This is a genomic window from Micromonospora sp. CP22 (assembly GCF_009712475.1).
In the GTDB taxonomy this organism is placed as follows: Bacteria; Actinomycetota; Actinomycetes; order Mycobacteriales; family Micromonosporaceae; genus Micromonospora.
This window is the reverse complement of the sequence record NZ_VCJO01000015.1, coordinates 1-56,518: the sequence shown is the minus strand read 5'-3', so window position 1 is coordinate 56,518 and position 56,518 is coordinate 1. Positions and strand designations below refer to the sequence as shown.

General features: G+C 71.0%; 55 protein-coding genes and 1 pseudogene (1 of these 56 cut by a window edge). 29 read left to right on the top strand and 27 right to left on the bottom strand.

From position 1 onward, the window contains the following. From FF096_RS21145 to FF096_RS21110, 8 genes are all read left to right on the top strand, one after another. Window positions 1-2,679: the 3' portion of a nitrate- and nitrite sensing domain-containing protein gene (locus tag FF096_RS21145; RefSeq protein ID WP_155221163.1), read on the top strand. The gene continues 18 nt to the left of window position 1, outside the view; only the last 2,679 of its 2,697 coding nucleotides appear in the window; its start codon lies beyond the left edge, outside the window; the stop codon is at window positions 2,677-2,679. After that, a complete protein-coding gene (locus tag FF096_RS21140; RefSeq protein WP_196222599.1) occupies window positions 2,679-3,098 on the top strand; it encodes a roadblock/LC7 domain-containing protein in 420 nt (139 codons plus the stop codon). The genes FF096_RS21145 and FF096_RS21140 overlap by 1 nt, the downstream gene beginning before the upstream one ends. Then, a complete protein-coding gene (locus FF096_RS21135) occupies window positions 3,088-3,477 on the top strand; it encodes a DUF742 domain-containing protein (RefSeq protein WP_155221159.1) in 390 nt (129 codons plus the stop codon). Before FF096_RS21140 ends, FF096_RS21135 begins: the two co-directional genes overlap by 11 nt. Next, a complete protein-coding gene (locus FF096_RS21130; protein ID WP_155221155.1) occupies window positions 3,458-4,060 on the top strand; it encodes an ATP/GTP-binding protein in 603 nt (200 codons plus the stop codon). Before FF096_RS21135 ends, FF096_RS21130 begins: the two co-directional genes overlap by 20 nt. Before the next feature lie 116 nt (window positions 4,061-4,176). Continuing rightward, on the top strand, window positions 4,177-5,196 hold the full coding sequence (locus tag FF096_RS21125) for a lactonase family protein (protein WP_375335368.1): 1,020 nt from the start codon (window positions 4,177-4,179) through the stop codon (window positions 5,194-5,196). A gap of 146 nt (window positions 5,197-5,342) precedes the next feature. Continuing rightward, the gene (locus FF096_RS21120; protein ID WP_309223701.1) at window positions 5,343-7,106 is read left to right on the top strand and encodes a substrate-binding domain-containing protein; all 1,764 of its coding nucleotides are present in this window, start codon (window positions 5,343-5,345) and stop codon (window positions 7,104-7,106) included. 210 nt (window positions 7,107-7,316) lie between these two features. After that, the gene (locus tag FF096_RS21115) at window positions 7,317-8,792 is read left to right on the top strand and encodes a sugar transferase (protein ID WP_309223700.1); all 1,476 of its coding nucleotides are present in this window, start codon (window positions 7,317-7,319) and stop codon (window positions 8,790-8,792) included. Window positions 8,793-8,932: 140 nt separating this feature from the next. Next, on the top strand, window positions 8,933-9,478 hold the full coding sequence (locus FF096_RS21110; RefSeq protein ID WP_230462817.1) for a MarR family winged helix-turn-helix transcriptional regulator: 546 nt from the start codon (window positions 8,933-8,935) through the stop codon (window positions 9,476-9,478). 31 nt (window positions 9,479-9,509) lie between these two features. Here FF096_RS21110 and FF096_RS21105 read toward each other — a convergent pair whose 3' ends face one another. Both FF096_RS21105 and FF096_RS21100 read right to left on the bottom strand, forming a co-directional pair. Next, window positions 9,510-11,189 carry a SpoIIE family protein phosphatase gene (locus FF096_RS21105; protein WP_309223699.1) on the bottom strand — a complete coding sequence of 560 codons (1,680 nt, stop codon included), beginning with the start codon at window positions 11,187-11,189 and terminating at the stop codon, window positions 9,510-9,512. A 126-nt stretch (window positions 11,190-11,315) separates the two neighbouring features. Beyond that, window positions 11,316-12,575: an ROK family protein gene (locus FF096_RS21100; protein ID WP_155221149.1), complete on the bottom strand. Its 1,260-nt coding sequence runs from the start codon at window positions 12,573-12,575 to the stop codon at window positions 11,316-11,318. A gap of 51 nt (window positions 12,576-12,626) precedes the next feature. Between FF096_RS21100 and xylA the strand changes: the two genes are divergently transcribed. The 3 genes from xylA to FF096_RS21085 all read left to right on the top strand — a co-directional run bounded on the left by xylA (window position 12,627) and on the right by FF096_RS21085 (window position 16,844). Then, window positions 12,627-13,814, top strand: coding sequence for a xylose isomerase (gene xylA / locus FF096_RS21095; RefSeq protein ID WP_155221147.1), 1,188 nt, complete (start codon window positions 12,627-12,629; stop codon window positions 13,812-13,814). A 13-nt stretch (window positions 13,815-13,827) separates the two neighbouring features. Then, window positions 13,828-15,279, top strand: a complete 1,452-nt coding sequence (gene xylB, locus FF096_RS21090) for a xylulokinase (protein ID WP_155221145.1) — start codon at window positions 13,828-13,830, stop codon at window positions 15,277-15,279. Between the two features lie 137 nt (window positions 15,280-15,416). After that, complete coding sequence (locus FF096_RS21085; protein ID WP_155221143.1) at window positions 15,417-16,844, top strand: MFS transporter; 1,428 nt, start codon at window positions 15,417-15,419, stop codon at window positions 16,842-16,844. 128 nt (window positions 16,845-16,972) lie between these two features. Here the strand turns inward: FF096_RS21085 and FF096_RS21080 are convergent, their stop codons facing one another. From FF096_RS21080 to FF096_RS21040, 10 genes are all read right to left on the bottom strand, one after another. After that, complete coding sequence (locus FF096_RS21080) at window positions 16,973-18,619, bottom strand: alpha-amylase family glycosyl hydrolase (RefSeq protein ID WP_155221141.1); 1,647 nt, start codon at window positions 18,617-18,619, stop codon at window positions 16,973-16,975. A gap of 60 nt (window positions 18,620-18,679) precedes the next feature. Next, on the bottom strand, window positions 18,680-19,714 hold the full coding sequence (locus tag FF096_RS21075) for a LacI family DNA-binding transcriptional regulator (protein WP_309223698.1): 1,035 nt from the start codon (window positions 19,712-19,714) through the stop codon (window positions 18,680-18,682). Window positions 19,715-19,776: 62 nt separating this feature from the next. Beyond that, window positions 19,777-20,742, bottom strand: coding sequence for a carbohydrate ABC transporter permease (locus FF096_RS21070; RefSeq protein WP_155221139.1), 966 nt, complete (start codon window positions 20,740-20,742; stop codon window positions 19,777-19,779). A gap of 1 nt (window position 20,743) precedes the next feature. Next, window positions 20,744-21,796, bottom strand: coding sequence for a carbohydrate ABC transporter permease (locus FF096_RS21065; protein WP_155221137.1), 1,053 nt, complete (start codon window positions 21,794-21,796; stop codon window positions 20,744-20,746). A 69-nt stretch (window positions 21,797-21,865) separates the two neighbouring features. Further along, window positions 21,866-23,215 carry an ABC transporter substrate-binding protein gene (locus FF096_RS21060; RefSeq protein ID WP_155221135.1) on the bottom strand — a complete coding sequence of 450 codons (1,350 nt, stop codon included), beginning with the start codon at window positions 23,213-23,215 and terminating at the stop codon, window positions 21,866-21,868. Between the two features lie 365 nt (window positions 23,216-23,580). Then, window positions 23,581-24,075, bottom strand: a complete 495-nt coding sequence (locus FF096_RS21055; protein ID WP_155221133.1) for a TspO/MBR family protein — start codon at window positions 24,073-24,075, stop codon at window positions 23,581-23,583. 179 nt (window positions 24,076-24,254) lie between these two features. After that, a complete protein-coding gene (locus FF096_RS26395) occupies window positions 24,255-24,398 on the bottom strand; it encodes a GPGG-motif small membrane protein (protein ID WP_007464364.1) in 144 nt (47 codons plus the stop codon). Beyond that, window positions 24,389-25,165, bottom strand: coding sequence for a metallophosphoesterase (locus FF096_RS21050; RefSeq protein WP_155221131.1), 777 nt, complete (start codon window positions 25,163-25,165; stop codon window positions 24,389-24,391). Before FF096_RS21050 ends, FF096_RS26395 begins: the two co-directional genes overlap by 10 nt. 9 nt (window positions 25,166-25,174) lie before the next feature. Then, the gene (locus FF096_RS21045) at window positions 25,175-25,450 is read right to left on the bottom strand and encodes a hypothetical protein (RefSeq protein WP_309223697.1); all 276 of its coding nucleotides are present in this window, start codon (window positions 25,448-25,450) and stop codon (window positions 25,175-25,177) included. Further along, window positions 25,447-26,064 (bottom strand): nucleotidyltransferase, encoded by a 618-nt coding sequence (locus FF096_RS21040; RefSeq protein WP_309223696.1) that lies wholly within the window; start codon window positions 26,062-26,064, stop codon window positions 25,447-25,449. Before FF096_RS21040 ends, FF096_RS21045 begins: the two co-directional genes overlap by 4 nt. A 130-nt stretch (window positions 26,065-26,194) precedes the next feature. Between FF096_RS21040 and FF096_RS21035 the strand changes: the two genes are divergently transcribed. Continuing rightward, window positions 26,195-26,896, top strand: a complete 702-nt coding sequence (locus FF096_RS21035; protein WP_309223695.1) for a thymidylate kinase — start codon at window positions 26,195-26,197, stop codon at window positions 26,894-26,896. On the opposite strand, the gene FF096_RS21030 is transcribed toward FF096_RS21035, so the two are convergent. Beyond that, on the bottom strand, window positions 26,881-27,576 hold the full coding sequence (locus tag FF096_RS21030) for an SDR family NAD(P)-dependent oxidoreductase (protein WP_155221128.1): 696 nt from the start codon (window positions 27,574-27,576) through the stop codon (window positions 26,881-26,883). The two genes, FF096_RS21035 and FF096_RS21030, sit on opposite strands and share 16 nt — an antisense overlap. Before the next feature lie 169 nt (window positions 27,577-27,745). Between FF096_RS21030 and FF096_RS21025 the strand changes: the two genes are divergently transcribed. Both FF096_RS21025 and FF096_RS21020 read left to right on the top strand, forming a co-directional pair. Beyond that, window positions 27,746-28,660, top strand: a complete 915-nt coding sequence (locus FF096_RS21025) for a MurR/RpiR family transcriptional regulator (protein ID WP_309223694.1) — start codon at window positions 27,746-27,748, stop codon at window positions 28,658-28,660. Window positions 28,661-29,205: 545 nt separating this feature from the next. Then, entirely contained in the window at window positions 29,206-30,195 is a 990-nt protein-coding gene (locus FF096_RS21020; protein WP_196222600.1) for an RNA polymerase sigma factor RpoD/SigA, read from the top strand. 85 nt (window positions 30,196-30,280) lie between these two features. On the opposite strand, the gene FF096_RS21015 is transcribed toward FF096_RS21020, so the two are convergent. Beyond that, on the bottom strand, window positions 30,281-31,252 hold the full coding sequence (locus FF096_RS21015) for a C40 family peptidase (protein WP_155221124.1): 972 nt from the start codon (window positions 31,250-31,252) through the stop codon (window positions 30,281-30,283). Window positions 31,253-31,708: 456 nt separating this feature from the next. Between FF096_RS21015 and FF096_RS21010 the strand changes: the two genes are divergently transcribed. Beyond that, the gene (locus FF096_RS21010) at window positions 31,709-32,236 is read left to right on the top strand and encodes a DUF6232 family protein (RefSeq protein WP_309223693.1); all 528 of its coding nucleotides are present in this window, start codon (window positions 31,709-31,711) and stop codon (window positions 32,234-32,236) included. A gap of 19 nt (window positions 32,237-32,255) precedes the next feature. On the opposite strand, the gene FF096_RS21005 is transcribed toward FF096_RS21010, so the two are convergent. Further along, window positions 32,256-32,591, bottom strand: coding sequence for a DUF3817 domain-containing protein (locus tag FF096_RS21005; RefSeq protein WP_309223692.1), 336 nt, complete (start codon window positions 32,589-32,591; stop codon window positions 32,256-32,258). 26 nt (window positions 32,592-32,617) lie between these two features. Next, window positions 32,618-33,058, bottom strand: coding sequence for a hypothetical protein (locus FF096_RS21000; RefSeq protein ID WP_155221122.1), 441 nt, complete (start codon window positions 33,056-33,058; stop codon window positions 32,618-32,620). A gap of 121 nt (window positions 33,059-33,179) precedes the next feature. Here FF096_RS21000 and FF096_RS20995 point away from each other — a divergent pair, with 121 nt between their 5' ends. Genes FF096_RS20995 through FF096_RS20985 form a run of 3 tightly spaced genes read left to right on the top strand, consistent with a single transcriptional unit; the run spans window position 33,180 to window position 34,421 of the window. Next, on the top strand, window positions 33,180-33,503 hold the full coding sequence (locus tag FF096_RS20995; protein WP_155221120.1) for a DUF6158 family protein: 324 nt from the start codon (window positions 33,180-33,182) through the stop codon (window positions 33,501-33,503). Next, on the top strand, window positions 33,503-33,826 hold the full coding sequence (locus FF096_RS20990; protein ID WP_155221118.1) for a hypothetical protein: 324 nt from the start codon (window positions 33,503-33,505) through the stop codon (window positions 33,824-33,826). Before FF096_RS20995 ends, FF096_RS20990 begins: the two co-directional genes overlap by 1 nt. 58 nt (window positions 33,827-33,884) lie before the next feature. Then, a complete protein-coding gene (locus tag FF096_RS20985) occupies window positions 33,885-34,421 on the top strand; it encodes a DUF1360 domain-containing protein (protein ID WP_309223691.1) in 537 nt (178 codons plus the stop codon). Window positions 34,422-34,483: 62 nt separating this feature from the next. Here the strand turns inward: FF096_RS20985 and FF096_RS20980 are convergent, their stop codons facing one another. From FF096_RS20980 to FF096_RS20970, 3 genes are all read right to left on the bottom strand, one after another. Next, a complete protein-coding gene (locus tag FF096_RS20980) occupies window positions 34,484-34,681 on the bottom strand; it encodes a hypothetical protein (protein ID WP_155221116.1) in 198 nt (65 codons plus the stop codon). 37 nt (window positions 34,682-34,718) lie between these two features. Beyond that, complete coding sequence (locus FF096_RS20975) at window positions 34,719-35,000, bottom strand: hypothetical protein (protein WP_375335369.1); 282 nt, start codon at window positions 34,998-35,000, stop codon at window positions 34,719-34,721. A 219-nt stretch (window positions 35,001-35,219) separates the two neighbouring features. Beyond that, window positions 35,220-36,326, bottom strand: a complete 1,107-nt coding sequence (locus FF096_RS20970) for a 3-deoxy-7-phosphoheptulonate synthase (RefSeq protein ID WP_155221114.1) — start codon at window positions 36,324-36,326, stop codon at window positions 35,220-35,222. A gap of 263 nt (window positions 36,327-36,589) precedes the next feature. Here FF096_RS20970 and FF096_RS20965 point away from each other — a divergent pair, with 263 nt between their 5' ends. Then, complete coding sequence (locus tag FF096_RS20965) at window positions 36,590-36,805, top strand: hypothetical protein (protein WP_155221112.1); 216 nt, start codon at window positions 36,590-36,592, stop codon at window positions 36,803-36,805. On the opposite strand, the gene FF096_RS20960 is transcribed toward FF096_RS20965, so the two are convergent. Continuing rightward, the gene (locus tag FF096_RS20960; protein WP_196222597.1) at window positions 36,772-37,503 is read right to left on the bottom strand and encodes a phosphodiesterase; all 732 of its coding nucleotides are present in this window, start codon (window positions 37,501-37,503) and stop codon (window positions 36,772-36,774) included. The genes FF096_RS20965 and FF096_RS20960 overlap by 34 nt on opposite strands. A gap of 154 nt (window positions 37,504-37,657) precedes the next feature. Between FF096_RS20960 and FF096_RS20955 the strand changes: the two genes are divergently transcribed. The 8 genes from FF096_RS20955 to FF096_RS20920 all read left to right on the top strand — a co-directional run bounded on the left by FF096_RS20955 (window position 37,658) and on the right by FF096_RS20920 (window position 46,138). Beyond that, window positions 37,658-38,950 carry a pitrilysin family protein gene (locus tag FF096_RS20955; protein WP_155221110.1) on the top strand — a complete coding sequence of 431 codons (1,293 nt, stop codon included), beginning with the start codon at window positions 37,658-37,660 and terminating at the stop codon, window positions 38,948-38,950. Window positions 38,951-39,082: 132 nt separating this feature from the next. Beyond that, on the top strand, window positions 39,083-40,435 hold the full coding sequence (locus FF096_RS20950) for a pitrilysin family protein (protein ID WP_309223690.1): 1,353 nt from the start codon (window positions 39,083-39,085) through the stop codon (window positions 40,433-40,435). 245 nt (window positions 40,436-40,680) lie between these two features. After that, window positions 40,681-41,703 (top strand): aspartate-semialdehyde dehydrogenase, encoded by a 1,023-nt coding sequence (locus FF096_RS20945; protein ID WP_155221108.1) that lies wholly within the window; start codon window positions 40,681-40,683, stop codon window positions 41,701-41,703. Window positions 41,704-41,723: 20 nt separating this feature from the next. After that, complete coding sequence (locus tag FF096_RS20940; protein ID WP_309223689.1) at window positions 41,724-42,164, top strand: PPOX class F420-dependent oxidoreductase; 441 nt, start codon at window positions 41,724-41,726, stop codon at window positions 42,162-42,164. A 67-nt stretch (window positions 42,165-42,231) separates the two neighbouring features. After that, the gene (locus FF096_RS20935; RefSeq protein ID WP_155221104.1) at window positions 42,232-42,648 is read left to right on the top strand and encodes a CBS domain-containing protein; all 417 of its coding nucleotides are present in this window, start codon (window positions 42,232-42,234) and stop codon (window positions 42,646-42,648) included. A gap of 171 nt (window positions 42,649-42,819) precedes the next feature. Then, window positions 42,820-43,188, top strand: coding sequence for an SCP2 sterol-binding domain-containing protein (locus FF096_RS20930; protein ID WP_155221102.1), 369 nt, complete (start codon window positions 42,820-42,822; stop codon window positions 43,186-43,188). Next, window positions 43,188-45,248: a glycogen debranching N-terminal domain-containing protein gene (locus FF096_RS20925; RefSeq protein ID WP_155221100.1), complete on the top strand. Its 2,061-nt coding sequence runs from the start codon at window positions 43,188-43,190 to the stop codon at window positions 45,246-45,248. The genes FF096_RS20930 and FF096_RS20925 overlap by 1 nt, the downstream gene beginning before the upstream one ends. 140 nt (window positions 45,249-45,388) lie before the next feature. Beyond that, on the top strand, window positions 45,389-46,138 hold the full coding sequence (locus FF096_RS20920) for a 1-acyl-sn-glycerol-3-phosphate acyltransferase (RefSeq protein WP_155221098.1): 750 nt from the start codon (window positions 45,389-45,391) through the stop codon (window positions 46,136-46,138). A 19-nt stretch (window positions 46,139-46,157) separates the two neighbouring features. Here the strand turns inward: FF096_RS20920 and FF096_RS20915 are convergent, their stop codons facing one another. From FF096_RS20915 to FF096_RS20895, 5 genes are all read right to left on the bottom strand, one after another. Then, entirely contained in the window at window positions 46,158-46,859 is a 702-nt protein-coding gene (locus tag FF096_RS20915) for a hypothetical protein (RefSeq protein ID WP_155221096.1), read from the bottom strand. A 74-nt stretch (window positions 46,860-46,933) separates the two neighbouring features. After that, entirely contained in the window at window positions 46,934-47,647 is a 714-nt protein-coding gene (locus tag FF096_RS20910; RefSeq protein WP_155221094.1) for a response regulator transcription factor, read from the bottom strand. Beyond that, window positions 47,620-48,825, bottom strand: a complete 1,206-nt coding sequence (locus FF096_RS20905; RefSeq protein WP_155221092.1) for a hypothetical protein — start codon at window positions 48,823-48,825, stop codon at window positions 47,620-47,622. Before FF096_RS20905 ends, FF096_RS20910 begins: the two co-directional genes overlap by 28 nt. Next, window positions 48,815-49,993: a sensor histidine kinase gene (locus FF096_RS20900; protein ID WP_155221090.1), complete on the bottom strand. Its 1,179-nt coding sequence runs from the start codon at window positions 49,991-49,993 to the stop codon at window positions 48,815-48,817. Before FF096_RS20900 ends, FF096_RS20905 begins: the two co-directional genes overlap by 11 nt. Before the next feature lie 138 nt (window positions 49,994-50,131). Then, window positions 50,132-50,677: a GNAT family N-acetyltransferase gene (locus FF096_RS20895; protein ID WP_155221088.1), complete on the bottom strand. Its 546-nt coding sequence runs from the start codon at window positions 50,675-50,677 to the stop codon at window positions 50,132-50,134. 333 nt (window positions 50,678-51,010) lie between these two features. Between FF096_RS20895 and FF096_RS20890 the strand changes: the two genes are divergently transcribed. After that, a complete protein-coding gene (locus tag FF096_RS20890; RefSeq protein ID WP_155221086.1) occupies window positions 51,011-51,790 on the top strand; it encodes an HAD family hydrolase in 780 nt (259 codons plus the stop codon). A gap of 496 nt (window positions 51,791-52,286) precedes the next feature. Here FF096_RS20890 and FF096_RS20885 read toward each other — a convergent pair whose 3' ends face one another. Next, on the bottom strand, window positions 52,287-53,504 hold the full coding sequence (locus FF096_RS20885; RefSeq protein WP_196222596.1) for a SpoIIE family protein phosphatase: 1,218 nt from the start codon (window positions 53,502-53,504) through the stop codon (window positions 52,287-52,289). A gap of 268 nt (window positions 53,505-53,772) precedes the next feature. On the opposite strand from FF096_RS20885, the pseudogene FF096_RS20880 reads away from it, so the two are divergent. Beyond that, a pseudogene (locus tag FF096_RS20880) lies at window positions 53,773-53,856 on the top strand (IS5/IS1182 family transposase); the annotation flags it as partial. Between the two features lie 38 nt (window positions 53,857-53,894). Here FF096_RS20880 and FF096_RS20875 read toward each other — a convergent pair. Further along, window positions 53,895-55,934, bottom strand: a complete 2,040-nt coding sequence (locus FF096_RS20875; protein ID WP_155221082.1) for a beta-galactosidase — start codon at window positions 55,932-55,934, stop codon at window positions 53,895-53,897. Between the last annotated feature and the right edge of the window lie 584 nt (window positions 55,935-56,518).

The window sequence follows — 56,518 nt, the reverse complement described above, 5'->3', positions numbered from 1 at the left end:
CCGATCCGCTCGAAGCTGACCGCGTTGGTCGTCGTGCCGGTCACCGCCCTGCTGGCACTGTGGATCTTCGCCACCACGCTGACCTTCGGGCCGGCGCTCGATCTGCTCTCCGCCCGCACCCTCCTGTACGACCTCGGTAGGCCCGGCGAGACCGTGGTGGCCGAGCTGCAACGGGAACGCCGGCTCTCGGTGGTGCACCTCGCCTCGCCCCGTACCGAGTGCGGGCAACCGCCGGCCAACTGCGTACTGCCGGCTCTGGTGGAGCAACGGGCCCGCACCGACGCGGCGATCACGGAGCTGCGTCGGCGGGTCGCCGGGGAGCAACTGCGCGACGCCGCCGGTGACCTGCTCGAATCCCGGCTCGATCGGTTCCTCGGCGAACTGGACGCGTTGCCCGCCGGTCGCGCCTTCGTCGACCGTCGGGACATGGACCGCGCCGGTGCCGTCGGTTTCTACAGTGGAATGATCGCTTCGGCCTTCCACACCTTCACCGCCCTGGCCAACCTGCCCGACCACGACCTCAACCGCGAGGCGTTGGCGCTGACCAGCCTCGGTCGCTCGCGGGAACTGCTGGGCCAGACCGACGCGCTACTGGCCGGTGTGCTGACCGCCGGAAGGTTCGCCGAGGGTGAGCACACCCTGCTCGTGCAGGGCATCGGTAACCAGCGGTTCCTGGCCGAGGCCGCAGTGGCCGACCTGCCCGAGGCGGATCGGGCCGCGTACCGGCGACTGACCGAGCAGGAGGCGTTCGGTCGGTTGCGGACGATGCAGGACGAACTCATCGCCGCAGACCCGTCGGCGCGACTCAGGATCGACCCGCAGCAGTGGCAGCGAAGCCACGACGCGGTGCAGCAGTCGCTGCGGGACTTCGAACTGACCCAGGCGGACGGGCTGGCCGACCGGTCCGTGCCGATGGCGGTGAGCATCCTGGTGCGGCTGGCCGCAGCCGGGCTGCTCGGCCTGGTCGCCGTGGTGCTGTCGCTGGTGGTGGCGGTCCGGGTCGGTCGCTCCCTCGCGCGCCGGTTGACGCTGGTACGCGGCGCGCTGGCCGACGCCGAACAACGGCTACCGGAGGTGGTGGACCGCCTGCGTAATGGGGAGCAGGTCGACCTGGCGCAGGAGACGTCGGTGGCGGACCGGGGAGCCGACGAGATCGGTCGGGTCGCGCAGGCGTTCACCGAGGTGCACAAGGCCGCCCTCCGTTCGGCGATGGTCGAGGTCAGCCTGCGACGTGGTCTCAACGACGTGTTCCTGAACATCGCGCGACGCAGCCAGGGGCTGGTACACCGGCAGATCGCCCTGCTCGACCGGCTGGAACGCGACGCGGAGGACCCCGATCACCTGGCCGAGTTGTTCCGCGTCGACCACCTTGCCACCCGGCTGCGTCGGCACGCGGAGGACCTGGTCATCCTCGCCGGTTCCGCACCGGGGCGGGGCTGGCGTAACCCGGTCGCCATGGTGGACCTGATCCGGGGGGCGATCTCCGAGGTCGAGTCGTACGACCGGGTCGACATCACCACCGTGCAGCCCGCCGGCACGGTCGGCCGGGTGGTGGGCGACATCATCCACCTGCTCGCCGAGCTGATCGAGAACGCCACGGCGTACTCACCGCCCGAGTCGCGGGTCGAGATCTCGGGGGAGCACGTGGCCCACGGCTATGCCCTCTCCGTCTCCGACGACGGTCTCGGCATGAGCGAGGCGGCCATCGAGGAGGCCAACCTCAAGCTGGCCCGAGCACCGGAGTTCGACCCCAGCGACACCGCTCGGCTCGGCCTGTTCGTGGTGGCGCGGCTGGCCGCCCGGCACGACATCCGGGTGCGGCTGCGCCGGTCCGAGGGGACCGGGATCACCGCCGTGGTGCTCATCCCGACCGAGCTGATCACGGAGGAACCGTCGCTGCTGCCCGACCCGGAGGGACTGCCGGGTGACGATGGTGGGGCCACGCCGGAGCAGCGGAGGCTGGCCCGAGCCACCCGGCTGACCACGGTGCCCCGTCCCCGGTCCCGACGTGGCGCGGCGGCGTCGCGCGGCGGATCGGCTCCGGGCGGTGCGGTCTCCGAGGCGACGGCGACCGCCCCGGCCGGTTCCACGGTCGAGCCGGCCGAGGGCGACGGCCTGCCGCGCCGGATCCGGCGGCGACCCGCCGCGCAGAACACCGCCGCCGCGTCCGCTCCGTCGCCCGCCGGTGCTGGCGATGACGCCGCGTCCGGTACCGAGGCTGCTCCTGCCGACCCGTCCGCCGCGTCGGATCCGGCTGTCGCCGTCGGGGCGGGACCAGCGCCCGCCGCCGGGCCGCGACCGTCCGGAACCGAGCTGCCCACGCCCGGGTCGTCGGGTGCCGGAAGGCCGGCCGACGTACCCCGGGCTGACCGTGCGTTGGAGGAACCCACCGTCCAACTGCCGGCGATGACCACGGACACGGCCGGAATCGACGCCCCGACCGTGCGGCAGCCGGTGGTGCGGCGGGCCCAGTCCGGGCCGTACCGTGACCCGACGCCGCGAAGCCCGGAGGAGGCCCGTCGGGTCATGTCGGCATTGCAGGCAGGCACCGCGCGGGGTCGGCGAGCCGCCGGTCGCGTCACCGATCCTGGCCAGGATCGGACCACACCGCCGCCCGACTCACCGCCGGGCACCGGACCAGCGTCGGAATCCCCGACCGTGACTGAGAGGGACGCCTGATGCAATCGACGAGGCAGAACGCAGATCTCGACTGGCTGCTGGACGACCTGCTGGAGCGGGTGCCGACCGCGCGGCACGCGGTGGTGTTGTCGGCGGACGGCCTCCTGCTGGGATCCTCCGCCAACCTGGACACCGCCGATGCCGAACACCTGTGCGCCCTCGCCTCCGGCCTGTCCAGCCTCGCCCGTGGCGCCAGCCGACAGCTGGTCGGTGGACCGGTCCGGCAGACCGTGGTGGAGATGGAGTCCGCGTACCTCTTCGTCACCACGGCGGGACAGGGCGCGTGCCTGGCGGTCGCCAGCGACGCCGACGCGGACATCGGCCTGGTCGCGTACGAGATGGCGATGTTGGTGACCCGGGTGGGCGAGAACCTGGGTGTGCCGGCTCGGGCATCGGTGAGTGCCGCCGATGCGGACTGACTTATCCGAGCCGCGACACGAGTGGCTCGACGACGACGCCGGGCCGGTGGTGCGGCCGTACACCCTCACCGGGGGACGCGTCCGCCCGAGCGCGGACGGGGTCGACCTGGTCGCGTACGTGCTGGCACAGCCGGACCCGGATCTCGCCGCCTACCCGGAGCTGCATCCCGAGCACCGCCTGCTGGTGGAACTCGCCGGCAGCGGCACCCCGGTGGTGGAACTCGCCGCGGACCTGGACCTGGCGGTCGGCGTGGTCCGGGTGCTCCTCGGCGACCTGCTGGTCCGGGGACTGGTCGCCGTGCACCAGCCGCCGCGAGCCACCTACCTACCCGACAACGACATCCTCAAGGCGGTGGTCGATGGACTCCGTGCGTTATGACGGCGAGCGGCGGGGCCACCGGGTGCCCATCGCGCTGAAGATCCTCGTCGCCGGTGGTTTCGGCGCCGGCAAGACGACGCTGGTGAGCGCGTTGAGCGAGGTCCGACCGTTGCAGACCGAGGAGATCCTGACCGGTGCCGGCATCGGTACCGACGACATCTCCGGGGTGGAGACCAAGTCGACCACCACGGTCGCGATGGACTTCGGGCGGATCACCATCAACGACGACCTCCAGCTGTACCTCTTCGGCACTCCCGGGCAGGACCGCTTCTGGTTCCTCTGGGACGAGTTGGCCTTCGGAGCGCTCGGCGCGGTGGTGCTCGCCGACACCCGACGGTTGGCCGACTGTTTCCCCTCCATCGACTACTTCGAGCAGCGGGGTATCCCGTTCGTGGTGGGGGTCAACTGCTTCGACGACGCCCGGCGGTTCAGCCTGGAGGCGGTACGCAGGGCCCTGGACCTGGACCCGGACGTGCCGATGGTGCTTTGCGACGCCCGGGACCGGCAGTCCGGCAAGACCGTACTGATCTCCCTGGTCGAGCACGTCGCCCGGCAGCGGGGCGAGCCGGTGTCGACAGCCTGATCCGACCGGAGGGCCGGTCGCGGTTGGTAGGTCTAACCCGTCGGTGTCGGGGGAAGGCAGTTGGTGGGAATCGGGGGATCAGGAGCGGAGGGCGGGAACCTGTGGCAGCGCGAGACGTGATCGTTCACATCGGCGGATACACCGCGCACAGCGGAGGGCGCGGCACCGGCATCGTCGCCGCCCGGCGGGACCCGGGTACGGGCCAGCTGACGGCGCTGGGCACCGTCGCGGTCACCGAGTCGCCGTCCTTCCTCACCCGCCACCCGACGCATCCGGTGCTGTACGCGGTCAACGAACTGCCCGACGGTCGGATCAGCGCGTGGCGGGTCGGCACCGACGGTGACCTGGCGTCGGTCGGCTCGTGGCCCACCGGTGGCGCGGAGCCGTGCCACCTGGCGGTCGCGTCCGACGGCGGGCACCTGTTCGTGGCCAACTACGGCGGCGGCAGTGTCACGGTGTTCCCGCTCGACGCCGAGGGGGTGCCCGGCGAGCGCACCGACGTGGTGGAGCACCAGGGGCACGGGGCGGACCCCCAACGCCAGGAGCATGCGCACGCGCACATGGTCTCGCCGGGCACCGGCGCGTCGCCGTTGCTGGCGGTGGACCTCGGCACCGACTCGATCTACCGGTACGACCTCGACGCCGCTTCCGGGCGGTTGGTGCCCCGGGCACCCCGGGTACGGACCGCGCCCGGGGTGGGGCCCCGCCACCTGACCCGGCACCCCGACGGGCGGCGCTGCTACGTCTCCGGCGAGCTGGACGCCTCCGTGCTGGCCTACGAGCTGACCGACGGGGTGCTGCACCAGCTGGGGCGGGTGGATGCCAGCGAGCGGGGCGGGCACGTCCAACCGTCCGAGATCAGTATCGGTCCGGACGGCCGCTTCCTCTACGTCGCCAACCGAGGTGTCGGCACCGTGACGGTCTTCGCCATCGGCGCGGACCTGCCCGAGTTCGTGGCGGAGGTGGAGACCGGCGGCGAGTGGCCGCGTCACTTCGCGTTCGTCGGGGGGCATCTCTATGTCGCCGACGAACGGGCGGACATGGTGCGTACCTTCCGGGTCGATCCCGCGACGGGGGTGCCCGAGGCGATCGGCGAGCCGCTGACGCTGGGCAGCCCTACCTGCGTCCTGCCCTGATCGTGGGCTTCGAGACATCGACGTACCCACATTACGGCGCTGACCCGTCACTCATAGTTACTAAATGCCGGTAAACTGTTTCTCCTCTGTAACTTTCGTCCGAACGGCCATGGCAGTCCAACGGTCGGGTACGCAAGATGGTCAGCGTGTCAGCAGGCCGCCATCGCATGCGTTCAGGTATTCACGGCGCCGCCGCAGCAGCAGCGGTCGGCGTCCTCCTCGTCACCGCTGGTGGGTGGGTGGGCTATCGCCAACTCGCCGGCCAGGACTGCTCGGGCAAGATCGAGCTGTCCGTCGCGGTGGCGAGTGAGCTCGCTCCGGCGGTCGACGAGGCGGCCACCGAGTGGGAGGAGAAGGGTGCCGCCGTCGATGGCACCTGTATCGACGTGACGGTCGCGGCCTCCGACCCGGTGGAGGTGGCCGCGGTGGTGGCGGCCAAGCACGGCGCGATCCTGGCCGGGGTCGGCCAGGCCAGCGGCACTGCGGTGAGCCCGGATGTCTGGATCCCGGACTCCTCGACCTGGCTGCTTCGACTCAAGACCGGCGGCGCGGCGGCCTTCGAGCCGGGTAACGGCGCCTCCATCGCGAGCAGCCCGGTGGTGGTCGCCATGCCGGAGCCGATCGCCACCCGGCTGGGCTGGCCGCAGCAGGAACTCGGCTGGACCCAACTGCTCTCCCGGCTCAACAGCGATCGGCCGCTGAAGACGGGCATCGTCGAGCCGACCCGGGACGCCGCCGGTCTGTCCGGCCTGCTGTCGTTGATGACGGCCGCGGCGTCCAGCGGAGGCGACAGCGCCGAGCAGGAGCGCGTCGGCGCGCTGCGGGCGTTGGCCGCGGGTGCCTCGGCGTTGCGCCAGGACCTGCTCGCCAAGTTCCCGACGGCCGGCGACGCCACCACCCTGGCCAGCGCCCTCGGAGCCGCGGCGCTGTCCGAGGAAGACGTCATCCAGTACAACGCCCGCAAGCCTCCGGTGCCGTTGGCGGCGCTCTACCTGAAGCCGGCACCGCTGCCGCTGGACTACCCGTACGCGGTGTTGCCGGGGATCGAGCCGGCCAAGGCGTCGGCCGCGGGGGTGCTGTTCGAGGCACTGACCACGGCGTCGTTCAAGGACAAGCTGGCCGCGCAGTCGCTGCGGGCCCCGGACGGCAACTGGGGTGCGGGGTTCGACGCGCCCCAGGGCGCACCGAGCCCCGCCGGTGGCGACCCCTCGGTCGCGCCTCCGCCCCAGGGCGGCATCGCCGCCGGTGGGCTGGCGCCGGACGCGGTCGAGCGGGCGGTGTCCAGTTGGTCCATCGCCACGCTCTCCGGCCGGATGCTCTGCATCGTCGACGTCTCCGGTTCAATGAAGAAGCCGGTGCCGACCGCCAACGGGGCGACCCGGCAGCAGGTCACCACGGAGGCCGCCCGGCGAGGACTGAACCTCTTCGACGACTCCTGGTCGATCGGCCTGTGGGTCTTCTCGACCAACCTGGTGGGCTCGCGGGACTACCAGGAACTGGTGCCGATCGCCCCGCTGTCGCGGCAGCGCAGCGAGTTGGAGCGGGGCCTGGACCGGATCACCTCCTCCAACGGCGACACCGGGTTGTACGACACGCTGCTGGCCGCGTACAAGGACGTCCAGGCGAACTGGGAACCGGGCAAGGTCAACTCGATCGTGCTCTTCACCGACGGCAAGAACGAGGACGCCGACGGCATCTCCCAGAAGGAACTGCTCGCCGAGCTGAAGCGGATCAAGGACCCGGACCAGCCGATCCAGGTGATCATCATCGGTATCGGCACCGAGGTCAGCAAGTCGGAGCTGGACACCATCGCGAAGAGCGCCGGTGGCGGTGCCTTCGTGGCCACCGACCCCACCAAGATCGGTGACATCTTCCTCCGGGCGATCGCCCTTCGGAAGGCTCCGGCCTGATCCGAGACGCCTGAGAAGAGGGCCTGTGGTACCGGTTTCCGCCGATTCCACCGGCCCTCTTCCTCGCTGTCCTACGCCTTGGAAACTGACGGCAATACGTCGGAAGCAATTGGTAGTCATGGTTGTCAGGGCAGGATGTCGTCGTGCATTGGCAGACCCGGCCTCAACCCGGCCGGGCCCGTGCCGTCGGCTAGCGAAGTGGGAGGGCTGGTGACCTCGGCGACGCTGTTGACCCCGGTCAGATCGTCATCGCAACCGCACAACCCCCCGCCACCGGTACGCACCGACCAGCGGACGTACATCAGGACCCTGGTCGTGCTGGACACCGTCGTGTTGGCGGTGGCGGTACTGGTCGGCTACGCCGTCCGGTTCGGCGAGGCCGCGCCCCGTGGCCCGGTGCCGTACGTCCTGGTCGCCCCGGCGCTGGTCCTGGCCTGGCTGATCTCGTTGAAGGCCCTGCGCTGCTACGACGACCGGGTGGTGGGGTACGGCGCCGACGAGTACCGGCGGGTGAGCATGGCGAGTCTGCGGCTCGCCGGTGCCACCGCCATCGCGGGCTACGTCGCCGACGTCGGCGTCTCCCGGGGCTTTTTGGCCATCTCCTTCGCAGTGGGCACGATCGGTCTGGAGGTGGCCCGGTTCGCCGCCCGTAAGCGTCTGCACCGCGCCCGCTCGCAGGGGCTGGGCTGGTCGCGGCGGGTGTTGGTGGTCGGTGACACCGCCCACGTGCTGGAGTTGGTGCACACCCTGCGCCGTGAGCCGTACGCCGGCTATCACGTGGTCGGTGCCTGCATCCCGGACGCGCTGCTCGCACCGGTCGCGCAGCGGCTCGGCGACGTGCCCGTGGTCGGTTCGTTCCGGGCCATCCCGGAGGCCGCCGCCGCGATCGGCGCGGACACCGTCGCCGTCACCGCCTGCGGGGAACTCACCGCCACCCGGCTGCGTCGGCTCGGCTGGCAACTGGAGGGCACCGGCGTCGACCTGGTGTTGGCTCCCGCGCTGACCGACGTCGCGGGTCCGCGCATCCACACCCGGCCGGTCGCCGGCCTACCGCTGATCCACGTGGAGGCACCCGAGTTCCGGGGCGTCCGCAAGCTGGTGAAGGGCTTCGTCGACCGGTCGGTGTCACTGGTCGCGTTGGCGCTGCTGCTACCCCTGCTGGTGGTCATCGCGTTGGCCGTGAAGCTGGACAGTCGGGGCCCGGTGCTGTTCCGGCAGACCCGGGTCGGGCAGGGCGGCAAGGAGTTCGGCGTCTTCAAGTTCCGCACGATGGTGGTCAACGCCGACGCGCTGCTGGCGGAGTTGGCCTCCCGCAACGAGACCGACGGCCTGCTGTTCAAGATGAGAGACGACCCCCGGGTGACCCGGATCGGCCGGTTGTTGCGCAAGTGGTCGCTGGACGAACTGCCGCAGCTGGTCAACGTCCTGCTGGGGCAGATGAGCCTGGTCGGTCCCCGGCCGCCGCTGCCCTCCGAGGTGGCCCGCTACGACGGGGACGTCGCCCGTCGGTTGCTGGTCAAACCGGGCATGACCGGGCTCTGGCAGGTCAGCGGGCGATCCGACCTGAGCTGGGAGGACGGCATCCGGCTCGATCTCTACTACGTGGAGAACTGGTCGCTGGCCGCCGATCTGACCATCCTGTGGAAGACCATCGGTGCGGTGGTCAACAGTCGGGGCGCGTACTGATCGTCGGGGACGTACCGCACGGAGGCGGTCGCCGGCTACCGCGTGCTCCGGTTCTGCTGTATCGCAGGCCCAACCCGGGACGGAATCGGAGTACGCTCAGGCGCACCATGGCGGAACTGCATGGTCCACCCGGACCCACGATGAGTATGGCTGCCGAGCTGGACACCGCGGCGGGTGCACTGCTGACAGTCTGGGACGGTGCGCGGGAACGGACCGCCAACCGGATCTCCACCGTCCAGCTCCGCGCCGTCATGCTCGTCGAGCGGCACGACGGGATCAACCTGCGGCGTCTCGCCACCGGCCTGGACATGCTGCTCTCGTCGGCCAGCCGGCTCTGCGACCGGCTGGTGGCCGCCGGGATGCTGGAGCGGGAGCCCGGCCGGGCCGACCGGCGGGAGATCTCACTGCACCTGACCGACGCGGCCCGCCGGTTGCTGGCCGAGCTGCGCGACGACCGCCGTCGGCACCTGGCGGCGGTCCTGGCCGACATGCCGCCCGAGTCGCGGGAGGCGCTGCTGCGCGGTCTGCGCGCCTTCGACGATGCCGCCCGCACGCGGGTGGTGCCGTCGCCGGTGGGGCAGGTTGAGGAGGCCCGCGCGGACCAGGTGGCGCACAGCCGGCACGCCGTCGACGCGACGTCGCGTGACTGGGCGGCGGGGGACGCCTCCGTCTTACAGACGGCCTGACCGGCGCCCACCGACGGCACCGCTCGGCGGGTCAGTCTCCGGACGGGCCGATCGCCAGCATGGCGATGTCGTCGTGGCGGTGGCCGGCGCACCAGGTGTCGACCGCCTGGAGTACGCGCTCCACGAGCGCTGCCGGGGGCTGTCCGGCACCGTCAGCGAGCGTCCGGCGTAGCCGCTGCTCGCCGAAGCTCTCCGTCCCCTGCGGGCCGCCCCGGGCGTCGGTGACCCCGTCGGTACGCGTGAACAGCAGCTCGCCGGGGCCCAGCCGGAGATCAGCGGTGGCGAACCGGGCATCGGCGAGCGCACCGACCGGCATGCCGCCCACCCGGACCGCTGCCACCGTGCCGTCGGCGCGGATCACCAGGGGTGCCGGATGCCCGCCACCGGCGATCCGCACCCGTAGCCCGCCCCCGGCCTCGGGCCGCAGGGTGCCCAGTAGCAGGGTGGTGAACTGGCCGCGTCGGGACGCGTCCGGGATGTCGAGCAGCGCCCGGTCGAGCAGCCGGAGCAGTTCCTGCGGCTGCTGCTCGACCAGCCGCAGGGTCTGCAACGACTGGCGTACCCGGCCGGTGAGCACGGCCGCGCCGACCCCCTTGCCGCAGACGTCTCCGACGGCGAACAGGGCACCGTCACCGGTCAGCAGGACGTCGTAGAAGTCGCCCCCGATGCGCAGGGTGTCCCCGGCCGCGCGGTAACCGCCGGCCAGACTCATGCCGGTTACCGTGGGCAGTTTCGGCGGCAGCAGGCTGTTCTGGAGCACCTGGGCGAGATGGCTCTGTTCGTCGTGCAGATGTGCGGTGGCCAGGGCGGCACCGGCGCGGGCGGCGAACTCCCGAACCAGCTCCACCTCGCGGCGGTCGAACCCGCTCCGCTCCGCTCGACGGAGCAGCACCAGGGCACCGGCCGTCTGACCTGCCCCGGGCATCGGGCTGACCAGCAGGCTGGTGGCCGGGTGCGGACCCGCCGGGAGCAGCGGGTGGAGCCCTTCCCGACCGGTGGTCGGCCAGGCGCGTGGTTCGGCGGGTTCACCGTCGAGGGCCTCGGCGAGACCGGGTACGGCGGTGACCACGTCCCAGTCGGCCACCCCGGTGGCCGGTGCGGTGTCGTCGGCGGTGTACCGCACGAAGTGCGGCCGATGCTCGGTCGGGATCGGTGGCAGGTGCACCACCAGGGCGAGATCGGCCAGGTACGGCACGGGCAGGGTGGCGACGGCACGTAGCACCTGCGCCCGCTCCAACGCCAGACCGAGTCGACGGCCGGTACGGGCCAGGAAACGGGTACGCCACCGCTCGGCCCGCAGTTCCTCGGCCTGACGGTGCTCGTCGGTGACGTCCCGCAGGTACCAGGCGGAGCGGCTGCCGCCCAGCGTACGGCGTACGCCCCGCAGCCGTCGGCCGTGGTGGACGTCCTCGAAGTCGTCCGCGCCGACGGCTACCGCGTCCGCCAGCGCCGGCAGCGCGCAGTCGGCCAGGTCGGTGCCGACGACGACGTCCGGCAGCAGCTCCCCGGCTCTGGCGTTGACCAGCACGACCGTCCCGTCGTCGTCGGTGGTCAGCACCGCCTCGTCGAGCCCGTCGAGCAGCTCACGAGCGAGGTCGGCGTCCACGGACGGCCTGGAGCGGGGTGTCCCGGTGGCGGGACCAGCCGACCGCTCGTCGTCGGCCCACTCACCGGCGGCACCGGCGAAGGTGCCCTGTCGGGTGCTGGTCACCGGCGGGCACCGGGCGCGGGGCGCTGTCGACCAGTACGCATGCCGGCGGTGCACTCCTCGAGGTCAGGGCTGGTTGCCTGGAGGCAAGCGTACCGAGGCGGGTCCGAGACGTGCCTGGCGAGCGGGTCAGAGCCGGGCCAGCCACCCGCCGGGGCGGGCGATGATCCGGCGTACCACCGAACCGGCGGCTCCCACCGACGCGGCGGTGGCGCCGAGGGTGGCCGGCCGTACGGTGACCGGAGACCAGGCCGCGGTGAGCACCCGGCGCTCGATCTCGGCCAGGACGGGAGGCCGGAGCCAACCGGTGAGCGGGGCGTACCCACCGCCGAGCACCACCGTGTCGAGGTCCAGCAGGTTGACCACGCTCGCCACGGTGACCCCGATCGCCGTACCGGCCTCGGCGAGGGCGTGCAGGACGGCGGGGTGTTCGGCCTCGGCGAGCTGGGTCAGCCGGGTGGACGCCCGGTCGGCCGGTAGGTCGGCTCCGGCCAGACCGGCGGCGGACAGGATCGCCTCCTGCCCGGCGTAGAGCTCCAGACAGCCACGCCCGCCGCAGCGGCAGGGCGGGCCGTCCGGGCGGACCGGGATGTGCCCGATCTCGCCGCTCCAACCACGGGTGCCCCGGAACAGCGCCCCGTTCAGCACGATGCCGGCGCCGATGCCGACCTCTCCGGAGATGTGCAGGAAGGTGCCCGGTGCGGCACCGGCGTGCAGTTCGCCCAGCGCGGCGAGGTTGGCCTCGTTGTCGACCACCAGGGGCGGTACGCCGTCGACGGTCTCGGTGAGCGGGGGATGCTCGGCCAGTAGCTGCGGCACCGGCACGTCCCGCCAACCCAGGTTCGGCGCGAGGCGGACCTGCCCGGCGTCGTCGACCAGGCCGGGTACCCCCATGGCCGCGCCGGCCAGGGTCAGGCCCTGGCTCTCGGCGTCGGCGCGTGCCCGGCCGGCCAGTTCGGCGAGCCGGGCGAGCGCGTCGGCCGGGGAGACGGGGCGCAGGTCGACCCGGTGCACGGTGTGGTGTCGGACCTGCCCGGCGAGGTCGACCACGCACGCGGCCAGGTAGTCGACGTTGATCTCCAGCCCCAGCCCGGCCGGACCGTCGCCCGCCAGCATCAGACCGCGCGCCGGACGACCGGCACCGGCCCGGGGTGTCGGGTCTGCCTCGGTGACGAGTCGACCGGCGACGAGGTCCTCCACCACGGCCGAGACGGTGGCCCGGGTGAGGCCGGTGTCGGCAGCCAACGCGGCCCGCGAGGGCGGGCGACGGGCAGCGGCGATGCGGCCCAGCACGAGGGCGAGGTTCAGCTCACGCAGGCTGCCCTGCCGCACCGCGCCAGCCGGGGCAGCGGGTGACTTCACCCCTTGACACTGCCACATCCCAGTCATTTAATTCAACCACTGAACAAATAGCGGATGACACCCCACCGGAGGTCTGCCATGGCACCCCGTCCCACCCCTGCCGACAAGTTCTCCTTCGGGCTATGGACGGTCGGCTGGCAGGGCCGCGACCCGTTCGGCCACGCCACCCGCGATGCCCTCGACCCGGTGGAGTCGGTGCACCGGCTCGCCGAGCTGGGTGCGTACGGTGTCACCTTCCACGACGACGACCTGGTGCCGTTCGGCTCGGACGCCGCCACCCGGGACGCCCAGATCGCCCGGTTCCGCAAGGCGCTCGACGAGACCGGCCTGGTGGTGCCGATGGTCACCACCGACCTGTTCCAGCAGCCGGTCTTCAAGGACGGCGGCTTCACCAGCAACGACCGCGACGTCCGGCGGTACGCGCTGCGTAAGGTGCTGCGCAACATCGACCTCGCCGCCGAGCTGGGCGCCAAGACCTTCGTCATGTGGGGCGGCCGGGAGGGCGGCGAGTACGACGTGGCCAAGGACGTCCAGGCTGCGCTGGCGCGCTACCGCGAGGCGGTCGACCTGCTCTGCCAGTACGTCATCGACCGGGGTTACGACCTGCGCTTCGCGCTGGAGCCGAAGCCGAACGAGCCGCGCGGCGACATCCTGCTGCCCACCGTCGGGCACGCCCTGGCGTTCATCTCCACCCTCGCCCACCCGGAGCGGGTCGGCGTCAACCCGGAGGTCGGCCACGAGCAGATGGCCGGGCTGAACTTCGCCCACGCCATCGCCCAGGCGCTCTGGCAGGGCAAGCTGTTCCACATCGACCTCAACGGTCAGCGTGGCATCAAGTACGACCAGGACCTGGTCTTCGGCCACGGTGACCTGCTCAACGCGTTCGCCCTGGTCGACCTGCTGGAGCACGGTGGCCCGGCGGGCGCGCCCGCCTACGACGGGCCGAGGCACTTCGACTACAAGCCCTCCCGCACCGAGGACGTCGACGGGGTCTGGGCCTCGGCGGAGGCGAACATGCGCACCTACCTGCTGCTCAAGGAGCGCGCCGCGGCGTTCCGGGCCGACCCGGAGGTGGCCGAGGCGCTGGCCGCCAGCAAGGTCACCGAACTGGCCGTGCCGACCCTCGGCGACGGCGAGGGCTACGCCGAACTGCTCGCCGACACCAGCGCGTTCGAGGAGTTCGACGTCCAGGCGACCGCCGCCCGTGGCTTCGGCTTCGTCCGGTTGAACCAGCTCGCCGTCGAGCACGTGCTCGGCGCACGCTGAGACGGGCGTCGACATGCCGCTCGTCGCCGGGGTGGACTCCTCCACCCAGTCGTGCAAGGTGGTCGTCCGGGACGCGGAGACCGGTGCCCTGGTCCGGCAGGGCCGGGCACCGCACCCGGACGGCACCGAGGTCGATCCCTCGGCCTGGTGGTCGGCCCTCCAGACGGCGATCGACGCCGCCGGTGGGTTGGCCGACGTCGCCGCGGTCTCCGTGGGCGGCCAGCAGCACGGCATGGTCTGCCTCGACGAGTCCGGGGAGGTCATCCGGCCGGCGCTGCTGTGGAACGACACCCGTTCCGCCGGAGCGGCGGCGGAGCTGATCCAGGAGGCGGGCGAGGGGCAGGCCGGACGCCGGTTCTGGGCCGACGCGGTGGGCAGCGTGCCGGTGGCCAGCTTCACCGTCACCAAGCTGCGCTGGCTGGCCCGCAACGAGCCGGAGAACGCCGCCCGGGTGGCGGCGGTGTGCCTGCCGCACGACTGGTTGACCTGGCGGTTGGCCGGTGCTCCGGGGCTGGACGCGTTGCGTACCGATCGAAGTGACGCCAGCGGCACCGGCTACTGGTCCCCGGCCACCGAGAAGTACCGGCTGGACCTGTTGGAGCAGGCGCTCGGCCGGGTGGTGCGGGTGCCGACGGTGCTCGGTCCCACCGAGGCCGCCGGGCACCTCGCTCCGGCGGCCCTGGGGGGCTCCGGCGTGGGCTCCGAGGCGACGCTGCTCGGGCCGGGCGCCGGGGACAACGCCGCCGCCGGCTTCGGCGTCGGCGCGGGTCCCGGTGACGTGGTCGTGTCGATCGGCACCTCCGGCACGGTGTTCAGCGTCGCGGACGCCCCCGCCGCCGATCCGAGCGGTATCGTCGCCGGCTTCGCCGACGTGACCGGCCGGTTCCTCCCGCTGGTCTGCACGCTGAACGCGGCCCGGGTGCTGGACGCCGCCGCAGGGATGCTGCGGGTGAGTCTGGACGAGCTGGCCGACCTGGCACTGTCCGCGCCACCCGGCGCGGACGGGCTGGTCATGGTGCCGTACCTGGAGGGTGAGCGCACTCCGAACCGGCCGGACGCCACCGGGGCGGTGCACGGGCTGACCCTGCGCACCTCGACTCCGGCGCACCTGGCCCGAGCCGCCGTGGAGGGGATGCTCTGCGCCCTCGCCGACGGCCTCGACGCACTGGCCGCCCAGGGGGCGACCGTACGCCGGGTGATCCTGGTCGGCGGCGGTGCCCGGTCGGCGGCGGTGCGCCGGATCGCGGCGCAGGTCTTCGGCTGCCCGGTGGTCGTCCCGCCACCCGGCGAGTACGTCGCCGACGGTGCCGCCCGGCAGGCGGCGTGGTTGGCCCTGGGCACGGGGGAGCCGCCGTCCTGGACACCGTCCGGCACGGAGGAGTACGCCGCCGAGCCGGTGCCCGGCATCCGGGAGCGCTACGCGCTGGCCCGGGAACATCACCTGGACCGGTTGTCCCAGGGCTGACCGGTTCCCGGATCGGGTGGCATCCGCGTCACGGCGCGCGCCACCCGATCCGGGATCGGGGCCGTCTCGGACGGCAGCCGTCGGACCGGGGGTGACCCGGTGATCAGCTCGTTATCCCGCCCTGGTTGGCTGCCCGCATGAGCTCGACCACCGGCCGACCCGCGCGGGTGTGGGGCGGAAGCGCGCCGCACCGGTTCTACAGCGTCGTGGTCTTCGTGCTGCTCGCCTCGCTGGACAACGTGGCGATCGGTCTGGTGCCGCCGTTGTACGGCGCGATCGCCACCTCCTTCGACGTGCCGCAACGGCTGCTCGGCCTGGTCACCGCGATCAGCTTCCTGGTCAGCGCGGTGGCGGCGGTGGGCTGGGCGTACGTCGGGGACCGCACCAACCGCAAGCCCCTGCTCATGATCGGCACGCTGCTCTGGGCGGCCGGCACCGGCGGCAGCGCTCTGGCCGGGAACTATCCCACCTTCCTCGCCGCGCAACTGCTCGCCGCGGTGGGTCTCGGCGCGGTCGGATCGGTCGGCTTCTCGGTCGTCACCGACCTCATCACGCCTCGCCGCCGGGGCCTGGTGATGAGCTTCTGGGGGCTCTCCCAGGGAGCCGGCACCCTGGCCGGCACCCTCGTCGGGGGTCTGCTCGGCGCGGCCGACTGGCGTCGGCCGTTCCTGGTGCTCACGGTCGTGGGCCTGGTCGCCACGGCGGCCTACCTGTTCACGTACGACATCCGGCGCGGCCAGAGCGAGCCGGCCCTGGCCGACGCGCTCGCCGTCGGCGCCGACTACGACTACCGGATCAGCCGGACCGACCTGCCCGTCATCCTGGGGCGGCGGACCAACCGGTGGCTCATCCTCCAGGGCCTCACCGCGCAGGCCGCCTTCGGTTCACTGGTCTGGCTGCCGTACCTGTTCAACCAGCGGGCTCAGGACCAGGGCTACTCGGAGGCCACCGCCATCGTGGTGGGCAGCGTCTTCGCCACGCTGTTCCAGCTGGGCGGGGTGCTCTCCATCGTCGGCGGGTTGATCGGCGACGCGCTGCAACGGCGTACGCCCTCGGGGCGGGCCATGGTCGCCGCCGTCGGCATCTTCGCCGCGCTTCCGTTCTACCTGGTGTTGTTCTTCGTGCCGATCCGCGTCGACGTGCCCGACGGTGCCGCCACCGGCGCGGTCGTGCAGGCGGTGCTGGCCAGTGTGGTCACCGAACCGACCGTCGGGCTGAGCCTGGTCGCCGCGCTGCTGGCTCTGGCGCTGACCTCGGCGAACTCGCCGAACTGGTTCGCGCTGATCGCCGACGTGAACCCGCCGGAGCACCGGGGCACCGTCTACAGCCTGGGCAACCTGGTGAACGGGGTGGGGCGGGCGGCCGGCAACGGCCTGGTCGGGGTGGCGTTCCACGGGCTGCGGGTGGCCTTCCCGCCGCCGTTGAACTACGCCGTCGGGCTGGCCGCCTTTCAACTCTTCTTCATCCCCACCGGCATCATGTACTGGCTCGCCGCGCGTACCTCGCCGAAGGACATCACCGACGTACGGCACCTGCTGCAAACCCGAGCCCACCAGCTTGAGTGAAAGGAAGGGCACCTTTTTAACGCCTCCGGTAGAGGAAGGGCCCCCTATTAACAAAAGCGTCGCTCGTGCCGGCCGCGTGTTAACAAGGGGCCCTTCCTCTACACCAGACGTTAAGAAGGTGCCCTTCCTTACGCTGCCCGTAGCCAGATGGTGGTGTCGGGGGGGACGGAGGCATCGTCGGGTAGGGGGGTGCTGGTGTGGAGCAGTTCGCCGGCGGGCGGGGGGACGGCGGTGGGGCCGAAGTTGGTGAACACGACCAGGTCGCCGTTGCGGAAGGTCAGCACCTCGTCGGCGGAGGAGAGCCATTGCAGGGTGCCCCGGCCGAGTCCGTACGCGCGGCGTAGCCGCAGCGCCTCCCGGTACATCTCGTACGTCGAGCCGGGCACCCCACGCTGACGGTCCAGCGCGTACTCGGCCCAGGTCGGCGGCTGAGGCAGCCAGCTCGCATCGGTCGGCCCGAAGCCGTACGAGGGCGAGTCGGCCTCCCACGGGATCGGCACCCGACACCCGTCACGACCCCGCTGGGTGTGCCCGCTGCGTTCCCAGGTCGGGTCCTGCCGGGCCTCGTCGGGCAGGGTGGTGTGCTCCGGCAACCCGAGTTCCTCGCCCTGGTAGAGGTAGGCGGAACCGGGCAGGGCCAGCATCAGCAGGGTGGCCGCCCGGGCTCGGCGCAGGCCGGTGGCGGCGTCGGGCTGCTCGTCGCCGACGCCGATGCCGTTGGGTCGGGGCGTACCGACCGGCAGCCCGAGCCGGCTGGCGTGCCGCACCACGTCATGGTTGGAGAGCACCCAGGTGGTGGGTGCGCCGACCGCGTCGGTGGCCTCCAGCGAGCGCGTGATCACCGCGTACTGGGCGGGTGCCGTCCAGGAGGCGAGCAGGTATTCGAAGTTGAACGCCTGGTGCATCTCGTCGGGGCGTACGTAGCGGGCCAGCCGCTCCGCCGGCTCCACCCACGCCTCGGCGACCAGGATCCGTTCACCGGGGTAGCCGTCGAGCAACCGCCGCCATTCGCGGTAGATCTCGTGCACCCCGTCCTGGTCCCACATCGGCGGGCGGGGCTTGTCCGCCTCCTGCCCGGAGAGGATCTCCTGCGGTTCCTGCCAGTCGGCCAGGTCGGCCTGCTTGACCAGACCGTGCGCCACGTCGACCCGGAAGCCGTCCACGCCACGGTCCAGCCAGAATCGCAGCACGTCCAGGAACTCGGCGCGGACCTCGGGATTGTCCCAGTTCAGATCGGGCTGGGCGTTGTCGAACAGGTGCAGATACCACTGGCCGTCGTCGATCCGGGTCCAGGCCGGGCCACCGAAGACGCTCTGCCAGTCGTTGGGCGGCTCGGTCCCGTCCGGCCCGCGGCCCGGGCGGAAGATGTAACGATCCCGCTCGGCGCTGCCCGGGGCGGCGGCCAGGGCGGCCTGGAACCAGGCGTGGGCCGACGAGGTGTGGTTCGGCACCAGGTCGACGATCACCCGCAGCCCGTTGGCGTGGGCCTTCGCGATCAGTTCGTCGGCGTCGGCGAGGGTGCCGAACAGCGGTTCGACGTCCCGGTAGTCGGCCACGTCGTAGCCGGCGTCGGCCTGCGGTGACGGATAGAACGGCGACAGCCAGACCGCGTCGACACCCAACTGGGCCAGGTGACCGAGGCGGGCGGTGATCCCGGGCAGGTCGCCGATGCCGTCACCATCCGAGTCGGCGAACGAGCGGGGGTAGATCTGGTAGATCACCGCCTCCGTCCACCAACCGGTCGGTGGGGTCTGGTGCGTCGCGTCGTGGTTCAGGGCGTACTCCCATGGTCGAGCCGTACCGACCGGGGTCGGGGACGGCGTGCTGGCTGCCGTTCAGTGTGCCCGCGCGGGTGCGGTCGAATCACGCACGACCAACCGAGTGTCCAGGATCACCGACGCGTCCGGTTTGACCAGGTCGGCATCGGTGGTCCGGCCGCAGAGCAGGTCGAGCAGCAGTTGCGCGGCCAGCCGGCCCTGCTCCACGGCCGGTTGGGCGACGGTGCTCAACCCCAGTACGCCGGAGAGCGCGTGGTCGTCGATACCGATCACGCTGACGTCCTGGGGCACCCGCAGTCCGGCGTCGCGCAGCGCGGTCAACGCACCCATCGCCATCTCGTCGCAGGCGGCGAAGATGGCCGTCGGCGGATCACCGCGACGCAGCAGTTCCTCGGTGGCCCGGGTGCCGCCGGGAATGTCGAAACTGGACTCCACGTCGAGGCTCGGGTCCGGCCGCAACCCGGCCACACGCAACGCCTCCTGATAGCCCCGACGGCGGTCCAGGTGGGCGCTGAAGGCGAGTTCGTCGTCGGGGTCACCGGAGATGTGCGCGATCCGGCGATGCCCGAGATCCAGCAGGTGCCGGGTGGCGGTGCGCGCCGCCGCCACGTCGTCGATGCGTACGCAGGGCCAGCCGGGCACGGTGGTCCCGGAGCTGATGGTGACACCGGGCAGGTCCAGCGCCGCCAGCGCGGTCACGTCGGTGGCCCGCAGCGGGGTGGCGACCAACATGATGGCGTCCACCCGTTTGTGCAGGTGGGCGGCGTGCAGCACCCGCTGGCGGTTCTGCTCGCGCCCACCCAGGTTGTGCAGCAGCAGGTCGTACCCGGCCCGGTGGAAGAAGTCCTCGGCGGCCTCGACGACCACGCCGAAGAACCACCGGGTGATCCGGGGGACCACCACCGCCACGGAGCCGGTCCGGCCACCGGCCAGGCGTGACGCGCTCGGTGACACCGCGTACTGCAACTGCTCGGCGGCGTCGAGCACCCGACGCCGGGTCGCCGCCGACACCGTCGGCAGCCCGCGCAGCGCCCGGGAGACGGTGGCCGTGGAGACACCGGCCAGTCGGGCTACATCGTCGATCTTCGTCACGTCAGACCCCGCTCACGTCCCGTGTGGTGCCGCCGCCCGCAGGCGGCGGCACCACGGGCCGATCAGCCCTTGACGCTGCCGGCCAGCAGCCCACGAACGAAGTAGCGCTGCAACGACAGGAACACGATCAGCGGTACGACGATCGAGACGAATGCTCCGGCGGTCAACCGTTGCCACTCGTTGCCTCGGGTGCCGGCGAGTTCGGCGAGCCGGACGGTGAGCGGCGCGGTGACCTCGCTGCCGCCGGCGAAGATGAGCCCGACCAGGAGGTCGTTCCAGACCCAGAGGAACTGGAAGATGCCGAACGCGGCCAGGGCCGGGGCAACCAGGGGCAGCACGATGGTGCGGAAGATCTTCGGGTGGGTGGCCCCGTCGACCCGGGCCGCCTCCATCAGATCCTTGGGCAGTTGCGAGATGAAGTTGTGCAGCAGGTAGACGGCGAACGGCAACGCGAAACAGGTGTGTGCGAACCACACCTGGGCGAAGTTCTGTGCACCGTCGAGGTTCCAGGCCGGCATCAGGGTGACGCCGCCCAGGCTGACTCCGCGCGAGAAGAAGCTCAGCAGCGGCACCAGGGCCATCTGCAGGGGCACGATCTGGAGCGCGAAGATGGCGATGTACACCCAGTCCCGGCCCCGGAAGTTGATCCACGCCAGTGCGTACGCGGCCATCGCCGCGAACGCCAGCGGGAACAGCACCGACGGCAGGGTGATCACCAGCGAGTTGATGAAGTAGCTGGCGAGCTGACCGGACGAGGCGGACTGCCCGAACAGCACATCCTGGTAGTTCTGGAGGGTGAACTCCGGATCCCGGAAGAAGTTCCACCAGCCGGTGGTCTTGATCTGGGCCTCCGGCCGGAGCGAGGAGATGAACAGGCCGAAGGTCGGGATGGTCCAGACGACCGCGATGACGATGGCGACCATCGTCGCGGTGTGGGTGCTGAGTCGTTTGCGCACCCGTGCCGCCGCGGTGGACCCTCCGCTGGTGTCCTGGGCGCCGGTGGCGACCGGGGGAGTGGTGGTGGTCATCTCAGCCCTCCCGTCGCTGTTGACGCAGGTTGCGGATCTGGAAGATCACGATGGGAATCACCAGGATGAAGAGGAAGACCGCCAGCGCGGAGCCCTGTCCGTTCTGGCCGTACCGGAACGCCTGGTTGTACATCTCGTTGGCGATGACGCTGGTGTCGTAGTTGCCGTTGGTCGAGGTGCGGACGATGTCGAAGACCTTCAGCGTGGCGATCGAGATGGTGACCACCACCACGATCAGCGCGGGGCGGATGCTGGGCAGAGTGATCTGCCAGAACATCTGCCAGGGGGTCACGCCGTCGAGGCGGGCGGCCTCGACGATGTCGGCCGGAATCGCCTTGATCGCCGCCGACAGCACCACCATCGCGAAACCGGCCTGGATCCACACCATGATCACGATGAGCAGCAGCGTGTTCAGCGGTGAGTCCAGCAGCCACTGCCGAGGCTCGCCACCGAGGCTGACCACGATCTGGTTGAGCAGACCGATCTGTTCCTGGTCCTCGCCCCGGTAGGCGTACACGAATTTCCAGATGATGCTGGCACCGACGAACGAGATCGCCATCGGCATGAAGATCAGTGACTTCGCCACCACCTCCAGCCGGGCCTTGTCGACGAGTACCGCGTAGATCAGGCCGATGGAGGTCGCGACCAGCGGGACCAGGGTGACCCAGACCAGGGTGTTGACCAACACCCGCACGATCGAGTCCTCGGCGAACATCCACCGGTAGTTGTCCAGGCCCACCCAGTTCTGACTGCCGCCGTCCATGAAGGACAGCAGGGTGGTCCGGATCGCCGGTACGACCAGGCCGATCATCAGCAGTAGCACTGTCGGCAACAGGAAGAACGTGGCGAACATCCCCTCGCGGGGCTTGCTCCGCCCAGGCAGTGGCGCGCCACTGGCGGTCGCGGCCGCGAACTGCGCCTCACGCCGCCGGGCGAAGTAGGACGGCACCGCGTCGAGCAGCACGAGTAGGCCGCCCACCACCACCGCGAAGGCGACCAACCCCCACAGCAGCATCATCAGCTTGGGCGACTGCTCGGCAAAGTCGAAGTTCATCAACCCTCCCCGGGTCCTCGGTAGAGCCGGTGGGCCGGTCCGCGTACGCGGACCGGCCCACCGCTGGAACTACTTCCAGCTGCTCTCGATGCCCTGGAGGACGGTGGCGGTGTCCCGCCCGTTGATCCAGTCGACCATGCCCTTCCAGAAGGTCCCGGCGCCGACGGCGGCGGGCATCAGGTCGGAACCGTCGAACCGGAAGACCGAGCTCTCGTCCTGAAGGATCTCGACGGAGAGCTTGTCGATCGGGTTGGCGACGTTGGCCAGGTCGACCTTGTTGTTCGCGGACACCCAGTCGCCGATCTTCGCGCGGCTGTTGGCGTACTCACCGGAGGCGAGGTACGTCTGCACCGCCTGGACCTCGGGACGGTCGGTGAAGGCCGTCACGAACTCGCCGCCACCCAGCACCGGCTTGCCCTTGGCCGGGTCGATGGCCGGGAAGTAGAAGGCGAAGACGTCGCCGTCCTCGGCCACCCGGGTGCCCTCAGGCCACTGGTTGGCGTAGAACGACGCCTGCCGGTGCAGCGCGCACTTGCCCTGCGTGATCGGCACGCCGGCCTCCTGGAAGGAGGTGGTGGCGATGCTGCGCACCCCGCCGAAGCCGCCGTTGACGTACTTGTCGTTCTTCAGGATGGTGCCCGCGCGGTCCACCGCCTCCGCGACCCGGGGGTCGTTGAAGGGGATCTCGTGCGTGGTCCACTGGTCGTAGACCTCGGGGGTCTGCGTCCGCAGCATCAGGTCTTCGATCCAGTCCGTGGCCGGCCAGCCGGTGGCCTCACCGGACTCGATACCGGCACACCACGGCTTGATGTCGGTCCCGGCGATGGTGTCGCTGAGCTTGATCAGGTCGTCCCAGGTGGTCGGAACGGTCCAACCCTTCTCCTGGAACATCTTCGGCGAGTACCAGACGAACGACTTCACGTTCGACCCGAGCGGCGCGCCGTAGAAGGTGCCGTTGATGGTGCTGTACTTCAGCCAGTCGGGCGAGTAGTTCTGCTCGGCCATGGCCTTGGTCTCGTCGCTGGCCGGCTTCAGCTGGTTGCGTTCGGCGAACCGGGCGAGCAGGCCGGGCTGCGGGATGAAGGCCAGGTCGGGAGCGTTGCCGCCGTCGACCCGCACGGGGAGCTGGGCCTCGAACTCGCCACTGCCCTCGTGGTTGATCTTAATGCCGGTGCATTCCTCGAACTGCTTCCAGGACTCCGCCAGGCGGTCGGCCTCGATGTCCCGAATCGACGAGTAAATGTTGACCGTCTTGCCGTCGTGGCCCTGGTACTTCTCGTACGGGGCACACTCCGCGGAATCGGCGTTGCTGCTGCCGCCGTTGCTGCTGCTTCCGGTGCCGCAAGCGGTGGCGCTGAGTGCCAGTCCGATCGCGCCTACGATCGCGAGGGCCTGGCGTGGCCTGGCAGAGACCGCCATGCCGTCCTCCTTCCTGTCCGGCGCAGGCCGGGATTTGCTTCCGGTTGACCTTGTGCCGGTCCGATGGGCGTTTTCACATGTAAGCGCTTGCATCCCGCGCGGTCCACCCTTGGACGGACACGACCGAGTAACAATCCGGAAATCTGAGAAACGCCCATGGAGCCGCTTACATCGACGGCAGAGACCCCCGTCTATCAGGGGATGTTTTCTCGGCCACGACATGCGGCAGGAAGAATTACGGTCCCGACGGGCCGCCCCGGGTGGGTGCGGCGACCGCTCTGACGAGCGGGATCATGCGCTGCTCACGGTGCGGCGGGGCCCACCGCCCGGTCCGCGCTCGGCGGACCAGGCGGTGGGCCGACGGGTCAGCTGTTCAGCTGCCAGATCGCGAAGTTGAGGGCCGAGGCGAAGGTGACCCAGGCCCAGTAGGGCAGGAGCAACGCCGCCGCCAGGCGGCTCGCCCGGGAGAACAGCAGCACTGTCACGCCGATCGCCAGCCACAGCAGGATGATCTCGGCGAACGCCAGCCCGTACCGGTCACCGGCGAAGAAAAGGGGCGTCCAGGCGGCGTTGAGCACGAGCTGGACCACCCACGCGCCGAGGGCGGCACCGAACCCCACCCGCCGCCAGACCAGCCAGGCGGCGACCGCGATCATCACGTACAGGACGGTCCAGACCGGGCCGAAGAGCCAGCCAGGCGGCGACCACGAGGGCCGGTCGATGTTCGCGTACTGGTCACTCGCGCCTGCCCCGGCCAGGTTGCCGATGACGGCGACGGCCACTACGGCCAGCGCGAAACCGGCCAGCGCCCACCACTGGCGGGTGCCGTTGCGTCGGGTCTGCTCCGCGGTTGTCCCCATGGATCGGTGGTTCTCCACTCACCGGCGTCGGCAAACCTCGCGAACGGGGCCCGATCGGGTGGTGGCCGACCGACGACAGCACGCCGGGGCCGTCGCGTCCGGTGACTCCTGTCGGGAGGACGGAGTACCGGACACGACGACCCCGGCGGGTTCGGTGAGCGACGCACTGCGCCGCGACGTCAATTGAAGATGCTGACCCCACCCGGGCCGACGAGCAGCCCGACGACGATGAGGACGATGCCCCAGAGGATCTGCCGGCGGAACAGCGCGAGGATGCCGGCGACCACCAGTACGACTGCGAGAATCCAGAGAATCAGCTCCATGGTTGCTGAATACCCCCGGCAGCGACACCGGAAACCTCATCCGGATCAAGGTGATCACCGAGGTGGAAGACGCTGTACGCCTGCTTGATCACCGGATGGGCCACATTCCGGACGCGTACCCCGCCCGGGGTGATGCCGCGCTCCGAGCCGTGATGGGCATGCCCGTGCAGCGCGAGCGCGGTCGGCGCCGAGTCCACCGCCTGCCCCAGCTGGTAACAGCCGAGGAACGGGTAGATCTCCAACGGTTCCCCGGCCAGGGTGTCCGGCACCGGGGAGTAGTGGGTGAGTGCCACCAGCACGTCGCAGTCCAGCGAGCGAAGTGCCTCGCCCAACCGGTCGGCGCTCTCGGTCGTGGTGCGTACGAACGCCTTCATCTCCGGCTCGCCGAAGTCGCTGGCGCTCCGGCCGGCGAAGCCGCCACCGAAACCCTTCACCCCGGCGACGCCGAGTCGGCCGGCAGGGCAGTCCAGCACCACTCCGTCGCCCTCCAGCACGGTGATGCCCGCCTCCTCCAGCGCGCCGACCACCTGCGGCACCTGGTCGCACTGGTGGTCGTGGTTGCCCAGCACGGCGATCACGGGTACGCCCAGGTCACCGAACTCCCGGGCCACGCAGCGGGCCTCGGCCTCGGTGCCGTGCCGGGTCAGGTCACCGGCGAGCAGCAGCGCGTCGACGGAGCCGGGTAGCTCCTCCAGCGCCGGCCGGAACCGACCGAGCACGTCCTCGTCCAGATGCACGTCCCCCACAGCGGCGATCCGGATAACCATCGAACCTCCTCAGGGCAGTTGCTCGATCTCCGTGGGTGCCTGCGCCCGGATCACCCCGATGTCACTGGTGATCGGCACGTCCGGGATGCGTTCGGCGACCCGACGCAGGATCTCCTCCCGCCGGTGTTCGCTCGCCACCTCGCCGTGCAGCACGAGGGCGCGTTCGGTGCGGACCACGGTGATGCCCTGTTCGGCGATGGACGGATCCTCGGTGAGCAGCCGGTGGATCTCCGCCTCGACGTACTCGTCGGGCGGCCCGGCACCGGAGTCGCGGTGCTCGGTCACTGTCTCCCCCTCTCGTCGGCGGTGTCGGCGTACGGCACGACGTCCAGCCTGTCCAGCAGCACCAGGAACGACTCGGCGTACGGCGAGTGCTGCGTCTCCTTGCGTACCCGTTCCCAGTCGATCTGCTCCCGTAACGAGCGGGCCAGCGGCAGCCCGCGGGCGAAATCGCAGTAGTGCTGGGAGAAGCTCAGCAGCTTGTGCACCATCAGTTGGGTGGCCGACAGCACCGGCATGTGGATGGCGTCGACCGGCCGCACGACCGTGTCGGCGAAGGTCTCCTCGGTCACCGGCGTCTCGATCGGGCGGTGGATCAGGTCCACCATCCGGCCGCCGTCGTAAACCTTGACCAGCCAGTCCTCCGGCGGCCGCTCGGCGGTGAAACCACTGCTCACCAGCGCTTCCAGTGCGGCTTCCACGTCGGACTCGCGGATCAGGAAGTCGACGTCGTGTTCGCTGGAGTGCCCGCCGTGCGCGTAGACGGCGAAGCTGCCACCCAGGGCGAACGGGATCTCCGCCTGCTTGAGTACGGCGGCGACCTTCTTGAGGGTGTGCAGGAGAGTCTCGTCGTCGCGCTCGGCCATCTCGCCTCTCCTGTCGACTCGATCGGATGCCACCGGTGGGATCCCCGATCGGTACCCGGCATTCCGGTCGGCCACACCTGCCCGACGCGGCTAACGGGATGAAAATGACAAAAGAGGATTTATTGCTCGTTCGTAGGTGCGCCGGTCCGATAGCCTTTCCAAAGTGGTCAGACCGACGGGAGCGCCCCGTTCGACGGGTGGCAGGGGGCGGCTCCGCACCGTAGCCCTGATCGGTATCGACGGTTCAGGCAAGACCACCCAGGCGTACCGGCTGGCCGAGGCGCTCACCGCGGCCGGCTACCCGGCCACCTATCACCGCAACGCCGGTGGGCGGCGCTGGCTCGGTCGGGCCGCGCACCGACTCGGCCGGTCGGATGCCCAGGGGCTCCTCGGGTGCCACGGCATGCTCCTGGTGGAATCCGTGCTCCGTTGGCTGGCCATCGCGCTGACCCTGCTCGCCGGCCGGTTCACCGACCGGATCGTCGTGATGGACCGCTACGCGGCCTGCCAGTACGCCAGCCTCCGCGCGCACGGTGGGCACCGCTGGGAGCGGTTGGTCCGAGCTGCCTACCGGGTCTTCCCCCGACCGCAGGTGACGTTCCTGCTGATCGTGGAGCCGATCGAGGCGTACCGACGGATCGAGCGCCGGGGCACCGACCACGAGACCCTGGCCTTTCTGACCGCCGCGGACCTGGCCTACCGCACGCTGCCGGAGTATCCGACGTTCGTGCCGGTCAACGCGGACCTCCCAGCCGAGGAGACGGCCCGCCAGATCCGTGGACACCTGGCCCCCTGGCTGGCGGACGGAGACGAGCCGACGGGCGACGTGCCGATGGAACTGATCCCGGTTCAGGCCCGCCCGTAGACCGGTACGGCCGCGCCGCTGGTGGGTGCCGACTCGTCCGACGCGAGGAAGCGGATCACCGAGGCGATCTCGGCCGGAGCCACCCAGCGGGAGTGATCGGCGTCCGGCATCGCGGCGCGGTTCGTCGGGGTGTCGATGACGCTGGGCAGCACCGTGTTGCAGCGGATCCCGGCTGCCTTGTACTCCACGGCCACGGCGGAGGCGAAACCGAGCACGGCGGCCTTGGCGGTCACGTAGCCGGCGACACCAGGGAAGGGAGCGACCGCCGCGCGGGCCGCGACACAGACCACCGCGCCTCCACCGGCGGCCACCAGATGCGGCAGTGCGGCCCGGGTGACCAGGTGGGTCGGGCGGAGATTGAGGGTGAGCATCCGGTCGAACTCGTCGATCGGCGTCTCGTGCACCAGCCCGCCGCTGGCGTACCCGCCGACGAGGTTGACCACCGCCCGCAGCGGAGCCTCGGGGTCACCGGCCGCCACCTCGGCCACCCGGGCGGCGTCCTGCGGATCGGTCAGGTCCGCGACGATCCGCACTGGAGCGTTGGCGTCGGGACTGCCCACCGGCTGTGGTTGCCGGCGTTGCGGGGCGACCACCCGCCACCCCGCCGCCACGAACGCGGCACTGACCGCTCCACCCAGACCACCGGTGGCCCCGGTCACCAACACACTGCGATTCGCCATGGACCGAGGTTAGTGCGGTGGCCGGTCGGCGGGTGCGCAAGCCCCACCCGACCCGACGGACCCGGCCCGGTGGGGGAGGCGGCCCGGGTCCGCCGATGGCAGGCTGGACCGGCTGGCATCGGCGTACGCCATGATTGGCGTCCTCGAACTCATGAAAGTAAGTCCAACGGTGGCGAAGAGGCCGAAGGTTCCCGACAATCCCGAGCCCGGCGGGCTGATCGTCCACATCAGCGGCTTGCTTCCGGCGTTGTCGCCGGCCGAGCAGCGGGTCGCCCGGCTGGTGGTCGCGAACCCCGCCGACGCTGCCCGTCGCACCATCACGGACCTCGCCGCCGCCGCCGAGACCTCCGAGGCGACCGTGATCCGGTTCTGTCGCTCGGTAGGGGTGGGCGGGTACCCGCAGCTACGGATCCGCCTCGCCGCCGAGGCCGCCCGGCGCGTCGAGCCACCGGACGCACGGGTGGCCGGCGGCGACATCCCGCCCGGCGCGAACCTGGCCCAGATCATCGCGACGGTCGCCTTCAACGACGCACGAGCCGTGGAGGAGACCGCCGAACAGCTCGACCCGGCGGTCTGCGAGCAGGTGGTGGACGCCATCGCCGGTGCCGGCCGGGTCGACATCTACGGTGCCGGCGCGAGTGGGTTCGTCGCCGCGGACTTCCAGCAGAAGCTGCACCGGATCGGCCGCACCGCCTTCTACTTCCCCGACGTGCACACCGCGTTGACCTCGGCGGCCCTGCTCGGCCGTGGCGACGTGGCCATCGGTCTGTCGCACAGCGGCACCACCTCCGACGTGGTCGAGGTGCTGGAGCAGGCCCGGTCCCAGCGGGCCACTACCGTGGTGCTGACCAACTTCCCGCGCTCCCCGGTCACCGAGGTCGCCGACCACGTCCTCACCACCGCCGCGCGGGAGACCACCTACCGTTCCGGCGCGACGGCCAGCCGACTGGCGCAGCTCACCGTGGTCGACTGTCTCTTCGTCGGAGTGGCCGCGCGTCACCGAACCCGGGCCCGCAGGGCCCTGGAGACGGGCGTCGAAGCCGTACGCGCGCACCGGGTGGGTTCCGGCCGACGGCGGGTGTGACGGGGCGAAGCCGTACGACCAGCGGATTGCCACGTTGACGTCGTCATCGGGTGGACACCGGACCACGGGTGCGGGGCCCACCCGAACCGGTGATCGAGGTGTCCCGGCCGCCCCGCCGCTGGCGGACGTGACGGACCGGCAGGCCGCGCCGACGACGCCGGGCATAGATCCGGGGTGCGGATTGTTCACCAGAGCGTGGGGTAATACCACCAGCGTGGATGAACCGAGCGGTCCACGTACGCGTATCAGGCAGTGACCAGGATCGCAGCACGGCGGTGACCCGGGTCGCTGCACCCGTCGGCCAGGCAGTGCTGCCATGGACCGGGACGGACGGCGATCCGTCGATCCGTCGACCTCACGGGTGCCCGCCGACGTCAGCCAGGCAGGGTGCTGACAGCAAACGTGGACGCTGTTCTCAGCGGATTATCAGGCATTCGTGACACTTTCGACCCACGACATGGAATCCCCGACACGTCTCATCTGTTGTGTAGATGCCAGCACCGATGGGCACAGCGGAGGTTACGGGGGAGCTGATGGGCGTGGGGATGGCAAGGAACCGGGCAACCGGCGCGAGCGAGGGGACCGTGGGCACCGTGGACAAGAACATCGGAATGCGTACTGACGAGGTCGCCGAGGAGCGCGACCTGGTCGGAGTCTACCTGCACGAGATCTCCCGGACGCCGCTGCTTGACGCCGCCATGGAGGTCGACCTCTCCAAGGCCATCGAGGCCGGGCTGTACGCCGAGCACCTGCTCGGCGAGGACCGCGTCCCCGAGGGCGTCACCCGGGAGGAACTGGAGCGGCTGATCGCCGACGGTGAGCGGGCCAAGGACCTGTTCATCAGGGCGAACCTGCGACTGGTCGTGTCGATCGCCCGACGTTACGTCCGTTCCGGCATGCCCATGCTGGACCTCATCCAGGAGGGCAACACCGGCCTGGTCCGGGCGGTCGAGAAGTTCGACTACGAGCGTGGATACAAGTTCTCGACCTATGCGACGTGGTGGATCCGCCAGGCGATCAGCCGGGCGATCGCCCAGCAGGAGCGCACCGTGCGGTTGCCGGTGCACCTGGTGGAGGACGTCAACCGGATGCGCAACGTGGCCCGGCAGCTCACCCGTGAGCTGGGCGGCGACCCGGAGCCGGAGCAGATCGCCACGGCCCTGGGGGTGACCGTCGAGCGGGTCAACGAGCTGGTTCGCTGGTCGCAGGACACCGTGTCGTTGGACACACCGGTCGGTGACGACGGTGACACCAACCTGGGCGACCTGGTCGCCGACAGTGACGCACCGTCGCCCGAGGAGATCGTCCTCACCGGGTTGGAGCGGCAGCGGATCGAAGGGCTGCTCAACCACCTCGACGACCGTTCGGCCGGCATCATGCGGGCCCGGTACGGGCTGGAGGACGGTCGGGAGCACTCGCTGACCGAGGTGGCGTCGCGGTTCTCCCTGTCCCGGGAGCGGATCCGGCAGCTGGAGATCCAGGCGCTGGGCCGGCTGCGGGAGCTGGCCCGCGCGGAGGGCCTGCAAGCGGCCTGAGTACTGACGGTCAACGGCCGGCGTCCGGTAAGGACGCCGGCCGTTGCCTGTCTGTCGCCGGGTGCGACCCACGCTGAGGCGCGACTCAGCGCACCCTCCCATATCCGTACGGTGACATGAGATCCACGGATCGCTTCTCCACGTTGCGGCCGAAGGTCGGTGCGTGGATGACCTGCCCGTCGCCGACGTAGATGGCCACGTGGCCGAGGCTGCGGTAGAAGACGAGGTCGCCGGGGCGCAGCTCGCTGCGGCTGATGTGCGCCACCACACCCCACTGCCGCCGGGTGTTGTGCGGCAGGGACCGACCGGCCGCCCGCCAGGCCGCCGAGGTCAGCCCGGAGCAGTCGTAACTGCCCGGACCGTCCTGACCCCAGGCGTACGGCTTGCCCAGCGCACCGTAGGCGTACCGGACGGCGACGCCGGCCTGTCCGGAGACGGCGGGGGCGTCCTGCGCGCTGTTGGGTCGGTTCGTCGGCTGCTCGGTCGCCCGCCCGTACGCCTGCCGCCGCATCTCGTAGAGCTTGGCGAGATCGCGTTCGATCCGCTTCTTCGCCGAGGACAGCTCGCGCGACTGCGCCGCCTGCTGGCTGAGCGTCACGTCCAGCCGGGTCTTCTCGTCGAGCAGGCGCCGCTGGTCGGCGTTGAAACTGGCGATGGTGGTCTGCCGCTGCCGGGTCAGGTGGTCCAGCGTGCCGAGCCGGTCCAGCACCGAGGTCGAGTCACCACCGTGCAGCAGCGCGTCGACGGTGCCGAGATTGCCGGTCTTGTACGCCGTCGCGGCCAGCTCGCCGACATCCGCCCGGCTCTGCTCGGCCTGCTGCTCCAACGGGCCGAGCCGCTCCTGCAACCGCTTCACGGCGGCGCGGTTGTCCTTGATCTTCTCCCGCAGTTCGTTGTGGGCCTCCACCACGCGTTCCAACTCGACGGAGGCCTTCTCGATCCGCCGGGTCAGTTCGGCGGGTGAAGGTTCGGCCCGGACCATCGTCGCCGGCACGAGTAGTGCCAGTGCGCAGGCGGCGACCGTCAGGGCGCGCAGCGTGTGCGTCAGGGACGACAAGAGCTCGAATGCTCCTCTCCGGGGCCGGCGCGGGCGGCTGAGGCTCCGCGACGGCGACGGCCCGGTGCTGCCCGGGTGGGCAGCGGCCGGCCGAGCCGACCAGCCCAACCTAGTACGGGACGGGAGTCATCCGCAGAGAAAGCCGAGACCAATGGGGGTGCTGTGGCACAACCCGCAGCGGCTGGGCCGGATAAGCACGGCATCAGCGATATGTCGGACTGGTCGCTCTCGGCATATGACGCCGGATGGCGGGGCGTTTTGACCGACAAACCGGACTTGACGCACTCTCTCCGGCGCCGGGCAGCTCCGGACAGGCCCCTGACCATCGGAAACGTTCAAGCCGCAGTGGCGTCGACGGCCCACAATGAATCGCGCGGCCGGGAATCCCGTCAACCGGCGTCCACGCCCAGCCCGACGGGAACCGACCCGGTGCCACCAGCCGTGGGAGGAGGCGTCGTGAATCCTGATGGCGCGACAGTACGACCGCCCCGGACCCCCCGAGACACCGGCAGAGCGCCGAGGCTGCTCTACGCCCGGCCGGGGATCATCGTCACCGCCGACCGGTTCACCGTCGGCCGCAGCAGTTGGCGCGTTGCCGAGCTGACCCATCTGCACAGCAGCCGGGGGCCGCACGACCGGATGGCCACTCGGGCCGTGCTGGTGTCGACGGTGGTGATCGGTGGGGTGGGACTGCTACTGGGCTTCACCGGAGGGCTGCAACGGCTCACCGCCGGGGCGTACCTCCTGCTCGGGGCTGTCTTCCTGGTGCCGGTGCTGCTCGCGGCGGCGGGCGACCGCTGGCGTCCGCCCGCGTACGAGCTGTGGGGCCGCCGGGCGGGGGCCGACGAGCTGCTGTTCAGCAGCGACGACGAGCGCCAGTTCGGGCAGGTGAGCCGGGCCCTGCGCCGGGCCCGTGAGATGAACAGCTACGGCGGCTGGGAGGACCCGCTGGCCAGTGCCGAACCGTGGCGACCACGACGGTGACGATCGCCGTCGCGCGCAACTACCCGGCGATCGGTTCCGGCGCCGCCTCGCGTTCCCGCTGCTCGGCGGTGACCAGCGCGCTCACCCGTCGCTCCGCCCAGAAGGAGACGAACGGCACGGTGCCGGCCAACATCACCAGGATCATCCGCTTGAGCGGCCAGTCGGCCCGCCGGGAAAGGTCGAACGCGGCCACCAGGTACACCATGTAGAGGAAGCCGTGTGCCTGGCCCACGGTCTCCACCACGACCGGGTTGTCGAAGCCGTACTTCAGCGGCATGCCGATCACGACCAGCAGGATGAGCACCACGCCGACGACCCAGGCGATCACTCGGTAGCGGGTGAGGGCAGCGCGCACGTCTCGTCAGTCCTTCCGGGGCCGGCTCAGCCGGGATAGTCGCCGGGCTTCGCGCCCGGGTTGGCGTTCAACCATGACAGGTAGCGGTTGTAGGCGGCGAGGTCGGCATCGTCCTCGCCCGGACCGTCGGAGACCCGGGTGACCCGTACCGGACGTCGGATGCCGGCCCGTGGGCGCTCCGTACCGTCCTCGCCGGACGCGGCGCGGTGATCGTCGGATGCCGGCGCGGTCACCTCTCCGCCCGGTGCGGGGGCGGGGGCCGCCCGTAGCGCATGGCGTACCTCACGCCACCAGACGAAGACCACGAAACCCGCGAAGATCGGCCATTCGACGGCGTAACCCCAGCTGATGGCGTTACCCGCGGCGGCCCGGCTGACCTGCCACCAGCCGAGCCCGAGAAAGGTGGTCACCAGCACGACCATGGCCACGTGGCGTGCGATCCACGCCGGGGTCCAGAGCCGCTTCATGCCACCGAGGGTACCGGGGTCGGCCGTGGTCTCCGACGCGGTGTCGTAGCACCTTCTGGTTTGGCCACACCCGGTGCGGGCAACCGTACAGACGCCAGCCCACGACGGATGAGGGGGCGAGATGACGGCATCGGGACCACAGGACCCATTTCCTGCCGGCGGTACGGAGGTGAGCCCCGAGCAGCGGATCCCCGAGTGGGGCGACGACCGGACGGCTGCCCCCGCGTCGGACGCCGACCTGCTCGGTATCGACCCGGCGGAGCTGGGGGAGGAGGATCTCATCCGGGAGATGCAGAGTCTGCACCGCACCCGCCTGGACACCCTCCGCCACGCGACCGACTCGGCGCTCGCCAACCACCTGCGGCGTACCGCCGAGCTGGAGACCGAGTACCTCGCCCGGCACCCGGGGCGTGAGGTCGACCCGAGTCGGCTGCGGGACGCGTGATGGGGTACGCGGAGCGGGGGGTCTCCGCGCCCCCGGAGGTCGTGTTCAACACCGCCACCGACCCCAACCGGATCTCCTCCTGGCTGCCCGAGCCACTGCTCTCGGGTGACCCGGCCCGGGAGGACGACGCCGGGCGACTGCGGGCCCGCTGGGCGGCCCGCGACACCGACTGGTCGGCCGATCTCCAGGTCGAGTCGGTCGACACGGGCGGCTCCCGGCTCCGCCTCGAACTCCGCGGCGGTGGCGAGGACATCGACCGGCTCGCCGACGAGGCGCTGCACAGCCTCGCCCGCACGGTGGCCGACAACCTCCAGGCCGGCTGACCGGTCGGAACCCGCCGTCGACGTCGGCGACATCCAACGTGACCCCCGAGGAGGCCGGGTGAGCAACCTGAGACAGAAAGTGGCGCGACTACGCAAGGCGTACGCGCCGCACGAGCATCGCCCACTCGGCGGCTACCTGGCGGCGATGGGCACCTACGCCGGTGTGACCGGTGCGATCGCCGGCCTGGTGAAGGCGACAGGTCGAACCGTGCCCGAGCGACCCGCCACGTCGGATGTGGTGCTGCTCGCCGTCGCCACCCACAAGCTGAGTCGCCTGCTGTCCAAGGACGCGGTGACCAGCCCGTTGCGGGCCCCCTTCACCCGGTACGACCGGCCCATCGGCAGTGGCGAGGTGATGGAACAGGTACGCGACTCGGGCAGCTCCACCCGCCACGCCATCGGCGAGCTGCTCAGCTGCCCGTTCTGCCTGGCCGTGTGGGTGGCCACCGGGCTCACCGGCGGGCTGGTGCTCGCGCCGCGACTGACCCGCCTCGTCGCCACCGCGCTGACCGCCGTGGCGGCCTCAGACTTCCTGCAAATGGGGTACGCGGTGGCCCAACAGGCGGCCGAGGGTGGTGGCAGGGAGGAGGACTGACCGGTTACAAGCGATGACGAGGCCGACCCCACCTGTGGGCCGGCCTCGTCGACGTACCGTGGTCAGCGCTGCATGCCGGACCAGCCGCGCGGCGACTCCGGCTCCCGCTCCTCCTCGTCCTCACCGGTGACGATGTCCCGGTCCACAGCGGTGCGGTCGTGTTCGTTGGCGAAGTCGGGCTCGGGCAGGGTGTCGGTGCCCTCGGGTGGCTGGCCGAGCGCGGGCGTACGGGGGTGCTGATCTTCCTCGCGCTGCGTCATGGTGTTCCTCTCCTCGTCACCGGCATCGACCGACTGGTCAGCCCGCCGAGCCGCCCAGCAGGTCGGTCACCTCGTCGACCGCGTACTCGCCCTGCGGCAGTGCGTTGAGCCGGGACAGCAACTGCGCCGGCAGTTCCGCGGCGACCGCGCGGCGGTAGATGTCCACCTGGCTGATCCGCTCCTGACCGTGGTAGAGGTCGTCGAGCAGTTCGTCGAGCGGACGGGTGTCCACCTCCTCGATCTCCACCTCGTCACCGAACTCGATAGCCGTCGCGGGCAGGTCGGTGGTCGGTGGATCGAGCGCGGCGGTGTCGACCACGGGCACGTCAGCCAGGGTGGCTTCCGGCAGCTGGGCCTGCGTCGTGGGCACCGTGGGCGCCTCGGTCACGGGTACGTCGTCGTTCACCTCCGTGACCTACCCCCCTCCCACCCCCCAAAACACCCACCCTCCCGCCACCTCGCGGGCGACCGAGAGGTCGTCGCACCCAGAGCGCTCTGCGGTGGCGACGACCTCTCGGTCGACTCGGGTCAGGCGTGACTAGGCGGAGGTGGGGGTGGCCAGGGGAGCGACGGCCCGGCGGGCGCGTACGGCGGTGGCCAGGTCGGTGAGCACCTCCTCGGTGGTGTCCCAGCCGATGCAGGCGTCGGTGACCGACTGACCGTAGGTGAGTTCGCGGGTGGGGTCGAGGTCCTGGCGCCCGGGCACCAGGAAGCTCTCCAGCATGATCCCCACGATGCCCCGCTGGCCGGCGGCGATCTGCGCGGCGACGTCGGCGGCCACCCCGGGCTGGTTGCGGTGGTCCTTGCCGCTGTTGGCGTGACTGGCGTCCACCACCAGCCGCTCCGGCAACCCGGCGGCGCGGAGCAGGTCCAACGCGCCGGCCACCGACGCCGCGTCGTAGTTCGGCCGACCGCCGCCACCGCGCAGCACCAGATGCCCGTCCGCGTTACCGCGCGTGTGCATGATCGCCGGGGTGCCGGAGACGTCGATGCCGGGGAAGACGTGCGGCACCCCGGCGGCCCGGATCGCGTCGACAGCGGTGGCGATGCTGCCGTCCGGGCGGTTCTTCATGCCGATCGGCATGGACAGCCCGGAGGCGAGCTGGCGGTGCACCTGGCTCTCCACCGTCCGTGCCCCGATCGCGCCCCACGCGACGGTGTCCGCGATGTACTGCGGGGTGATCGGGTCGAGGAACTCGCAGCCCACCGGGAGACCGAGCCGCAGCACGTCGAGCAGCAGCGCCCGAGCCCGCCGCAGACCCGTGTTGACGTCCCCGGAGCCGTCCAGCCCAGGATCGTTGATCAGGCCCTTCCAACCCACCGTGGAACGCGGCTTCTCGAAGTAGACCCGCATCACGACGAGCAGGTCGTCGGCCACCCGCTCGGCCGCTGCCCGAAGCCGGTGGGCGTAGTCGAGGGCGGCGGCGGGGTCGTGGACCGAGCACGGGCCGACCACCACCAGCAGCCGGTCGTCGGCCCGGTCGAGCACCTGACCGACCGCCCGGCGGCCGGTCAGCACGGCCGTGGTCAGGGCGTCGTCCAGGGGCAACTCGTGGTGCAGCAGGGCCGGGGTGGTCAGCGGTACGACACGGTCGATCCGCTGGTCGATGACCCGGTGGTCCTCCGGGGTCGTCACGGTAGGCATCCTTCCGCCGACCGCACCCGGGGCCGGTGCCCGGGTCGAGCCGGCTGCTCGTACGCGAAAGGGCAGGAACGAAAGCTCCTGCCCGGCCGGCTCGAAATCGGTGACGTCAGATCATGGTGAGGTCACCGGCCGAGCCGGCTGCCTAAACCATCGATACGACCGCGTCACGCCGGTAAGCGTACCTGAATGTGCCCGAACGCTCACCCTCCCGTCGCCGGAGTCTCACGGAGTGCCGGAGACGCCATCGGGGTATGAGGAGCGGCATGAGTGACGAGCGAAGCGACCAGGAGCGGGTGGAGTCCCGGGCACACCTGCTACCCGAGGAGGCGGCCGCGGGCAGCGACGACGCGCAGGCGCAGGCCGACGCGATCCTCGCCGAGTCCGATGCCCGGGAGGCCGACCAGAACGCCGCCCCCGACACCGTGCTGGAACGGCGTACCTCGGATCAGACTGTCAACCCCGTCGAGCCGCCCGACTGAACCCGGACGCCACGACCGCGCCGGGATCCCCGGTAGGTGTGTTGCCGCAGCCAGGCAAGTGGTCCGGCCAGCCGCAGTTCCTCCGGGCGGTTGCCGACGGGGTCGAAGGCGAGCGCGGCGTCGTCCCGCGCGCTGAGCTGCTCGCCGATGGTGACCCGCCCGAACGGCCGCCACGGTCCCGTCGCGGAGGCGACCGCGAGGACCAGCCCGGGGCGCTCCGCCGTCACCGCGGCGGAGAGCCCGGCCAGGTCGTGGCCCAGGTCCGGTGACTCCGGGTCGGCCAGCGCGGCCAACCACAGCCGTCGCCGGCCGGCCCGGTAGGACATGATCGAGCTGTAGGTGCCGGCGAAGCGGCGTCGGGGCAACGGCAGGTGGCGTAGCCCCGGCGCGGCGGCGCTGGAGCTGACCAGCAAGTCGAAGGGGCGACCGGTCGGACGGTGTATCCGCACCGCCAGACCCAGCACGTCGGGCCAGCTGCCCGGGGTGGGCGTTCCCTTGGAGAGGCGGACCACCGCCGGGTAGCGCCCCGGCAGGTCGAGCAGCCGGACACCGGTCGGCTGGCCGGACTCACCCCAGACGCGGACCTCACCGGCGAAGGACCGGCCAGCCGGGTGCAGCAACCGACTGCGGCGCAGCCGGGCCAGGGCTCGGGCCGCTCGTTCGGCGACGGCGGCGGGCTGCGACCGGGGAATCCTCATGTCTTCCGCATACCCACGGTCGTACCGTCGATGCCGCCTGCCCGCCCGGGTGTCGTCAGCGGGTACGGCCCCCGTCGGGGGTGCCCCGCGACGCGGCTCGCCGGTGCGGGCGTCCCGGAGCCTGCCGGGGAGGGAGATCGGATAGCGTCGTGCCATGCCCGACAGCGGTTACCCCTGGCCGATCTCGATGACCCGACTGGACAACGGCCTACGTGTGGTGGTCAGCGAGGATCGCACCGCCCCGGCGGTCGCGGTGAACCTCTGGTACGACGTCGGTTCCCGGCACGAGCCGGCCGGACAGACCGGCTTCGCCCATCTCTTTGAGCACCTGATGTTCGAGGGCTCGACGCACGTCGCGAAGACCGAGCACATGAAGCTGGTCCAAGGTGCGGGCGGCTCGCTGAACGCCACCACCAACCCGGACCGCACCAACTACTTCGAGACGGTCCCGGCCGAGCACCTTGAGCTGGCGCTCTGGCTGGAGGCCGACCGGATGGGTGGGCTGGTGCCGGCACTGACCCAGGAGACGCTGGACAACCAGCGGGACGTGGTCAAGAACGAGCGGCGACAGCGCTACGAGAACGTGCCCTACGGCGACGCCTGGTTGCGGCTGCTGCCGCTGCTCTATCCACCCGGTCACCCCTACCATCACGCCACCATCGGGTCGATGGCCGATCTGAACGCCGCTGACCTGGCCACCTTCCAGGCGTTCCACCAGACCTACTACGCGCCGAACAACGCCGTACTCACGGTGGTCGGCGACACCACGGTGGACGAGGTGGTCACGCTGGCCGAGAAGTACTTCGGCGGCATCCCGCCCCGGCCGGAGATCCCGCCGGCACCCGACGGTCGCGTCGTGCCGGCCACCGGTGTGCCCGTCGAGGAGACGGTGGTCGCCGACGTTCCGGCACCCCGGGTGTACGTCGCGCACCGCACCCACCCGTTCGGCAGTCCCGGGTACGACGTGGTGACGGTGCTGGCCACCGTGCTCGGCAGCGGTCGGGGCAGTCGGCTCTACCAGCGGCTCGCCGACGGCGAGCGGCTCGCCCAGCCCGACCTGGTCGGGGCGTACGGGGTGGACCTGGCGCACGCCCCCGCACCGCTGATCGCCACCGCCACCGCCCGGCCGGGCGTGAGCGCCGAGCAGTTGGCGGCCGGGCTGGCCGAGGTGGTCGACGAACTGGCGACCGTGCCGGTCACCACCGCCGAGCTGGACCGCGCGAAGGCGCTGCTGACCACCGCGTGGTGGCGACAGATGTCCACCGTGGACGGCCGGGCGGACGCGTTGAGTCGCTACGCCACGCAGTTCGGTGACCCGGCCACCGTCGCCGAGCGGCTACCTGGCTGGCTCGCGGTGACCGCCGAGCAGATCGCCGAGGTGGCGACGGAGACGCTCGCCGCCGCCGACCGGGTGACGCTGACCTACCTCCCCGAGGAGGCCCGGTGAGGAGAGCGGCGAGCCCCGCAGTCGCGAACGAAAGGATTGCCCGGTGAGCGCGAGGAGTGAGCGGCGCGGCCTGGTGGGTCGTCGCGGCCCGGTAGTCGCGAGCCCCGCAGTCGCGAACGAAAGGATTGCCCAGTGACGTTGATCGCTGACCGTCCCGCTCCGGGCATCGCCCGCCCGTACCGCTTCCCCCAGGTGGTCCGCCGGTCCGTCGCCGGTGGTCAGGTCGTCGCCGCGCACCTGCCCCGGCAGAACCTCGCCGTGGCGATGCTGCTGCTCGACGCGGGCGCTGGCCGGGAGCCGGTGGGCCGGGAAGGGCTCGGCGGGGTGCTGGCCAAGGCGCTGGAGGAGGGCACCGCACAGCGCGACGCGACCGCGTACGCGCTGGCCATCGAGGCGCTCGGCACCGAGCTGGTGACCGGGCTGGACTGGGACACCTTCCAGGCGAGCGTTCAGGTGCCGGTGGGTCGGCTGGGCGCGGCGGTGGAGCTGCTCGCCGAGGCGGTGCGTACCCCGAGGTTGGACCCGGACGACGTGCGGCGGGTACGCGACGACGAGGTCACCGCGCTGCGGATAAACTGGGCCAACCCGGGACCACGCGCCGACGCGGCGCTACGCGCCGACCTGTTCGGTGCCGGCAACCGGTGGGGCCGGCCGATGTACGGCGACCCCGACTCGGTGGCCGGTCTGGACGTGGAGGACGTCACCGTCTTCCACTCGGAGTGGTTCATCCGCCCGGGCACCCTCGTCGTCGCCGGTGACCTGGACCGGCTCGACCTGGACGCCCTCGCCGCGACGGCGTTCGCCGGTACCGGCGGTGGGCCGGTGGACCGGGGTGCGCCGATCGAGGTGCCGGTGCGTACCGGGCGGCGGATCATCCTCGTCGACCGGCCCGGTTCGGTGCAGTCCACGCTGCGGCTCGGTCATCCCGGGCCGCACCGGGCGCATCCGGACCACGTGCCGATCGCGCTCGCCGGCACGGTGCTCGGCGGGGCGTTCACCTCGCGGCTGAACCACCTCATCCGGGAGGTTCGCGGCTACACGTACGGCATCCGGGGGGATTTCGCCTCGTCCCGTCGGTTCGGCCGGTTCGCGGTCAGCTCCGGTGTGCAGACCGCCGTCACCGCTCCGGCGCTGGTCGAGGCGGTCGGTGAGATCGCGCGTACCCAGTCGGGTGGGGTGACCGAGGACGAGCTGGCGGTGGCCCGGTCCTGGCGGGCGGGCCAGCTCTCGGTCGAGTTGCAGAGCCCCCGGGCGATCGCCGGAGCGCTGAGCACGCTGGTGGTGCACGACCTGCCGGACGACTACCACGCCCGGCTGCGGGAGGAACTGCTCGCCGCGCAGGTGGACCAGGTCTCGGCGGCGGCTGCGACGCACCTGCACCCGGAGTCGCTGACCCTGGTGGTGGAGGGCGACGCCGCAGTGATCAGGGACGAACTGGTGGCGACCGGTCTGGGTGAGCTGATCGATCATCCGGCGGCGGGCTGACCGGCCGGAGGCCGGCCCCCGGGGTCAACCCGGTGGGTCGGCCCCGACTGTGACGTCGGTCGCGGTCGACCGGGGGCCGGGCTGAGATGCTGCGGCCGGCCCCGGTGGTGTGGCGGTGTTCTTCCGGCGGAACCGGCCGGCGAAGGGCTACTGTCCCGCAGCGGTCCGCCTCGCCCTTCCCTGGCTGGTCCCAGCGGTGGGAAAGCATTCCCGGCCGGGGTGTCAGGCTGGGTAGCCTCGCGGGCATGAGGATCGGCATTGTGGGAGCCACCGGCCAGGTCGGTGGCGTGATGCGGCAGGTGCTGGCGGAGCGCAACTTCCCGGCGGAGCAGGTGCGGTTGTTCGCCTCCGCCCGTTCGGCGGGGCGTACGCTGCCGTGGCGCGGCGAGGAGATCACGGTCGAGGACGCGGCCACCGCGGACTACTCGGGGCTGGACATCGTGCTCTTCTCGGCCGGTAAGGGCTCGGCGAAGGAGCTGGCGCCACGGGTGGCCGCCGCGGGTGCGGTCGTCATCGACAACTCCTCGGCGTTCCGGATGGACCCGCAGGTGCCGCTGGTCGTCGCCGAGGTCAACCCGCATGCCGCCGCCGTACGGCCCAAGGGCATCATCGCCAACCCGAACTGCACCACGATGGCCGCGATGCCGGTGCTGCGCCCGCTGCACGCCGAGGCGGGACTGGTCGCCCTGGTCGTCGCCACCTACCAGGCGGTCTCCGGTGCCGGTCTGGCCGGCGTCGCCGAACTGGACGAGCAGGTCCGCAAGGTGGCCGAGAACGCCACCGGGCTCACCTTCGACGGTGCCGCGGTGGAGTTCCCCGCTCCCCGCTCCTTCGCCCAGCCGATCGCCTTCAACGTGCTCCCGCTGGCCGGCTCGATCGTCGACGACGGGTCGGCGGAGACCGACGAGGAGCAGAAGCTCCGGAACGAGACCCGCAAGATCCTGGAGATTCCCGATCTGAAGGTCTCCGGCACCTGTGTGCGGGTGCCGGTCTTCACCGGTCACTCGCTCCAGATCAACGCCCGGTTCGCCCGGCCGATCAGCGCGCAACGGGCGTACGAGCTGCTCGTCGACGCGCCCGGGGTGGCGCTCTCCGACGTGCCGACCCCGTTGCAGGCCGCCGGTCAGGATCCGACCTTCGTCGGCCGGATCCGCGCCGACGAGACCGCCGAGCACGGCTTGGCGCTGTTCTGCTCCAACGACAACCTGCGCAAGGGAGCCGCGCTCAACGCCGTGCAGCTCGCCGAGCTGGTCGCCGCCGAAGGCTGACGCCCGATCCGGAGGATGCCGTGACCGAGGAACAGGTCGAACGTGCCCTGGACGATCTGATCGCCAGCCGGTCGCTGGGGGTGCTGGCGACCATCCGGCGCGACGGTCGGCCGCAACTGTCCAACGTGGTCTACGCGTACGACCGGGTGGCCGGGCTAATCAGGGTGTCGGTCACCGACGGCCGGGCGAAGACGGCCAACCTGCGTCGTGACCCGCGGGCCAGCTTCCACGTCTCCAGCGAGGACGGCTGGGCGTACGCGGTGGCCGAGGTGCGGGCCGAGCTGACCCCGGTCGCGGCGGATCCGGGCGACGACACGGTCGCCGAACTGGTCGACCTGTACCGCGCGGTGCAGGGGGAACATCCGGACTGGGACGACTTCCGTCGGGCCATGGTGGCCGAACGGCGGCTGGCGCTGCGGCTGCGCGTGGAGCGCCGGTACGGTGTGCCGCCGCGTGGCTGACTGGCCACGTTACTGGTGGCGGTGGTCGGGTAGACCCGTGGTTGCCTGACACCCAGAGGGAGGCGCCATGACAACGGTCGGAGAGTTCATGACGACCCGGTTGGTGACCATGGACGGCAACGCCACGCTTGTCGCGGCGGCTCAGGAGATGCGTGACTCGGCGATCGGTGACGTGGTGGTGACGGATGGCGACAACGTGGTCGGCATCGTCACGGACCGGGACATCACGGTCCGAGGCGTGGCGGAGAACCTGGACCCGGAGAGCACCCGGCTGAACCAGATCACCACCAAGGACGTGGTGACGGTGAGCCAGTACGACGACGCGGTCGCCGCCGCCGACCTGATGCGGACGTACGCCGTGCGCCGGCTGCCCGTGGTGGAGGACGGCCGGTTAATCGGCCTGGTGTCCATGGGTGACCTGGCGGTCGAGCGGGAGCCACAGTCGGTGCTGGCCGACATCAGCGCGGACGACCCCAACAACTGAGCGTCGCACCGACCCGAAGCCGGTTCCCGAGCGGGAGCCGGCTTCGTGCCGTTCGCGCCGGACCCGGCCGGGCCGCTCGGGCCACCGGGCGAGTTCACCCCAAGCGGGTGAGGTTGAGCAACCGGGCGGCGGGGACCCTTCCGTGACACGAGCGACCGGGAGGAGGGCCCGATGGGGGATGCGACTACGCGGTTTTTCGAGGACCTCGACCAGCGGGGATACGAGCCCGTGCTGGCCAAGGTCTCCGGAGCCCTGCGCTTCGACCTGCACGAGGGGCCGCAGACCCTGCACTGGCTGGTGCGGATCGATCGGGGCAACATCAAGGTCAGCCGGGAGGACATGGAAGCGGACACGGTGGTCGGCACCAGCCCCGCGCTCTTCGAGGAACTGGTCAGCGGCCGCGAGAACGGTCTGGCGGCGTTGCTGCGGGGGGACATGACGGTCACCGGTGACGGGCGCCTGGTGGTGCAGATGGAACGGATCTTCCCCGGTTCGGCGAACTCCCGGGGGCCACAGCGCTACCGGAAGGGGGTGCAGTGATGCCACCCAGCCACACCGTACGGATCCTCGACGGCAACAACTTCGTCGTCTGCGAGCCCACCGGGGACATCGAGGCGACACCGACCGAGCCGACCGGCCTGTTCTCCATCGACACCCGGTTCCTCTCCAAGTGGGTGCTCACGGTCAACGGCGAGCGACTCAACGCCCTCTCCTACGACGACCTCCAGTACTACGAGTCGCGTTTCTTCCTGGTGCCCGGCCTGGCCACCCACTACGTCGACGCGAAGCTGTCGATCATCCGGGAACGGGCGGTCGGTAACAGCTTCCGGGAACACATCACCATCCTCAACCACGACGAGAAGGCGGTCGATCTGGAGATCCGGATGGACGCCGGTTGCGACTTCGCCGACCTGTTCGAGGTCAAGGACGAGATCCTCAACAAGAAGGGGGAGATCTACGCCGAGGTCGAAGCGGACCGGCTGCGTCTGGGCTACCGGCGCGGCAACTTCAGGCGGGAGACCGTCATCTCGTCCTCGGAGCCGGCCCGGTACGACCGCAACGGCTTCGTGTACTCGATCCATCTGGAGCCGAACGAGCAGTGGGACACCGGCATCGACGTGCAGACCCTGGCCATCGGTCCGGGCGGCCGGGACCTCCGCCTCGGGTTGCGGGTGCACGGCAGCGAGCGGCTCACCCTGCAACAGGACCTCGAAGAGTGGATCGCCAAGGCGCCGAAGGTGAACAGTGAGCACGACGAGGTGGCCGCGACGTACCGCAAGTGCATCGTCGACCTGGCGGCGTTGCGTTTCTCGCCGCTCTCCCTGGGCGGCCAGAACATCCCCGCCGCCGGTCTGCCCTGGTTCATGACCATGTTCGGTCGGGACAGCATCCTGACCTGTTTGCAGACGTTGCCGTTCACCCCGGAGTTGAGCGCGACCACACTGCGGGTCCTGGGCTCGCTCCAGGGCACCCGGTTCGACGACTTCCGGGAGGAGGATCCGGGCCGGATCCTGCACGAGATGCGCTACGGCGAGACCGCCGCGTTCGAGGAGCAGCCGCACTCGCCGTACTACGGATCGGTCGACGCGACGCCGCTGTTCGTGGTGCTGCTCGACGAGTACGAGCAGTGGAGCGGAGACGCCGCGCTGGTCAAGGAGTTGGAGCAGGAATGCCGGCGGGCCTTCAGGTGGATCGACGACTACGCCGACCTGGTCGGCAACGGTTACATCTGGTACGAGCGGCGGAACACCGAGACCGGCCTGGAGAACCAGTGCTGGAAGGACTCCTGGGACTCCATCTCCTACCGCGACGGCACGCTACCGCCGTTTCCGCGTGCCACCTGCGAGGTGCAGGGGTACGCGTACGACGCGAAGATGCGCGGCGCGCGGCTGGCCCGCGAGTTCTGGGACGACCCGGCGTACGCCGATCAACTGGAGCGGGAGGCCGCGGCCCTGAAGGAGCGGTTCAACCGGGACTGGTGGGTCGAGGACGGCGGTTACTACGCGCTCGCGCTGGACCGGGACGGTCGCCAGTGTGACGTGCTCAGCTCCAACATCGGTCACCTGCTCTGGAGCGGCATCGTCGACGAGGACCGGGCCGAGCGGATCGCCGAGCACCTGGTCGGGCCACGGCTGTTCACCGGCTGGGGGGTGCGGACCCTGGCCGAGGGCGAGGTGCGCTACAACCCCATCGGCTACCACAACGGCACCGTCTGGCCCTTCGACAGCTCGTTCTGCGCCTGGGGTCTGCGCCGGTACGGCTTCCCGGAGGAGGCCGCCATGATCGCCAGCGGCATCCTCGACGCCGCCTGGTACTTCGACGGTCGGTTGCCGGAGGCGTTCGGCGGTTACCCACGCGAGCAGACGAAGTTCCCGGTGGAGTATCCGACGGCGTGTAGTCCGCAGGCGTGGTCGACCGGGGCGCCGCTGCTGTTGCTGCGTACGATGCTCGGCCTGGAACCACACGAGGGGCATCTGGCGGTCGAGCCCCGACTGCCCATCGGCATGGGGCGGATCGAGGTGCTGGACATCCCGGGCCGGTGGGGCCGGGTGGACGCCTTCGCCCGTGGCCGGTTGGACCTGGACCAGCTCGCCGATTGAGCGGCGCGGCCGGGTTGCCCGAAGGGCGGACGACGGGCGACCCGGCCGGGGCCGTGAACGACCACTGCCCCCTACCGGCGGCGGGCGCCCCGTGGACCTGTCCCTACCAGCGCGTAACCTACTCGGGGTAAAGTTCCGGAATGCCGGAACTCGTGTACCCGCCCGTGATCGCCGCCGCCAAGACGATGTTCCGGGTCCTCGACCTGAAGCTCACCGTCGAGGGCGACCACCACGTCCCCCGCACCGGCGGGGCGGTGCTGGCCAGCAACCACGTCAGCTACCTGGACTTCATCTTCTGCGGCCTCGGCGCCCTGGAATCCCGGCGACTCGTCCGCTTCATGGCGAAAGACTCCGTCTTCCGGCACCGGGTGTCGGGGCCGCTGATGCGCGGCATGCGCCACATCCCGGTGGACCGGCGGGCCGGGGCCGACTCGTACGCCGCCGCCGTCGGGGCGCTGCGGGCGGGGGAGGTGGTGGGCCTCTTCCCCGAGGCCACCATCAGTCGCTCCTTCACCGTCAAGGAACTCAAGAGCGGGGCCACCCGAATGGCCCGCGAGGCGCAGGTGCCGGTGTTGCCGGTCGCGCTCTGGGGCACCCAACGGCTGTGGACGAAGGGGCGTCCGCGTACGCTCACCCGCCGCCACACGCCGGTCACCATCCTGGTCGGCGAGCCGATGGACCCCAGCGGGTACCCGGACCCCGCCGCGATGACCGAGGACCTGCGCACCAGGCTGACCGCGCTGGTCGACCGAGCACAGCGGGAGTACCCGGACCAGCCGGCCTCGCCGGAGGACCGGTGGTGGTTGCCCGCGCACCTCGGCGGCACCGCGCCGACTCCCCAGGAGGCCCTCGCGCTCGACGCCGAGGAGCGGCCCTCGTCGACCCGGTGACCCCCGCCGCCGCAGCTGTCTACTGCTGCCCGGACGCTGCGTCGTACGGCTGGTCCTCGGCGTGCCTGGGCCGGTAGTAGTCGTCGCGGGAGTGGAACTCCACAGGTAGGGCGCCGGGCAGCAGCACCCGCCCCGTGCGGGGCAGCGACGCGGTCCGGGCCAGGCGGGCCAGCGCGTCCCGCTCCGGTGGGGACAGGTCCACCAGTTCCGGCCGGACCAGCCGGAACGTGGCGATCGCATGGCGGAGTTGCCGGGCGAGTTCACCGATGCGGTCGTCGGGGCCGGTCAGGGCGAGCGCCGGCTGTCGGATCGTACGTAGCGCGTCGCAGATCACCAGCAAGGTCGCCGGGTTGCCGTCGACCGCCGGCAACCACTCCAACCGGGACGGCCACTGCCAGCGGATCTGCCCGCTGACCAGCCCCGGCAGCCGGGCCGGGGCACGGCGTGCGGCTCCCACCAGCGCGAGGTGGCTACCCGCGCCCACGTACGTCAGTCGGTGATCGGTGACCGTGACGGCGACCGGGGCCGGCAGCGTCCAGGTGCGGTAGGTCTCGCTGGGGCCGAGCAGGTAGCCGGCCACATCCACCCGGTGGTGGTCGAGCACGTGCTCGCCTGTCTCCGGCACCAGCCCGTGCCGCCGGTCGAGCACCGGGCCCGTGCCGTCGTCGACCGCGTCGAATCGGTGTGGTGCGATGAAGAACGGAGAGGCGTCATCGTGCATCGTCGGGACCTCCGGTGCAGACGGCAGCTATCCACGAGCCTCGCCGAAGGCGGCCTGTGCTGTCATGACGCCTGTTAGGGGGTCGGCTGATCGGTCGCCGCCCGCGACCGGTAGATGCCGATCTCCTCCGGTCGGACTAGCCCGTCCTCGATCGCGCGGGCAAGCAGTGCCGCCTTTGTGGCGGCCGGTCGACCCGCGCGCGTGTACTTGATCCTCGCCCGATCGACGTACTGCTTGACGGTGTGCTCACTGATCCGCATCCGCCGCGCCACCGACGCCTTCGACATCGACTGGAACCACAGCAGCAGCGCCTCACGCTCCTTGTCGGACAGCACCGGCCGATCGGGTCGCGGATCGCCGACCATCGCCCCGGCCAGCGCCGGCGCGACGTACGGCCGGTCGCTCGCCGCGTCCAGCACGGTAGCCACGCAGTGTTCCCGCCCCTCGTGCTTGGCGAGGAACGCCACCGCCCCGGCGTCCAGCGCGGCCAGCATGGTGTTCGGGTCGGAATGTTCGGAGTAGACCACCACCCGTCGCCCGGCGGCGCTCAGCTCGGCCAGCTTGTCCAGCACCAGCCGCCCGCGCAACCGAAGGTCGAGCAGGATCACGTCGGCCTCCGGCGCGGCCCGCAACACCTCGTCCGGGTTGTCGCCGGTGGCCAGCACGGTCAGCCGTGGCTCGGTGGCGAGCCAGGCGCGTACCCCGTCGATGACCACCGGGTGGTCGTCCACGATCGCCACCCCGACGGGCCGTCCCGGCGTCACCGGTGCCAGCGCGTCTGCGTCCATCTGATATTCCCGTCCCGTTCGTAGAGGTGCTCTACCTGCCCGTCGCCGTCCTCCGCTGGATGCCCGGTCGTGTCCGGGCCGTCCCGGTCGGGTGTGACAAGACTGACCACCACCTCGTCGGGACCGGAGACGACTGTCAACCGGGCCCAGTCCTGGGCATCCGCGAGGCTGGCGGTGAGCGGGTCGGCCAGACTCCGGCGAACCCACACCGGCAACGGTGGCGGTGAACCAATTGTGACCAGGTCGATCGAAATACCGTTCCGTTCGGCAAGATCGGCTGCGGCCCGCAGCTCGTGCAGCAACGGGTGTGGCACGTCGTCGGACTCGGCGATCAGGCGACGCAACCGGGCGGCGGCCCGTACGCAGCGCCGTTGTACCTGCGGGTCGGTCGGGTCGACCAGCCCCTGGGCCAGGTCGGTCAGCACCTCGCTGGCGGCTCGACTGACCAGTTCCAGCCGCTCACCTCGTTCGTGCTGGGCCTGTTCGGCGGCCTCCCGCTCGGCCAGCACCGCGTTGGTGGCCGCCGCTGTGGCGGCCCGCTCCCGGGACAACGCGGCCAGCGCCGCCGCACCGACGAAGACCGCCACCGGCAGCGACGACGTGCCGTAGAACGCCATCGTGGCGCGGGCCAGATCGGCGGCGTCCGTCGCCCCGTAGAGCACGACGGCGCTGAGCGCGGTGGCCGCGTGGGCGGCCAACATGGCGAGCAGGCGGTGCACCGGCTGCCCCCAGAGCACCACCAGGAAGAACCAGGCGAGGGTGCCCCACACCCAGTTCGCCGGACTGAACAGCAGGGACCGACCCACCGCGGCGAAGACCGCCACGTCGACGACCAGCAGCAGCGCGGCCAGCGGCGCCGGAGGCAGCGGGGCGTCGCGGAGCAGCCGGATCCCGGCGAACACGCCCAACCCCGCCACCAGCACCCAGGCACCGAGCACCACCTCGGGCACGGTCAGCGTCGACCCGGCCGCCAGCACCGCCGGCAGCCCGATGGCCAGGTGCCAGACCAGCGCGATGGTGACCGCGGCGATCCGGGCACCCCGGTCCGAGGTCCGGGCCACCGCGGCGGCGGCCCGGACGACGCCGCCCTCGTCGATCCCATCGGTGACCCGCAGGGTCGGCAGCGGAACCGCTCGTGTACCCGGTGACAGGAAGGTCGTACCCGGCTCAGCCGACATCCGACCACTCCAGCCGGATCCGGGTGCCTTCGCCGGGGGCGGAGTCGATGTCGGCTCGCCCGCCGATCGTCGCCATCCGGCCGCGTACCGACTCGCGCAGACCGTAGCGGTGGAGCGGCACGGTGGCCGGGTCGAAGCCGGGACCGTTGTCGGCCACCTCGACCGTGACGGTGCCGGCGAACCGGCGTAGCCGCAGTGTCGCCCGCGCGCCGGGGGCATGGTTGGCCACATTGGCCAGCGCGGCGTACGCGCTCTCCGCGATGGCCTCCGCGACGACCGCCGCCACCGTGCACGGCGGCAGGTCGGCGACGACCGGCAGGTTGGGCAGCCGGGCGAGCACCGCCCGGAGGCGCTCGTCCAGGCGGGCGCTCGCGTCGTGCGGCACCGACCGTGCCTCGGCCAGGGCGGCGAGGGTACGCAGGTCGGCGGCGCACCGCTCGCGCAGCGCCGTGGAGGATCCACCCACCGCGCCCTGCCCGACCATGGTGAGCGTCGCCAGGACGGTGTCGTGCAGGTCGCGGTTCTGTCGCCGCTCCGCCTCGCGGGCGATCCGGGCGACCGTCGCGTGCCGGGTGGCCCGTTGGGCGGTCAGGAAGGCCGCGTCCGCCCGGGCGATACGTCGGCGCATCAACGCGGTCATCATCGCCGTGCAGGCGATCTGGCCCAGCAGGGTGGTCGCGTGGGCCTTCGCCTCGGTCGGGTTGCCCGCCAGGGAGGCACCCGTCGCGTACGCCGCGACGACGAGCAGCCCGGCCGGGATCGACCAGTACGCCGGTGCGGTCGCCTGAGCGTTGATCACGGTGGTGCTGGCCAGGACCGCGATCCAACTGGCCTCACCGGGCAGGACCTCGGGTGCGACCAGGACCGGGATGGCCAGGCACGCGGTGCTGGTCAGCGCCACGTCGCCGGCCACGAGTGGCGCGCCGATGCCGTTCCGCCAGGCGCGCGACGCGTACCAGAGTGACCATCCGGTCAGGACCGCCACGGCCGGCAGGAGCAGTTCCGCACGGACCGGCGGGGTACGCACGGCGAGCGCCACCACCAGGCAGAACAGGCCGCAGGAGAGCCGCAGTAGCGCCGGCAACCGGGTGAAGATGAACGCGAACGCGCCAGCGGCCGGACGGTCCACCGCGTCGGGTGACGTGATCGGGTCGGGCAAGGCCGGCATCGGGAAAGCGTCCTTTGCGACAAACGACCCGATCCGGGTCCGCGCGGCGGAGATCGACGCCGGAGAATAACACACGGCAGTGGTTCCGATGACCCTGGGTCACCCCATTGTGGACCTTGGGCTATCCGGCCGTGACGCTCAGTCGCTGTCGGTGTCCCGTAGGCCGACGCAGTCCTGGTCCCAGAAGGTTGCCGAGTAGACGAACGTACCGGTCATCCACGGCTCGTACCCGGAAAGCCTGGCGACCTGGAAGGCGGGCGCCGGGATGCGTAGCGACGGTCGGCGGAAACCCAGCTCCTCGGCGGCGGCGAAGCCGAGACGGGCGTAGTACCGGGGGTCGCCTTCGAGGAAGACCGCCGGTACGCCACGCTCGTCGAGCAGCCGCAGGCCGTGCCGGACCAGCGTGCCGCCGACACCGCGCCGCTGCCGCTGCGGCGTGACCGCGAGCGGGCTGAGCACCTGCACCTGTACGAGCCGTCGTGGCGCGTCGAGCAGGCTGCGGGTGAACAGCACGTGCCCGATGACCTCGTCCTCGGACTCGGCGACCAGGCTCAGGGCCTCCGGATCGTCGTCGCGCAGCGCCCGCACCAGCTCCACCACCATCTCCCCGTGGTCACCGAAGGCCAGCCGGTGCAACTCGTGGACAGCGTCTCGATCGGTCGCCAGTTCGTCGCGCACGCGCATGGCGTGACCGTACGGCCCGACCGCACACTCCGGCCAGCGATATCCGACCCCGGCCCCTGACCGACGGACCATGGATCGCGCTGGACCGTGATCGCGCTGGATCGTGATCGCGCTGGACCGTGATCGCGCTGGACCGTGATCGCGCCGGACCGTGATCGCGCTGGACCGTGATCGCGCCGGACCGTGATCGCGCGCCCACGTCGCCCAGAACGGCGCCCAGCCACCCGAGCCATCCGTCAATCTTGGGCAGTTGCCGTTCCTTGCTCGCAGGAACTGTCCAAGATTGACGATGCCGACCGCAGTGCGCCCGGTCGGGTGCGCGAGGATGAGGGCATGCTGCGGTCGCCTCGCGCACTCCTGTTGGACTTCGGTGGTGTCCTGGCCGACGCCCCACGCCAACCGGCGGCACCGCCGGACCTGGTCCGTCAGCTGTTCGACGTGACCGGCGGCACGGTGCCGGTCGAGCAGATCGTCGCCGACCTGACCGAGGGCGACCGCGCCTACGCCCGATGGCGTGACGACGTCGGGCGTACCGACGATCCGATCGAGCTGCCCCACTCCCGGGTGTGGGCGGAGTTCGTGACCCGTACCTGGCCGGCACCAGCCCGCAGGGCGGTGGAGGAAGCGGCGACCCCGCTGGCGTACGCCTGGGCCTGGCGACCGGAGTGGCACGTCCGGCCCGGCATTCCGGAGGCGCTGCGGGCCGCGGCCGATGCGGGTCTGCCGATGGCGGTGGTCAGCAACGCCCTCTGCGGTGCGGCGCATCGGGACTTCCTCGCCGCAGCCGGGCTGTCCGACCTGTTCGTGGCCGAGTTCTACAGCGACGAGGCCGGGCTCCGTAAGCCGAATCCCCGGCTGGCCTGGCTGGCCGCCGACGCCGTCGGCGTATCGATCGGCGACTGCTGGTTCGTCGGGGACAGCCTGCACCGCGACGTGGCCTGCGCTCGCCGGGCCGGTGCCGGTGCCGCCATCCTGATGCGCTCGCCGCGCACCGACCGCGAACCGGCCCACCCTGACCTGCGACCGGACTCCCAGGCCGAGGACGGACACGGTCTCCTGACCCTGCTCCGGCAGTGCCTCGACCCTGACGACGAGCCACCGGTCAGGAACTGACGGCGTCGGACCCACCTCGTCGGCTGACCCCGGCACGGGGAGCCGGTGTTCGGCCCGGCCGGGATCGGCACGCGGCTGAGCTGCTAGGACATGGGCGCGCCCGGCAGGATTCGAACCTGCGGCCTTGGGATTAGAAGTTGAACCCGAACCGTGATCCCGGGTGCTTAGCAGTCCGCAGGGGTATCTATCTGTCCAGCTGGATACCCCTGCGGATGCCAGTCCATAGTGTTCGATAGCGCCGGATGCTAGGCCGTCCGGGCTCACACCGGGCTCACTGGTGGCTCCAGTGGAAGGCCCGTAATTTGGTGGGGGCGATGAGGGTGCCGAGCCGGCTCAGCTTCTGCCAACTCTGCCTTCCAATCTAAACTTAGGGCGACGGCGTAGCGGCCGTAACCGGCGCCTCCGCCCCCGGCCACCGGCAGCATGCGTGGACACGAGCGGAACCACTCTTGTGGTGGCGTCGCCGCGTCGTGTGCTCTGTCCGGGATCGTGCCTCTCATGTTTTGTCGGGGGTTGGGGGTGACGGCCAGGTCAGGTAGAGCAGGGCGGTGTCGTCGTTGTGCCGTCCGTCGTCGCCGCGTTGAATGTCGGTGAGGAGGGCGGTGAGGAAGTCGTCCGGTTCGGTGATGGTGCTTAGCGTGCGGGCGAGTTCGATGAAGCGTTGTTCTCCGAGGCGGGTGCCGTCCTGGCTGAACCCTTCGTAGACGCCGTCGGTGTAGAGAAGTAGACCCGCGCCCGGGGGCAGGGTGACGACCGATTCCTGCCAGCGGCCCCGTCCGGGGAACATGCCCAGCCCGAGGTGATGTCGGATCGGCATGGGGTGAGCGCCGTCGGGCGTGATCATCAGGGGTGGAGGGTGACCGGCGCTGACGATCACCGCCTTTGACCGGTCAGGAGCGATGCGGATCGTGCATGCGGTGGCGAACATCGCCTCGTGTGGCCGTTCGGCGACCAGCACCTGTTCCAGCAGGCGCATCCGGGATGCCTTGTCCACACCGGCCAGGGTGAGGGTGCGCCACCCGACACGTAGGCCGACGCCGATCGCGGCTTCGTCCGGGCCGTTGCCGCAGACGTCGCCGATGACTGCGTGGATCGTGCCGTCTTCATCCTGTACGAGGTCGAAGAAGTCACCGCCGAGTAGCGACTGCCCTCGCCCGGGTACGTATCTGCTGTCGACGGTCAGGGCGGGGTCGGTGATCAGCGGTGTCGGGAGCAGGCCGCGCTGCAGTCGAATGTTCTCGCTGGCCTGCATTCGGCTGTCTCGCAGCTGTCGCTCGGTGACCACAGCGCGTCGGCGCTGGATGGCGTACTCGATCGTGCGGCCGAGCAGAGCGCCGTCGATGTGGCCTTTGACGAGGTAGTCCTGTGCTCCGGCGGCGACGGCCGCTGTTCCGGTGGCGGCGTCGTCGAGACCGGTGAGCACCACCACGGCTGCGTCCGGCCACCGGTGCAGCACCCCTCGGAGGGCCTCCAGCCCTTGACGGTCGGGCAGGTGCAGGTCGAGCAGGACGCAGTTCGGCGTCGTGGATGTGGTCGAGGCCTCGGTCAGGCTGCTGGCCTGGGTGAACCGGGCGCTGATCCCGCTGTCCGCCAGCAACTCCCGGGTGAGTAGCGCGTCGCCGGGGTCGTCTTCGATGAGCAGGATCGCGGCTGTCGGCGCCCCCGGATCCGCTCCGGGGGACGGCCCGAACGGCAGGTTGGTCTCACCGATCACGGCAGATCCTCTCTCCGGCCGCATCCGCAGCACGGAAGCTCGACGCCAGCACGATGGATGATCCGCCTGTCGTGTGGTCCTCAACCATTATCACCTGCCGCTGACGAGACCGACTATGACGGCGGTGCCACTCTCAGGCACCTGCCGTTCGGTCTCGTGGCTCAGCGCTACCAGGGCACTCGACAGGGCGAGCACCGCTACCGGCCGGTGCGCCGGCTGTCGTGGTGCTCGCTCGTCGGCCTCGTGAGGTCGGCTCGTGTCGGGATTCGTCCGCGCAGTCGGCGAGCGTGCCGTCGCCGCCCTCAAGGGCTGGAAGACCCTGACCAAACTCCGCTGCTGCCCCCGACGGGCCTGTGGGCGTCAGGCGCCAACGATGTCGCGTGGTACGGGTCAACCGGCCGGGTCGTCGCGGAGGACCCTGACCCCGCGCGGGTCGAGCCGTACCCGCCCCCCGGAGACGACCCGGTCCCCGGTCAGCAGGTCGACGCCACCGGACTGGGCAGCTACCTCGACCGGTTCGGCCCCGTGATTGAGCAGGAAGAGCAGCCGGGCTCCGTCGGGCGCGACCCGGACAGCCGTCTCCAGGTCGGGCACGTCCGCGTACGGCCCGACCAGGCCGTGCCGGTCCAGCACCCGCCGGACGACCCAGGAGACCCCGGCCTGGTCCAGTCCGGCTGCGACGTACCAGCCGTCACCGGCGCCGAACGCGTTCCTGGTGACGGCCGGGGTACCAGCGTAGAAGTCGGCCTGGTAGCGACCGACGACTTCGGCGCCGGTCGGGATCACCAGTTCGAAGAGGAGCCGCGACTCCACCCGCACCCGGTCGGCGCCGGCGGTAAGGAGCACCGGGTTCACGACCTCCGGCCCGCGCGCGTCCCATTCATCGACCCGGACCCCCATCAGCGGCCCGAGCGGGCCGGGTACGTCCATCAGGAAGGCGTTGTCGTTCTCGTCCACCCGTCCGGAAAGGAACGTGGTGAGGACCGACCCGCCCCGGGACGCGACCCGCTCCAGGCGTTCCGGCAGGTCGCCCTTGAGCATGTGCAGCACCGGAGCGACGACTACATCGTAGCCGTCGAGGTCGGCGGTGACCGCCACGACGTCAATGTCGACCCCGGCGTCCCAGAGCGCGCGATGGTAGGCGAGCATCACCTGCTGGTAGCGGAGCATTCGGGAAGGGCCGTCGGAGATCTCCAACGCCCACCAGCTGTCCCAGTCGAAGAGCAACGCGACCCGGGCCGGTGTCCGGGCGCCGAGCACCGCGCCGCCGAGCCGATCCAACTCCGCCCCCAGCTCCGCCACCTCGCGGAAGACCCGGGTGTCCTGCCGGCCGGCGTGGCCGATGACCGCGCCGTGGTACTTCTCGCAGGCACCCCGAGAGGCCCGCATCTGGAAGAAGAGTACGGCGTCCGCACCGTGCGCCACCGCCTGCCAGCTCCAGAGCCGCATCAGCCCGGGACGCTTCAACGGGTTGACGTCGCGGCTGGCGGTATAGCTCGGAGTCTGCTCCATCAGCCAGAACGGCTGCCCGTCCTTGAGCCCTCGCATCAGGTCGTGGGTCAGCGCCATCCGGGCCTGCGAGGCGTCGTCTGGCGGGTAGTTGTCCCACGAGACGAAGTCGAGATCCTCAGCCCAGCGGTGGTAGTCGATCGGTCGGTACATGCCCATGAAGTTCGTCGTCACCGGCACGTCCGGGCTTGATTCGCGGATCGCCGCCTTCTCGTCACGGAAGTTGGTGAGCATCGCCTCCGACATGAACCGCAGGTAGTCCAGGGTGATGCCCTGGAACGCGGTGTGGTCCGGCCCTCGCCAGTGCTCGGTCAGCGCAGACGGCGGCTCGATCTCGTCCCAGTCGGTGAAGGTGTGCGACCAGAAGGTGGTGTACCAGGCCGCGTTGAGAGCCTCCAGAGTCGCGTACCGCGCCCGCAGCCAGTCGCGGAAGCCGGCGGCGCAGAGAGCGCAGTAGCAGGCCCCGCCGTATTCGTTGCCGACGTGCCACGCCAGAACCGACGAGTGACCGGCGTACCGGCGGGCGATCCGGCGAGCCAGCTCAGCGGAGAGCCGCCGGAACGCCGGTGAACTGGGGCAGGAGTTGTGCCGCTGCCCGTACCGGTGCCGGCGCCCCTCGAAGTCGGTCCGGGTCACCTCCGGGTACGCCTTCGCCAGCCACGGCGGATGCGCACCGGTACCGGTTGCCAGACAGATGTCGCGCCCCTCCACTCCAGCCCGCTCGATGATCCGGTCGAGGATCGAGAAGTCGTAGACGTCCTCGGCGGGCTGGGTCAGTGCCCAGTCGAAGACGCCGAGCGTGACCAGATCGATCCGAGCGGCGTCGAAGAGACGGTAGTCCTCCTTCCACAGCTCCTCCGGCCACTGCTCGGGGTTGTAGTCCCCGCCGAAGGGCACCTTCGAGGTAGCGGGCAGGCTCATGCGTGAACTCCCTACGGGCCTTGTAGATCATCGGGTGGTTGGTTCGTAGCAACGCCAGCAGGAGCACCGAACTGAGCAGCGTCTCGCAGGAGCACGCCATGACGCCGACTGCCACCACCAGCACGCCGGCGTTGCCGACCGGGTCCGGCCGGCGAGCCGGGAACATCCCGCGCCCCGATCGTCCACGCCGTGTGCTGCTCGGGTGCGCGTAGCGGGCATGCCTCGCCGGCGTGTTCGACAATGGGCGCCTGCTGCACTCCCACCACAGCAGCCACCCGCGGTCGCTTGGCGTTCAGCCTGGTGCGCGCACATCATCTGCTCGCGATCTTCGTCTCCGGCCGCGATATCCACGCCAGGTGAGGTGCCGGCGCACCCACGTCTACGAGCAGATCCAGGCCGTGAAACGCAAGCGGGCGCACCGTCGGCGAATGCAGCGGAAACCGAGACACCTGATGCCCGGCCGGACCTCGACCGGAGTTCGGCGTGAGCATCACCGCACAAGAGTAAGCCTCCGCCCCACGCGGGATGAGCGCGGAGCGGAGGCCAACTACCGATGTGTTCAACCTTCGGGCCGACCGGTCACC

Coding starts and splice junctions, on each gene's coding strand:
- FF096_RS21140 (WP_196222599.1), top strand. CDS start 2,679: ATGCAATCGACGAGGCAGAACGCAGATCTCGACTGGCTGCTGGACGAC.
- FF096_RS21135 (WP_155221159.1), top strand. CDS start 3,088: ATGCGGACTGACTTATCCGAGCCGCGACACGAGTGGCTCGACGACGAC.
- FF096_RS21130 (WP_155221155.1), top strand. CDS start 3,458: ATGGACTCCGTGCGTTATGACGGCGAGCGGCGGGGCCACCGGGTGCCC.
- FF096_RS21110 (WP_230462817.1), top strand. CDS start 8,933: ATGAGTATGGCTGCCGAGCTGGACACCGCGGCGGGTGCACTGCTGACA.
- FF096_RS21100 (WP_155221149.1), bottom strand. CDS start 12,575: ATGACTGGGATGTGGCAGTGTCAAGGGGTGAAGTCACCCGCTGCCCCG.
- xylA (WP_155221147.1), top strand. CDS start 12,627: ATGGCACCCCGTCCCACCCCTGCCGACAAGTTCTCCTTCGGGCTATGG.
- xylB (WP_155221145.1), top strand. CDS start 13,828: ATGCCGCTCGTCGCCGGGGTGGACTCCTCCACCCAGTCGTGCAAGGTG.
- FF096_RS21085 (WP_155221143.1), top strand. CDS start 15,417: ATGAGCTCGACCACCGGCCGACCCGCGCGGGTGTGGGGCGGAAGCGCG.
- FF096_RS21070 (WP_155221139.1), bottom strand. CDS start 20,742: ATGACCACCACCACTCCCCCGGTCGCCACCGGCGCCCAGGACACCAGC.
- FF096_RS21065 (WP_155221137.1), bottom strand. CDS start 21,796: ATGAACTTCGACTTTGCCGAGCAGTCGCCCAAGCTGATGATGCTGCTG.
- FF096_RS21060 (WP_155221135.1), bottom strand. CDS start 23,215: ATGGCGGTCTCTGCCAGGCCACGCCAGGCCCTCGCGATCGTAGGCGCG.
- FF096_RS21055 (WP_155221133.1), bottom strand. CDS start 24,075: ATGGGGACAACCGCGGAGCAGACCCGACGCAACGGCACCCGCCAGTGG.
- FF096_RS26395 (WP_007464364.1), bottom strand. CDS start 24,398: ATGGAGCTGATTCTCTGGATTCTCGCAGTCGTACTGGTGGTCGCCGGC.
- FF096_RS21050 (WP_155221131.1), bottom strand. CDS start 25,165: ATGGTTATCCGGATCGCCGCTGTGGGGGACGTGCATCTGGACGAGGAC.
- FF096_RS21030 (WP_155221128.1), bottom strand. CDS start 27,576: ATGGCGAATCGCAGTGTGTTGGTGACCGGGGCCACCGGTGGTCTGGGT.
- FF096_RS21020 (WP_196222600.1), top strand. CDS start 29,206: ATGGCAAGGAACCGGGCAACCGGCGCGAGCGAGGGGACCGTGGGCACC.
- FF096_RS21000 (WP_155221122.1), bottom strand. CDS start 33,058: ATGAAGCGGCTCTGGACCCCGGCGTGGATCGCACGCCACGTGGCCATG.
- FF096_RS20995 (WP_155221120.1), top strand. CDS start 33,180: ATGACGGCATCGGGACCACAGGACCCATTTCCTGCCGGCGGTACGGAG.
- FF096_RS20990 (WP_155221118.1), top strand. CDS start 33,503: ATGGGGTACGCGGAGCGGGGGGTCTCCGCGCCCCCGGAGGTCGTGTTC.
- FF096_RS20980 (WP_155221116.1), bottom strand. CDS start 34,681: ATGACGCAGCGCGAGGAAGATCAGCACCCCCGTACGCCCGCGCTCGGC.
- FF096_RS20970 (WP_155221114.1), bottom strand. CDS start 36,326: ATGCCTACCGTGACGACCCCGGAGGACCACCGGGTCATCGACCAGCGG.
- FF096_RS20965 (WP_155221112.1), top strand. CDS start 36,590: ATGAGTGACGAGCGAAGCGACCAGGAGCGGGTGGAGTCCCGGGCACAC.
- FF096_RS20960 (WP_196222597.1), bottom strand. CDS start 37,503: ATGAGGATTCCCCGGTCGCAGCCCGCCGCCGTCGCCGAACGAGCGGCC.
- FF096_RS20955 (WP_155221110.1), top strand. CDS start 37,658: ATGCCCGACAGCGGTTACCCCTGGCCGATCTCGATGACCCGACTGGAC.
- FF096_RS20945 (WP_155221108.1), top strand. CDS start 40,681: ATGAGGATCGGCATTGTGGGAGCCACCGGCCAGGTCGGTGGCGTGATG.
- FF096_RS20935 (WP_155221104.1), top strand. CDS start 42,232: ATGACAACGGTCGGAGAGTTCATGACGACCCGGTTGGTGACCATGGAC.
- FF096_RS20930 (WP_155221102.1), top strand. CDS start 42,820: ATGGGGGATGCGACTACGCGGTTTTTCGAGGACCTCGACCAGCGGGGA.
- FF096_RS20925 (WP_155221100.1), top strand. CDS start 43,188: ATGCCACCCAGCCACACCGTACGGATCCTCGACGGCAACAACTTCGTC.
- FF096_RS20920 (WP_155221098.1), top strand. CDS start 45,389: ATGCCGGAACTCGTGTACCCGCCCGTGATCGCCGCCGCCAAGACGATG.
- FF096_RS20915 (WP_155221096.1), bottom strand. CDS start 46,859: ATGCACGATGACGCCTCTCCGTTCTTCATCGCACCACACCGATTCGAC.
- FF096_RS20910 (WP_155221094.1), bottom strand. CDS start 47,647: ATGGACGCAGACGCGCTGGCACCGGTGACGCCGGGACGGCCCGTCGGG.
- FF096_RS20905 (WP_155221092.1), bottom strand. CDS start 48,825: ATGTCGGCTGAGCCGGGTACGACCTTCCTGTCACCGGGTACACGAGCG.
- FF096_RS20900 (WP_155221090.1), bottom strand. CDS start 49,993: ATGCCGGCCTTGCCCGACCCGATCACGTCACCCGACGCGGTGGACCGT.
- FF096_RS20895 (WP_155221088.1), bottom strand. CDS start 50,677: ATGCGCGTGCGCGACGAACTGGCGACCGATCGAGACGCTGTCCACGAG.
- FF096_RS20890 (WP_155221086.1), top strand. CDS start 51,011: ATGCTGCGGTCGCCTCGCGCACTCCTGTTGGACTTCGGTGGTGTCCTG.
- FF096_RS20875 (WP_155221082.1), bottom strand. CDS start 55,934: ATGAGCCTGCCCGCTACCTCGAAGGTGCCCTTCGGCGGGGACTACAAC.